We start from the raw sequence: 57,671 nt of genomic DNA, 5'->3' as shown, positions 1-57,671 counted from the left end.
CCGGAGGTGGCCGCCGAACGTGACCTGGTGGTGGAGGAGGTGAGTACGGGGTTCTGCGGGGCCGTCGTGCGGTGCGAGAAGACCGCCGAGGGTCTGACCGTCACCCTGGAGGACCGCTTCGGCAAGCACCGGGTCTTCCCGCTGACGCCCCGTGGCTTCCTGCTGGAGGGGAAGGTGGTGACGCTGGTCCGCCCGGCCGGGACGGCTCCCGCCCGACAGCACAACGCGGCGGGGCCGGGCCGTACCGCCTCCGGTTCGATCGCGGTGCCCGGCGCGCGGGCCCGGGTGGCCCAGGAGTCACGCATCTACGTGGAGGGACGGCACGACGCGGAGCTGGTCGAACGGGTCTGGGGCGACGACCTGCGGATCGAGGGCGTGGTCGTGGAGTACCTGGAGGGGATCGACGATCTCCCCGCGATCGTCGCCGAGTTCGCGCCCGGCCCGGGACGGCGGCTCGGCGTCCTGGTCGACCACCTGCTGCCCGGTACCAAGGAGCACCGGATCGCCGCCCGGGTCACCGATGAGTCCGTGCTGGTCGTCGGCCACCCCTACATCGACATCTGGCAGGCCGTGAAGCCGGGGAGCGTCGGCATCCCGGCCTGGCCCGCCGTCCCGCGCGGCGAGGTTTGGAAGGAGGGCGTCTGCCGCCGCCTCGGCTGGCCGGTCGACGCCCCGGCCGCCTGGAAGCGCATCCTCGCCTCGGTCCGCAGCTACAAGGACCTGGAGCCCGAGCTGTTGGGCAGGGTCGAAGAATTGATCGACTTCGTGACGACCGGTCAGCCGTAGGGCCCGGGGGCGTCCCGGCATGTCCGCCGGGACTCAGTCCACCAGGTCGCGCACCACCGCGTCGGCCAGCAGCCGCCCCTGGAGGGTGAGCACGGCCCGCCCGTCCTCGAACGCGGCCGAATCCAGCAGGCCGTCCGCCAGCGCGCGTTCGGCCGCCCGGCGCCCGTCGGCGGCGAGCAGCGAGAGCGGGCACCCCTCCCGCAGCCGCAGTTCCAGCAGGATCCGCTCGACCCGCCGGTCCTCCTCCGGCAGTACCTCCCGCCCCTGCGCGGGGGTTCGCCGTTCCGCGAGCGCCTGGGCGTACGCGGCGGGGTGCTTGCGGTTCCACCAGCGGACGCCGCCGACGTGGCTGTGCGCGCCGGGGCCCGCGCCCCACCAGTCGGCGCCGGTCCAGTAGAGCTCGTTGTGGCGGCACCGCCCGGCCTCGGTGGTGACCCAGTTGGAGACCTCGTACCAGGAGTACCCGGCGGCGCTGAGCGCCTCCTCGGCGATCAGGTAGCGGTCGGCGTGCACGTCGTCGTCCACCATGGGCAGTTCGCCGCGCTTGATCCGGGCGGCCAGCTTGGTGCCCTCCTCGACGATCAGTGAGTACGCGGAGATGTGGTCGGGCCCGGCGCCGATCGCGGCGTCCAGCGAGGCCCGCCAGTCGTCGTCGGACTCACCCGGGGTGCCGTAGATCAGGTCGAGGTTGACGTGCTCGAAGCCCTCGGCCCGTGCCTCGGCCACGCACGCCTCGGGCCGGCCCGGGGTGTGGTGCCGGTCCAGCAGGGAGAGCACGTGCGGACGGGCGCTCTGCATTCCGAAGGAGATCCGGTTGTAGCCGCCCTCGCGCAGCTCGCACAGGTACGCCGGGTCCACCGACTCCGGATTGGCCTCCGTGGTCACCTCGGCGTCGGCAGCCAGCCCGAACTCGTCCCGGATCGCCGCCAGCATCCGCACCAGGTCCCGAGCGGGCAGCAGGGTCGGCGTACCGCCGCCCAGGAACACCGTCCGCACCGGCAGGTCGGCGGAGCCCAGCACCCGCCGGGCGAGCCTGATCTCCGCGATCAGGTTGTCGGCGTACGTCTCCTGCGAGGCGACCGCTCCCGAGGAGCGCAGCTCGGTGGCGGTGTAGGTGTTGAAGTCGCAGTAGCCGCAGCGGGTGGCGCAGTACGGCACGTGCACGTAGAAACCGAACGGCCGCGTGCCCAGCCCGGCCAGGGCGTGGTCGGGCAGGGAACCGTCGGACGGCACCGGTTCGCCGTCGGGAAGTGCGGAGGGCATGCACCCATTGTCCCGTACGGCCCGAGTGATCTGTTCGGGCCGTACCCGCCGTCACGCCTCGTTGGCGCCCGCGTACATCTCGGCGACCGCGTCCGAGTAGGTCCGCTCGACCACCGGGCGCTTGATCTTGAGGCTCGGGGTCAGTTCGCCGTGCTCGACGTCCAGGTCGCGCGGGAGCAGCGAGAACTTCTTGATCGTCTGCCAGCGCTGGAGCTCGGCGTTGACCTTGCGGACGTAGCCGTCCACCAGCTCCCTGACCTCGGGGGTGGCGACCACCTCGGCGTAGCTGCGGCCGCCGAGGCCGCGTTCGCTCGCCCAGGGCATGATCACGCCCTCGTCCAGGGCGATCAGCGCGGAGCAGAAGTTGCGGCCGTTGCCGATCACCAGGATGTTGCTGACGAACGGGCAGAGCGCCTTGAACTTGCCCTCGATCTCGGTGGGTGCGACGTACTTGCCGCCGGAGGTCTTGAAGACGTCCTTCTTGCGGTCGGTGATCCGCAGGTAGCCGTCCTCGACCAGTTCGCCGATGTCGCCGGTGTGGAACCAACCGTCCGGCTCCAGCACCTCCTCGGTCTGCTCGGGCAGGTTGTGGTAGCCGCGCATGACGCCGGGGCCGCGCAGCAGGATCTCGCCGTCCTCGGCGATCCGGACCTCGGTGCCGGGCAGCGGCAGGCCGACGGTGCCGATCCGGTAGTCCTCGGCACGGTTGACGGTGGAGCCCGCGCTGGTCTCGCTCAGGCCGTAGCCCTCCAGGATCGGCACGCCCGCGCCCTTGAAGAAGTACCCGATCTCGGGGGCCAGCGCCGCGCTGCCGGAGACCGAGCCGCGCAGCCGCCCGCCGAAGGCGGCCCGGATCTTGGCGTAGACCAGCTTGTCGGCGAGGGCGTGCTGGAGGGTCAGCGCGAAGGGCGCGCTGTCCCGGCCCGTGGCGATGCGGTTGGCCTGAGCGGTCCTGGCGTAGTCACGGGCGACCTTGGCCGCCCACAGGAAGATCTTGTACTTGGCGCCGCCCTCCGCCCTGGCCTTCCCGGCGATGCCGTTGTAGACCTTCTCGAAGATGCGCGGCGCGGAGGCCATCAGGGTCGGCCGGATCACCGGCAGGTTGTGGATGATCCGGTCCACCCGGCCGTCCACGGCCATCACATGGCCGGTGGCGATCTGGCCGGAGATCAGGGTCTTGCCGAAGACGTGCGACAGCGGCAGCCACATGAACTGCACGTCGTCGGAGCGCAGCAGCCCGCTCTGCTGCTGGGCCACGCCCTCGTACGCCCAGCAGTCGTGCACCAGGCGCACGCCCTTGGGGCGGCCGGTGGTGCCGGAGGTGTAGATCAGGGTGGCCAGCTGCTCCTTGTCGAGCGCGTCGACCGCCGCTTTGATCGCGTCGGGGTGCTCGGCGAGGTACTCGGCGCCGCGCTGCTCCAGCTCGGCCAGGGTCAGCACCTCCAGGTCCGCGGCCTCGGGGGGCTCGGCGGTGCCGTCGAAGAGGATCACGGTCCGCAGCTCGGGCAGCTGGTCACGCTGGGCGACGGCCTTGGCGAGCTGGGCGGCGTTCTCGGCGAACAGCACCTGGCTGGCGGAGTTGGCCAGGATGAAGGCGGTCTCCTCGGCGTTGGTGCTGGGGTAGACCGTGGTGGTCGCGGCGCCCGCGCACATGTTGCCGAGGTCGGCGATGATCCACTCAACCCTGGTGGAGGAGGCGAGAGCGACCCGGTCCTCGGGCTCGACGCCGATCGTCATCAAGCCCGCCGCCACCGCCTTGACCCGCTCGGCGGTCTGCGCCCAGGTCAGCGAGCGCCACTGCTCGGCGCCGGGAGCACCGTCCGCCGCGTGCTCGTCCACGGGCGCCGGGAACCGGTACGCCTCGGCGTCGGGCGTGGCGGCGACCCGGTCCAGGAAGAGGTGGGCCACCGAGGGCGGACGCCGCTCGATCATGGTGTGCGCGGTAGTCAACGATGACCTCCGGGGGCGGGTGGTCGGGGGTGAGGGCGGTGGCTGTGGGGGCAGGCCGACCGGCCCGCCTTATTAACTTGCCGGTAACAAGAGGGCCATATGCAGCCTAGGGCCAACCGCGCCGTTGCGTAAGAGGGTTCTGCAGGCCGGCACGTCGACGGACCTGCGGTGCAGCCGCACCGGACCGGTGCCGAGGGCACACACACGAAATCCGCCCGACCCCGAGCGGTCAAACTGCCGCAACCATCTGTGGAAGAGCTGAAAATAGGGTGCGAACCCCGAATCCGACCACGAGAGTGTCCAGGTGCTGATCAAACTCCTGCGTGCCCATCTGGGCCGCTATTCCAAACCGATCTCACTGCTGATCCTGCTCCAGCTCATCGCAACCATCGCCGCGCTCTACCTGCCGACGCTCAACGCCGACATCATCGACAGCGGGGTGGTGAAGGGCGACACCGGTTACATCCTGCGGACCGGCGGTGTGATGATAGCCATCACCCTGGCCCAGGCAGTCTGCTCGATCGGCGCCGTGTACTTCGGGGCGCGCACCGCGATGGCGGTGGGGCGGGACATCAGGGCCGCCGTCTTCGACCGGGTGCAGAGCTTCTCCGCCCGGGAGATGGGCCACTTCGGCGCCCCCTCACTGATCACCCGGACCACCAACGACGTCCAGCAGGTCCAGATGCTGGTCCTGATGGGCTTCACGCTCATGGTGGCCGCACCGATCATGTGCTTCGGCGGCATCATCATGGCGCTCAACCAGGACGTGCCGCTCTCCGGCCTGCTGCTGGTCGCGGTCCCCACCCTGGGCATCCTGGTCTCCCTGCTGGTGCGCCGGATGCGCCCGCAGTTCCGCACCATGCAGACCCGGATCGACGGGGTCAACCGGATCCTGCGCGAGCAGATCACCGGTATCCGGGTCATCCGGGCCTTCGTCAAGGACGGCCACGAGCAGGATCGGTTCGCCGGAGCCAACACCGAGCTGACCGAGGTCTCGCTGCGCACCGGCCGGCTGATGTCCTTCATGTTCCCCAGCGTGATGCTGGTCGTGAACGTCTCCAGCGTCGCGGTGATGTGGTTCGGCGGCCACCGCATCGACAGCGGCGCGATGCAGGTCGGCGCGCTGACCGCCTTCCTCTCCTACCTGATGCAGATCCTGATGAGCGTGATGATGGCCACCTTCATGTTCATGATGGTGCCCCGCGCCGAGGTCTGCGCCGAGCGGATCGAGGAGGTCATGGGCAGCGAGACCAGCGTGGTGCCGCCCACCGCCCCGGTCACCGAGTTGACGCGCCAGGGCCACCTGGAACTGCGCGGCGTCGACTTCCGCTACCCCGGTGCCGAGGCCTCGGTGCTGCGCGGCATCGACCTCGTGGCCCGGCCCGGCGAGACCACCGCCGTGATCGGCTCCACCGGCAGCGGCAAGTCCACCCTGCTCGGCCTGATCCCCCGGCTCTTCGACGCGACCGACGGCCGGGTGCTGGTGGACGGTGTCGACGTGCGCGAGCTCTCCCCCACACTGCTCGCCGAGACCGTCGGCCTGGTCCCGCAGAAGCCGTACCTGTTCTCCGGCACGATCGCCAGCAACCTCCGCTACGGCCGCCCCGACGCCACCGACGAGGAGCTCTGGCAGGCGCTGGAGATCGCGCAGGCCAAGGACTTCGTCGAGAAGCTGCCGGAGGGCCTGGACGCCCCGATCGCCCAGGGCGGCGGCAACGTCTCCGGCGGCCAGCGCCAGCGGCTGGCCATCGCCCGCGCCCTGGTCCGCCGCCCGCGGATCTACCTCTTCGACGACTCCTTCTCCGCCCTCGACTACGCGACCGACGCCAAGCTGCGCAGGGCGCTCTCCAAGGAGACCGCGGGCGCGGCCGTGGTGATCGTCGCGCAGCGGGTCAGCACCATCCGGGACGCCGACCGCATCATCGTGCTCGACGAGGGCGCCGTGGTCGGCAGCGGCACCCACCAGGAACTGATGGCCGACAACCCGACGTACCGGGAGATCGTGCTCTCCCAGCTCACCGAGCAGGAGGCGGCGTGACCAGCCCGACCACATCCCGGCAGGACGGCCGCAACTCCAGCTCCCAGGATGCGGCCGCCCGGCGTGGACCGGCCGGACCCGGCCGGTTCATGGGCGGCCAGGGCCAGGAGAAGTCGTTGGACTTCAAGGGCTCCAGCAAGCGGGTGCTCAACCTGCTGCGCCCCGAGCGGACCACCGTGGGCGCCGTCCTCACCCTCGGCGTGCTCAGCGTCGGCTGCGCCGTGGTCGGGCCGAAGGTGCTCGGCCACGCCACCGATCTGATCTTCGCCGGGGTGGTCGGCCGCGGACTCCGAGCCGACCTGACCCGCGACCAGGTGATCGAGGGCCTGCGCCACCAGGGCAAGGGCGGCATCGCCGACATGCTCGCCGGGGTGGACTTCACCCCCGGTCAGGGCATGGACTTCAACGCCATCGGCACCGTGCTGCTCTGGGTGCTGGCGATCTACCTGGCCTCCGCGTGCTTCGGCGTCGTCCAGGGCAGACTCGCCGCCCGCGCCATCAACAACACGGTCTTCCGGCTGCGCGAGTCCGTCGAGGCGAAGATCGCCCGGCTGCCGCTGAGCTACTTCGACAAGCAACCGCGCGGCGAGGTGCTCAGCCGGGTCACCAACGACATCGACAACATCGGCCAGTCCATGCAGCAGACCATGGGCCAGGTGGTGAACTCGCTGCTCAGCATCGTCGGCGTACTGGCGATGATGTTCTGGATCTCGCCGCTGCTCGCCCTGGTCGCACTGGTCTCGGTGCCGCTCTCGGTCATAGTCGCCGCGAAGGTCGGCAAGAAGGCGCAGCCGCAGTTCATCGCCCAGTGGAGGACCACCGGCACGCTGAACGCGCACATCGAGGAGATGTACACCGGCCACACGCTGGTCAAGGTCTTCGGCCGCCAGAAGGAGGCCGCCGAGATCTTCCAGCAGGAGAACGAAGCGCTCTACGCCTCCAGCTTCAAGGCCCAGTTCATCTCCGGCATCATCCAGCCCTCGATGATGCTGATCGGCAACCTCAACTACGTGGCGGTCGCGGTGGTCGGCGGTCTGCGGGTGGCCAGCGGCGCGCTGACCATCGGCGACGTGCAGGCCTTCATCCAGTACTCCCGGCAGTTCAGCCAGCCGCTCACCCAGGTCGCCTCGATGGCCAACCTGGTGCAGTCCGGGGTCGCCTCGGCGGAGCGGGTCTTCGAGTTGCTGGACGCCCCCGAGCAGACCCCCGAGCCCGCCATGCCGGAGCGTCCCGCCGAGTTGCGCGGCCGGGTCTCCTTCGAGGACGTCTCGTTCCGGTACGACCCGGAGAAGCCGCTGATCGAGGGCCTCTCGCTCAAGGTCGAACCCGGCCACACGGTGGCCATCGTCGGACCGACCGGCGCCGGCAAGACCACCATGGTCAACCTGCTGATGCGGTTCTACGAGGTCAGCGGCGGCCGGATCACCCTGGACGGGGTGGACATCGCCGCGATGTCCCGCGAGGAACTGCGCTCGGGCATCGGCATGGTGCTCCAGGACACCTGGCTGTTCGGCGGCACCATCGCGGAGAACATCGCGTACGGCTCCACCGGCGCCACCCGCGAGCAGGTGATCGAGGCCGCCAAGGCGGCCCACGTGGACCGCTTCGTGCGCACCCTGCCCGATGGCTACGACACCGTCATCGACGACGAGGGCACCGGTGTCAGCGCCGGTGAGAAGCAGCTGATCACCATCGCCCGGGCCTTCCTCGCCCAGCCCAGCATCCTGGTGCTGGACGAGGCCACCAGCTCGGTGGACACCCGGACCGAGGTGCTGATCCAGCGGGCCATGGCCCGGCTGCGCAGCGGGCGGACCAGCTTCGTGATCGCCCACCGCCTCTCCACCATCCGGGACGCCGACGTGATCCTGGTCATGGAGAACGGTTCGATCGTGGAGCAGGGCTCCCACACCGAGCTGATCGCTGCCGAGGGAGCCTACGCACGGCTCTACCAGGCCCAGTTCGCTCAGGCGGTCGCCGAGGTGGACTGACGGCCCCGCGTGGCGTCCGGTGAGGTGAGGGGGAGCTGCGGCTCCCCCTCACTGCGCTCCCGAGCGCCCCTCGGGCCCAGCTCCGCGCCCTGCTCCGTGCTCCGGCCCAGGCCCTGCTCCGTGCGCCGTTTCGGGCCTCGGCGCTGACCGAGCAGGGTGCTGCCGAACGCGATGGCCATCCCGAGCAGTTGGATCGCCGTCAGCGCCTGACCGAGGGCGATCCAGCCGATCGCCGCGGCGGAGAGCGGGCTCAGCAGCCCGAGGAACGCCACCGAGGTGGCGGGCAGCCGGCCGATGCCGCGGAACCAGAGCCAGTAGGCGAGGGCGGTGTTGAGCACGGCGAGGTAGCCGTAGCCGAGCAGGTTGGTACCGGTCAGCGCCGGCGGCGCGCCTTCGGCCAGCAGGGCGACCGGGAGCAGCATCAGCCCGCCGGCGGTCAGCTGCCAGCCGGTCAGCACCAACGGGCCCACCCCTTCGGGACGTCCCCAGCGCTTGGTCAGCACCGTCCCGGCCGCCATGCAGGCGGCACCGCCGAGACCGGCCAGGATGCCGATGGTGTCCAGCCTGGCGTTCGAACGCAGCACCACCAGCGCGACGCCGAACACCCCGGCCACCCCGGCCAGCACCGCCCGACGCCCTGGCCGATCACCCAGCAGCAGCACCGCGAGCCCGGCCGCCACCAGCGGCTGCACCGAACCGAGCACCGCTGCGACCCCGCCCGGCAGGCGGTAGGCCGCGATGAAGAGCAGCGCGAAGAACACCCCGATGTTGAGCGCCCCCAGCACCGCCGCCCGCCACCACCAGTCGCCGCGCGGCAGTCTCCGCCCCGCGGCCAGCAGCACCAGTCCGGCCGGCAGCGCCCGCAGGGTGGCCGCCAGGAACGGCCGGTCGGCGGGGAGGTACTGGGAGGTGACGAAGTAGGTGGAGCCCCAGGAGAGCGGGGCGAGGGCCGTGAGTGCGATCGCCCGGGTCGTATCAGGAAGCATGGAAGTAACTTAGCACTAAGCTAATTAACGTCAAGCTTCTTTTCCTCAAGCGACCGTGCCAGACTTGATCCCATGAACCGCCCAGAGACCACCGGGAGTCGCACGGCCCCGGACGCCGTGGACGCCATCACCGCCCAGTGGGCCCAGGTCCGGCCGGACCTGGAGACCACTGCGATGGCCGCGTTCGGCCGGATCTACCGGATCTCCCGCGCGATGAGCGACCGGATGGAGGCCGCCTACGCGCCCTTCGGCATCGGCCTCGGCGAGTTCGACGTGGTCGCCACACTGCGCCGCTCCGGCGCGCCGTACACGCTCCCGCCGCGCGAGCTCAGCGCCACCCTGATGCTCACCAGCGGCGGCATGACCGGCCGGCTCGACAAGCTGGAGCGGGCCGGTCTGATCACCCGCTCGCCCGACCCGAACGACCGGCGCGCCCTGCGGGTCACCCTCACCGACACCGGTATCGACGTGGTCGACCGTGCCGTCGCCGCCGGCCTCGCCGTCCAGCAGGAGGCTCTCCGCAGCCTCTCCCCCGCCCAGACTGCCGCCCTCAACGACCTGCTCCGCAACCTCATGACCACCGCCGGCCCCTGAAGCACCCGGGTGCCAGGCCCGGTGGCTCGCTCCGGACCCGTGCACGCAACCCCGCACCCGCGTCTGCGGGTTGCCGGGCGGGCTCGCCAAGCCCCCGGCGCCGCACGGCTGTTCCGGGGAGCCCCGTACCCGACGACCCAACCGGTGGAAGGCGCCCGCGGCACGCTACGGTGTCCGGGTGAGTGACGAAGGCTCAGCGGCCGTTCCGGACGCGTTCGAGGCCAACCGCCGCTATCTGGGCTCGGTCGCCTACCGGTTGCTCGGCTCGATCACGGACGCCGAGGACATCCTCCAGGAGGCCTGGTTGCGCTGGCAGGCGGTGGACCGGCCCCGGGTCGCCGACCCGCGCGCGTACCTGACCACCGTCGTCACCCGACTCTGCTACGACCAGTTGGGCTCGGCCCGGGCACGCCGCGAGGCGTACTACGGTGAGTGGCTGCCCGAGCCCGTGATCACCGACGACCGCACCCCCGACCGGCTCGCCGAGCTCGGCGAGGAGGTCTCCTTCGCCCTGCTCGCCGTGATGGAGCAGCTCACTCCCGCCGAACGCGCCGCCTTCGTCCTGCACGACGTGTTCGCGATCGGCTTCGACGAGATCGCGGCCTCCCTGGACCGCACACCCGACGCCACCCGCCAGTTGGCCTCCCGGGCCCGCCGCCGGATCAAGGCCGGCCAGGGCCGCGCGGGCCGCGGCCGGGTCGACGCCGCCGAACACCGGCAGGCGGTACACGCCTTCGCCGCCGCGACCGCCGGCGGCGACATCCAGGCGCTGCTCGCGGTCCTCGACCCCGACGTGGTCTGGCACTCCGACGGCGGCGGCGTCGTCCGGGCGGGCGTCCAGCCGATCGTCGGCGCCGACCGGGTCTCCCGACTGGTCGCCGGGGTGGTCGCCAAGTGGTTCACCCCCGAGGTGTCCTTCACCTTCGCCCAGGTCAACGGCGAGCTGGGCCTGGTCTTGTACTCCTCTCCCGGCACGGTCGGCGGTGTGGTCACCTTCACCGTGGCCGGCGGCCGGATCACCGAGGCGTACGTCGTGGTCAACCCGGAGAAGCTGACCCGGCTGCAGCCCGCCGACTGAGGCCCGCCAGCCACGGCCCGCCGACACCGGGACCGGAAGGCTTCGGGGGGCTGCGTGACCGCGCTGCCGATGGGCAAGTACCTGGGTCGGCTGCTGAGCGGGCGAACGGCCGAGCCGTTCCGGTTCGGCTTCGTCCTGCAGTGCCTGAGCCTGGGCCGCCGGAACGGCCTGGTCCAGTTCGTCCGGCCGACGACTCGATCCGCCGGACCGTCCTGACCGGCGCACTCGGTCAGCTGACCAAGGCGTACATCGTCGGGTACGTGGTGCCGGACCTGCGTAGAACGCCGAAGGGGCCCGGTTCCCCGGGCCCCTTCAACGTCGGTGCTACTTCTTCTCCTTCGGGGCGTCCGCGTCCGTCGACAGCGCGGCGATGAAGGCCTCCTGCGGGACCTCCACCCGGCCCACCATCTTCATCCGCTTCTTGCCTTCCTTCTGCTTCTCCAGCAGCTTCCGCTTACGGGAGATGTCACCGCCGTAGCACTTGGCGAGGACGTCCTTGCGGATCGCGCGGACCGTCTCACGGGCGATGACCCGCGAGCCGATGGCGGCCTGGATCGGCACCTCGAACTGCTGGCGGGGGATCAGCTTCTGCAGCTTCCCGGCCATCATCACGCCGTAGCTGTACGCCTTGTCCTTGTGCACGATCGCGGAGAAGGCGTCCACCGCGTCACCGTGCAGCAGGATGTCGACCTTGACCAGGTTGGCGCTCTGCTCGCCGACGGGCTCGTAGTCGAGCGAGGCGTAACCACGGGTCTTGGACTTCAGCTGGTCGAAGAAGTCGAACACGATCTCGGCGAGCGGCAGGGTGTAGCGCAACTCGACCCGGTCCTCGGAGAGGTAGTCCATGCCCTGGAGGGAACCGCGGCGGGACTGGCAGAGCTCCATGATCGCGCCGACGAACTCGTTCGGCGCCAGGATGGTGCCGCGCACGACCGGCTCGAAGACCTCGGCGATCTTGCCGGTGGGGAACTCGCTCGGATTGGTGACGGTGTGCTCGCTGCCGTCCTCCATGACCACCCGGTAGATCACGTTGGGCGCGGTGGAGATCAGGTCGAGGTTGAACTCGCGCTCCAGGCGCTCCCGGATGATCTCCAGGTGCAGCAGGCCGAGGAAGCCGCAGCGGTAGCCGAAGCCGAGCGCGACCGAGGTCTCCGGCTCGTAGACCAGCGCGGCGTCGTTCAGGCGCAGCTTGTCCAGTGCGTCGCGCAGCAGCGGGTAGTCGGAGCCGTCCAGCGGGTAGAGACCGGAGAACACCATCGGACGCGGGTCCTTGTAGCCGCCCAGCGGCTCCGTGGCGCCCTTGTGCATCGAGGTGATCGTGTCACCGACCTTGGACTGCCGGACGTCCTTCACACCGGTGATGATGTAGCCCACCTCGCCGACTCCGAGGCCGTCGGCGACCTTCGGCTCGGGCGAGATGACGCCGATCTCCAGCAGCTCGTGGGTGGCGCCGGTCGACATCATCGCGATCCGCTCGCGCTTGGTCAGCTGGCCGTCCACCACACGGACGTAGGTGACCACGCCGCGGTAGGAGTCGTAGACCGAGTCGAAGATCATCGCGCGGGCCGGGGCGTCCGCGACGCCGACCGGGGCCGGGATGTTGTCGACGATGTGGTCGAGCAGGTCCTCGACGCCCAGACCGGTCTTCGCGGAGACCTTGAGCACGTCCGACGGGTCGCAGCCGATGATGTGCGCGATCTCCGCCGCGTACTTCTCGGGCTGGGCGGCCGGCAGGTCGATCTTGTTCAGCACCGGGATGATCGTGAGGTCGTTCTCCAGCGCCAAGTACAGGTTGGCGAGGGTCTGCGCCTCGATGCCCTGGGCCGCGTCGACCACCAGGATGGTGCCCTCGCAAGCCGCCAGGGAGCGGGACACCTCGTACGTGAAGTCCACGTGGCCCGGGGTGTCGATCATGTTCAGGATGTGCGTGGTGCCCGCGTTCTCGCCGGTCCGCGGTGCCCACGGCAGGCGCACCGCCTGCGACTTGATGGTGATGCCGCGCTCGCGCTCGATGTCCATCCGGTCGAGGTACTGGGCACGCATCTGGCGCGGGTCCACCACACCGGTGATCTGCAGCATCCGGTCGGCGAGCGTGGACTTGCCGTGGTCGATGTGGGCGATGATGCAGAAGTTGCGGATCACCGCCGGGTCGGTGCGGCTGGGCTCTGGCACATTGCTGGGGGTCGCGGGCACCTTGGTCCGATTCTCCGTTGGTCCGGGGGCCGGGGCGTCCGGGTCATCGCTGACCGGCTTCCCGGGGACCGGACGGTCTCGTCCGATCGAAATGGTTCCATCCATCTTCCCACGACGGCGGACCTGTGCGCGGTTCAGCTCTTGCCCAATCGCCTTCCCCTCCCACCGGCCCCGGGAAAAGCCCGGCGGCCAGGCCCGTGGAACGCACCCCACTCGATGTCCCGCCCGACTACGGACAGGCGCTCGTCGTGGCGTTTACCCAGGCCAGACCACTGATTGCAACCCAGCGGGGCCACTTCTCGCCTCAGCTGCGACGGTGCCCGGGCAAGACGCCGCCTGGACGGGGGGCTCGCGCCGTCTCCTCCGGGTCGCCCGGCGGACGCCGGCCGACCGCACGGACGGCTCCGGAACCCACCGGAGTACCCGGGGTGGCGGGCACCGCCGCCCCGAAGCCACCCCGAATCGTCCCCCGGGGCCGCCGAGGTCCAGCAGTACGACGAGCGGTACGGGAAGCCGCTGCTCACCGTTCCCGTCCGCGGATCGTCACACGGACGAAGTGGCCGGTTTGGGCCGTTGCAGGGGCCCCTGGTAGCGTGGGGCGCTGCACCTGGCCTCGGCATGCCCTCTCAGCGGGTCGAGGAGCACCGGGTGTGCACCCGTAGACCGACATCACAGACTGAGGCTCCTTCGTGGCGAACATCAAGTCCCAGATCAAGCGCAACAAGACCAACGAGAAGGCGCGCCTGCGCAACAAGGCCGTCAAGTCCTCGCTGAAGACCGCCCTGCGCAAGGCCCGCGAGGCCGCCGCCGCCGGCGAGACCGAGAAGGCCGTCGAGCTGGCTCGCGCCGCCTCCAAGGCTCTCGACAAGGCCGCCAGCAAGGGCATCATCCACAAGAACCAGGCCGCCAACAAGAAGTCGGCGATCACCAAGCGCGTCAACACCGCCGCCTGATTCACCCCCGGGCCTCGCCCGGACCGGTCGGCATGGACTCCGCGGCCCTCTACCCGCCTCCCGTCCGACCATCCTCCTCGACTCGCGACCGGCCCTCTACCCGGTGCACCGAGGCGCATGACTCCGTACCGCACGCGGCCTGCGTTCGCCACGCGGGTGCGGTACACAACAGAACCGAAAGGCGTCACGCCCAGCCCCTTCCCGGGGCGGCCGCGGCGCCTTTCGGCGTCCCGAGGCCCAGTTTGGTGACTCTGCGCAATCAGTCGACTACCGATATCGTTCGGTGGACTGACCACGCAGCACACCCTCTGGGGGGCGCATCAGATGTCATCGCCGACCGACGCCGGGCCCGGGTACGGCTACGGCTACCCCGGACCGGCGGCCGCCTACGGACCGCCCTCGCCACCGCACTTCCCGCCGTCGGCCGCGGCCCTGCCGGCGCCCGTCGGGCGGAGCTCACGCCGGGGGCTGTGGTGGGGCGTGGCGGGCGCACTGGCCGCCTCGGCGGTGTGGGCGGCGGCGGTGATCACCGTTCCGACCCTGGTCACCATCGGCGGTCCGCTGAGCCCGGGTGGCTACCGGGTGGTGAACGACCTCTGCGGCGCCGCACGGCTGAGTCGCTTCACCCAGCTCTACCCCGCCCAGTCCGGCGTCCCGTACCACTACTCGACCCGGCACTCGACGCTCGACGACATGTACTGCAGCCAGTACCGGAAGAGAGCCGACGGCGACAGCGAGTACTCCTCGCTCTACCTGGAAGCGCAGCTGCACAAGGCGGTCGACCCACGCCCGGAGTTCGCGGCCCAGCGAGCCAGCCTGAGGCAGCGCCGGTACCGGATCACCCCGGTCCACGGCCTCGGCCAGGAGGCGTACGTCGGCTACCTGGACGATCCCAGCAGCGCGGACCACTCCTGGCACTACCTCACCCAGGTGCTGTACGTGCGGGACGGCGCCCTGACGTACTACCTGAGCTGGTCGGGGTCGTACCAGGTGGGCAAGAGCAGCCCGCCGGACCCGGAGACCCTCCGGCAGGCGCTGGTGATGGACAGCCGGGACGTGCTCACGGCCATCGGCGGAGCCTTCGGAGTCTGACGGCATCGCCGGGCTGCCGACTCAGGAACCGGCTGCCTGCTGCCGGCCGGGCGGGGAACCGGCTGCCTGCTGCCGGCCGGGCGGGGAACCGGTCAGTACGGGCAGCCGGTCAGTACGGGCGCGCGCCCGAGCGGGCGGCGCGGGCCACGGCGACCACGGCTCGCTCCAGCGCGTACGCGGGGTCGTCCGAGCCGCCCTTGACCGCGGCGTCCGCCTTGGCGATCGCCGTCAGAGCGGCGGCCACCGAGTCCCCCGTCCAGCCACGCATCTGCTGGCGGACCCGCTCGACCTTCCACGGCGGCATGCCCAACTCGCGGGCCAGATCCGCCGGGCGCATGTTCCGGCCGGTCGTCGCCAGCCGGCCGATGCTGCGGACACCCGAGGCGAGGGCGTAGGTGATCCCGGTGGGGGGCTGGCCGACCGCCAGTGCCCAGCGCAGCCGCTCCAGTGCCTCCGCCGCCCGTCCGGTGACCGCGAGATCGGCCACCTCGAAGCCCGTCGCCTCGGCCCGGCCGCTGTAGTAACGGGCCACCACCGTCTCGTCGATGGTGCCCTCGACGTCAGCGGTGAGCTGGCTGCACGCGGCGGCCAGTTCGCGCAGATCGCTACCGAGCGAGTCCAGCAGGGCCTGGCATGCCTCCGGCGTCGCGGAACGGCCCAGCGTGCGGAACTCGTTACGGATGAAGGCCAGCTTGTCACCGGACTTGGTCAGCTTGGCGCACTGCACCTCGCGCCCGCCCGCCTTGCGGCCTGCGTCCAGCAGGCCCTTGCCCTTCGCGCCACCGGCGTGCACCAGCACCATGATCACCTCGTCGGCGGGCGCTTCGAGGTAGGCCTTGACCTCCTTCACCGACTCGGCGGAGAGATCCTGCGCGGCGCGGATCACGATGACCTTCCGCTCGGCGAAGAGCGACGGCGTGGTCAACTCGGCCAGCCCGCCGGGCTGGAGGGTGCCGGGAGCCAGATCGCGCACATCGGTGTCCGGATCGGCCGCCTTCGCAGCGGCCACCACCTGGGCCACCGCACGGTCGAGCAGCAGCTCCTCCTGTCCGACCGCGAGGGTCAGCGGGGCGAGCAGGTCGTCGGGTGCACTCTTCCTGGCCATCGCCTACCAGCATCGCACGCTGCGCCGACAACAACGGCCGGACCCGCTCTCCCCAGTGGACGGCAGGATCTGCACAATGGTGCGGTGACAACGAACTTCACTCGTCAACTCCTCGTTCTTCCCGACCGTGACGCCGCCGACGAGGTGGCCGAGGAGCTCTCCGCGCGCTGGCCCGACCTGGGCGAACTCGAAGTCGTCCGCGACTCGCTGGCCGGCGAGGACGATGCCGAGGACGCCCAGTGGCTGGTCGTCGTGGACCCGCCGGAGGAGACCGGCTGGACCCCTGAGCTGCTGGCCGCGCTGGACACCCTCGCCGCCGACCAGGACGGCTGGCGCGAGGAAGGCTGACACCTGGGGACCGCGAAGCGGACCTGCTGGAGGCCGGACTCGCCAACGCGCCGCGAAGCTGGCCGCGTTGTGGGTCCGAGTGCACCGTGACCGAATCCGACGGGCGCTGTGCCGAGGTGGAGAGCCTCCGGCACGGCGCCACCACCTGGCACGGAGAGCCCGGTTCGACGAGAGCCCGGTGAAGGCGGGGGTCCGGTACGGCGATTGCCCGGTATGAGCGAGGGCCTTCGTCTATAGCGATGGCCCGGTGCGGCAGGAATCGGGCTCAGCGACAACCGGTCCGGCAGGAGCCCTTCCCCGCGACGCCGACGAGCGGCGGAGCTCGGGCGGGCGACTCCGGATGGCGGGGATGGGTAGCGACGCTGAGCGCGGACGGGGTACCCAGGATCGCGATATCGCCGACCTGGTCGGTGCGCATCACCGTTGCTCCGAGGGCGCGCAGCCTGGAGACGGTCTGGGCCGCCGGGTGCCCGTAAGGGTTGTCGCTCCCGCAGGAGATGAGAGCCAGGTGGGGATGCAGGGCCGCGGTGAAGTCCCAGTCCTGGTTGCCCGAACCGTGGTGCGCCACCTTGAGGACGTCGACCCGGGGCGGCGTCAGCCGGGCGTGCAGAGCGGCCTGCGCCGGCGGTTCCAGATCGCCCAGCAGGGCAATCCGCAGCGGACCCGAGGACGGCCCGACCGCTGCCAGCAGTGCGACGCTGGCATTGTTCGCGCCCGGAGTGGCCGGCCCGAGCGTACTGTCGGGCCACAGCACGTCCCAGGAGAGTTCGGGCCCGGCGAAACGGTGTTCACCGCGCTTGGCGCGCACGACCGGAACGCCGGCCGCGGCCGCCCAGGCGACCACCCGGGCGTACTCCCCCGCCGGCGTGTCCAGCGTGGTGACCTGGAGCGCCCCGACCCGGCGACCGTGCAGGACCCCCGGCAGTCCCTCCGCGTGGTCGGCGTGGAAGTGACTCAGAATCAGCAGCGGCACCTTGGTGATGCCGAGGTCGCGCAGACAGGTATCGGCAGCGTGCGGATCGGGTCCGGTGTCCACCACGATCGCACTGTCGGGAGACTCGCCACCGGCCGAGCGGATGGGCAGCACGGTCATGTCGCCTTGGCCGATGTCGCACATGACGAGCTGCCAGCCCTTTGGCGGCCAGCCGGTGGCGATCCTGGTGAGCGTGGGCGGCCGCAGCAGGACGACCAGCATGATCAGGCCCAGGACCAGCGTCAGGACAGCTCTGACCCGGCGGGTGGCGAACGGATTCCGACGGGTGTCCACCGACGGAGAAACGGCGCCGCCCCGACCGACTGCGGAGGCGGCGGACGAGGCCGTCGGTCGTGCGGGGATCAGGAACGGACGGGCTGCCCAGACCAGGGCGACCGTTGTCAGAGCGAGCAGGATGGCACCGAACGGGCCGCCGGGCCAGGCTAGTTGGGCGCCCGGGAGCGCAGCGCCGGTCCGCGCGACGCCGGCCAGCCAGGCGACGGGCAAGGCCGCCAGATCGGCCAGGAATCGCGCGGCGGGGTGGGAGACCGGGTCGGCCACCAGCGCGGCGAACCCGAGCAGGGTTGTCGGTGCGACGGCGGGCTCGGCCAGCAGATTGCAGGGGACCGCGGCCAGGCTGACCCGGGGTGCCAGCAGGATCGTGACCGGCGCACAGAGCGCCTGTGCGGCGGCCGTGGCCGCGACGGCGCTGGCCAGGTGATGCGGCCAGCGCCGTTCGACCAGTGCTGCCATCCAGCGCGGGCCAAGGGTGAGCAGACCGGTGGTGGCCAGCACCGACAGGACGAACCCGTACGAGCGGGCGAGGTGGGGATCGAGGAGGATCAGCCCGAGTACGGCGGCGGTCAGTGCCGGAAGCGCCTGGCGTGGCCGCCCGGTGCCCAGGGCCAGCATCCCGACCAGACCGGTGGCGGCGGCCCGGAGCACGCTCGGATCCGGTCGGCAGACTGTGACGAACGCCAGCGTGAGCCCTGCACCGAGTACGGCGGTCACGCGCAGCGGCAGGCCCAGGCGCCCGGCCAGCCCACCGCGACCGGATGTGCCCGCGTGGCCGGGGGCTCCGACCAGGACGGTCAGCACGATCATCAGGTTCGCGCCGCTGACGGCGGTGAGGTGGCTGAGGTCCGTGGCGTGGAACGCCTCGTTCAGGTCGTCGGGAAGACCGGAGGTGTCGCCGACCACCAGTCCGGGCAGCAGCCCCCGGACATCGGCGGGCAGGTGCTCGCAGGCGGCACGGAGGCCGGCCCGCAACCGGCCGGCCAGTCGCTGGGGCAGGCTCGGCGGGATGAGCAGTTCGGGCTGGCCGCGTGCCAGCAGGACGGCTGCGGTCTGCGCGCCCTCACGGGCGGGAAGCACCCGTACGTCCGTCCGCAGCCGGGTGGAGGGGAGCAGGTCGTGCCAGGCGTCGGCGTCCTGGGCGTGGACCATGACGGTCACCGGAGTTCGGGTCCGGACTGTGCGGGGAGTGCCAGCCGCCGTCCCGGCCGAGTTCCCGGCCAAGTTCTCAGCCGACGTCCCGGGCGGTGTCGCGATCGGCGTCCCAGGCGCTGCCGTGGTCGGCCCTCGGCTCGGACGGGCAGCCGAGGACTTGGGCGAAGGACCGGCTCCGGAAGCGTCCGCGTTCGCGGACTGCGGAAGGGTGACGCTGTCGACGATGGCGGCCACGGTGAGCAGGGACCGCCCCGGACTGGTGCCGCGTGCGTGCGAGGTGTGGACCTCAGGGTCTCCGGCGATGGTGAGACTGACGGTCAGTTCCGGTGACGGCGCCGCCTTCGGGGTGCCGGCGCCACCGGACGGATCGGCCGGGTCGGGGTTGCCGACGGAGGCGGAGACCTGCGAGCGGGCGAGGGCGGGCAGCGGACCCCGATGGAGATCGGCGGTGTGCAGCAGGGTGGTGACCGTCGCAGCGGTCGCGGTGAGGATGGTGGCGGCCAGGAGGAGGGACATACGCCGGTGCCGCTCTACGGGCCGCACGAGGAGCAGCAGCGCAACGGCCACCGCGAGCACGGCCAAGGGCGGGCACCACGATCGGTGTTCCGGCGCCAGACCGAGAACGGTGAAGGCGGCCACCCAGGCGGAGAGCGCCGGGAGGATGAGACGGAGGTCGGCGGGTTCGCGGTTTGCGGGCGAGCGGTACAGGGCCGCGGCCTCGGACAGGGCGATCACGGTGCACCTCCGTCGGACGGTCGGCGGTCGGTGTGCGGGCGGGGTGGGAGCCGCTCTGCGGGCATCGGCTGCAGGCGAAACGGGCGGGCGGTGGCGGCAGGCGGTGGCGGCAGGTGTCGACTGACAGAGCGTCAGAGAATGAGCAGGGCACGCAGGTCGCTGAACTTACGGGCTCCGATACCGCTGACCTGCCGGAGCTGCTCCAGGGACCGGAATCCGCCGTGCTCCTGACGGAAGGTGACGATTCGCTGGGCCAGTGTGGGACCGACTCCGGGGAGTGTGTCGAGTTGCTCGACGGTTGCCTGGTTCAGGCTGAGTGGTCTGCGCGGCCCGGCGGCGGCGACCGGGGGCGGTTGGTCGGCCGGCGCACCGACCACGATCTGCTCGCCGTCGGTGAGCAGCCGGGCGAGGTTGACGCCGGAGGTGTCCGTGTCCGGCAGCGGTCCGCCGGCGGCATTCACCGCATCGGCGACCCGGGACCCGCTGGGCAGTGTGCGCAGTCCGGGGTGCTGGACCTTCCCCGTCACCTCCACGACCACCACGGCGCCCGACGGCCTCGGGGGCGACGAGGCCGACGGATCACCGCCGCTCCCTGGCGCGGCGACTGCAGGACTCGGGGTGACCACGGTGGTCGGGATCGCCACCGCCTCCGGTCGCCCGAGCCAGAAGTGCTGTACGGCGTAGCCCACGGCGAGCAGGAGCAGCACGGTCAGCCCGAGAACCGCCCGCCGATCGAGCGCCAGGCCGGAATGCAGGCTCGGTAGCCGTACCCGTCGTCGCCGCGCCCCTGCTGGACGGTCGACGGCATCGGTCGGGGCCGGGAGCCGGGCGGCAGGGGTCGGTACTCGGTCGGCGATGTCGAGGCCACGGACATCGGGCTCGGGGACAGCGGGCTCGGGGACAGCGGAGCGGCGAGCAACAGGGTCGAGGGCAGCGGGGTCGGGGGCGCCGACGGCGGCATCTGCCCTCCGACCGGTCTCATCCGCACCGGACGGCGACCGGACACGCTCACCGAGTGGCGCCTCGGGCAGCCCGGCCGCGCGGCGCTCGTAGTACCGCAGCAGCGATGCGGCGTCCTGTGCGGGCAGGACGGCCCCGGGGAACGGCACCTGCCCGACGGCCGAAGCGGCCTCAGGTTGTGGAGTGTCGGGCGGCTGATCTGGCTCGGAGAGCTCGCCCGCCTCCGAGGAGCCCGGAACGTCCGCGGTGTCCGTGACCTCCGACAAATCCGGCGTGTCCACGGTGTCCGGCACGGCCGGGGAATCCGACGCGTGCGAGACGTCCGGAGCCCCCGACGGGGAATCGGGTCGAGATGGCGCAGCCGTCCACCGGGTACCCCGGGAGCCGGCCGGCCTGTCCGGGACCGGCCGCTGCGACGGCTGGTCGGTCGGGAACAGGTTGGCCACCCGGTCCCGGACGGCTTCGGTCGTGTCGCGGCGGCGGGCGGCGCCCGGTGTCAACGTCCTCATGGCGAGGACGGTACGAGCGGTTCGACGCTTCGCCCCGCCCCGGCCCGATTCCTGTGGACAACTCGCGGTTGTGGATATCTCCTATCACCCGGATGGGTGGTCTTCAGCCGAAATACCGGAACCTGGGACGCCAGAGCACCCACGCACACCCACACACCCGCGATGCATTACCCAGCACGCGGTGGTCCCTGCTTCCCGGTCTGGTCCCCCAGTACCGCGCACCTCGGAACACCGGCTCCCCAGTCGGCCCCTCAGCGCGGCGCGACGACCACCGCGAGCAGCCCCGGCCCGACATGCGCGCCGATCACCGCGCCGACCTCGCCCACGTACAGGTCTCTCAGCCCGGGGATCCGCTCCCGCAAGCGCTCGGCCAGCGGCTCCGCACGTTCCTCGGCCGCCAGGTGGTGCACGGCGATGTCCACGTCGGCCGCCCCCGCCCGGTCGACCGCGAGCTCCTCCAGCCTGGCGATCGCCCGGGAGGCGGTCCGGACCTTCTCCAGCGGCTCGATCCGGCCGTCGGACAGGTGCAGCAGGGGCTTCACCGCGAGCGCCGAGCCGAGCAGCGCCTGTGCGGCGCCGATCCGGCCGCCGCGCCGAAGGTGCTCGAGGGTGTCCACGTAGAAGAAACTGCTGGTCATCGCCGCGCGGGCGGTGGCGGCGGCCACCGCCTCGTCAAGACCGAGCCCCGCCTCCACCGCCCGCGCGGCGGTCAGCACGGTGTGGCCGAGCGCCATGCCGACCAGGCGGCTGTCGACGACCCGGACCGGAATCCCGGCCTCGCCGGCGGCGAGCCTCGCGGCCTCGTACGTACCGGAGAGCTCGCCCGAGATGTGCACCGAGACGACTCCGGAGGCGCCTTCGGCGGCCGCGGCACGGTAGGCGGCGGCGAAGGTCTCCGGGCTGGGCCGGGAGGTGGTCACCCTGCGCTTGGCGCGCAGTGCCTCGGCAACCTCCTTCGGGGAGATCTCCACGCCCTCGGCGAGCACCTCGTCGCCCACCGCGACGCTCAACGGGACCACCGCGATCCGGTGCCGGTCGATGGCTTCCTGCGGCAGATAGGCCGTCGAGTCGGTGACGAGTGCGAGGCGGTCGGGCATGAGCCGGAGGTTACTCCCCGTCCGGCACAGAAGACAGTTGTGGCGGACAGCACTCCCGACTGCGGACGACCGGCCAGGTCTGCGGCCGGTCCGTGTCCCGCTGCCACGCGCTCGCGCCGGACGTGCGCGGCAGGGTGCGTGTCGCCGCCCACCGAGCCCTGGACGCCTCGGTCTCCGGCGCGGACGGGCACATCAGCGCATCGACCGCGTAGCCGCACGCCGCTTCGCCGTGCCCGACGCCTCGGGCCGGTCCCGCCGGGTCAGCCTGCCGAAGAGCTGCCGGTCGAGGGCTTGCGCAGCCGCTCGGCAAGCCGGGCCAGCGGTTCGGCGGCGAGTCCGAGCACGTCCTCGGCACCCGGCTGACGCCCCGCGCCGAGCCCCTTCCGCTCCGCGCCGGACGACGCCTGCCCCGAAGACCGCCCCGCCCCTTGCCCCTGAGTGGAAGCCGTGAAAGCCCCGGCCCCGTTCCCGGCGGCATCCGCCGCAGCCGCGGAGGCGGCCGTCGGCTCCCAGTGCCGCAGCGACCCCGCCTCGGCCTCGCATGCCTCGGTCAGCCGGGCCAGCTCGTCGTCCGCGAACCGGCGCATCCGGTCCTGCGCGGCCCAGCGCATCGACTCCGCGGAGTGCGTGATCCGCTCGGCCCGCTCGGTCAGTTCCGCCAGCTTGGCGGTGACCCGGCTCTGGTCGGGCTCGCGCTCCAGGATCCTCAACTCGCCGTCCAGCTCGGCCGCGTGCGAGTCGAGCCGGGCCAGCAGCTGGAGCGCCTCGGTGAGCTGGCCGTCCTCCGACAGGCCGGCTTCCAGCACCTGGCGGGTGCTCTCCAGCGAGGTGCGCAGCGAGAGGCGGACCGCCGAAATCCGGCCCACGGGGCCGGGCTTGGTGAAGGTCTTCGCCTTCAGCGCGGCGTTCTCGACCGCGCGGCGGGCGTTCGCCTCGTGCTCACTGACCTTTGCCGCGACCCGCTTGGTCGCCTTCACCGCCCCGACCGCCAGCATGGCCAGCGCGGCCACCGTGAAGAGCAGGACCAAGCCGAGCACTACACCGATCGCGTCCATCACCAGCCACCTTCCACACCCGTCAAGGTCTTCCACGGTAGCCGTCCCCACCGCTGCGGGGATTCGCAAAACCGGACATCCCGCCCGAGATCAGGGGACCCTCAGGGACATCCCCCACGGCATCGGCCACCGCCCCCGGAGGGAACGGCGCAAGGAACGGCGGAGCCGTCGCCGAAAGCAGCGAGGGTGGCCCTCCCCGGAGCCCGAACGGGGCTCCGGGCAGGACCACCCAGCGACTGCGGGCAGGACCACCCGGCGACTGTGCGGGACGGGCCGCCCGCCGCTACGGGCAGGCCGCCCGGCAGGGCTCCCGTCAGCCCGTGACGATGTTCACCAGCTTCGGCGCCCGCGCGATCACCTTGCGCACGGGAGCGTCGCCGATCGCCGCGACGACGGCCGGCTCGGCCAGCGCCAGCGCCTCCAGCTCGGCGTCGGAGATCGACGGCGCGACCTCCAGCCGGGCCTTGACCTTGCCCTTGATCTGGACCACGCAGGTGACCGTCTCGTCCACCACGTAGGCCGGGTCGGCGACCGGGTAGTCGACGTACGCCAGCGAGCCGTTGTGGCCCAGCCTGCGCCACAGCTCCTCGGCGATGTGCGGGGCCAGCGGGGCGATCAGCAGCACCAGCTGCTCGGCCACCGCACGGGGCGTGGAGCCGCGCTTCACCAGGAAGTTGTTCAGCTCGATCGCCTTGGCGACGGCGGTGTTGAAGCGCAGACCCGCCATGTCGCCGCGGATCCCGTCGATCGCCTTGTGCAGCGCGCGCAGGGTGGCCTCGTCGGGCGCCTCCTCGGTGACCACCAGCTCACCGGTGGTCTCGGAGACGATGTTGCGCCAAAGCCGCTGCAGGAAGCGGTACGAGCCGACCACCGCGCGGGTGTCCCACGGGCGGGAGACGTCCAGCGGGCCCATCGACATCTCGTACAGGCGCAGCGTGTCGGCGCCGTACTCGTCGGCGATCTCGTCCGGGGCGACCGCGTTCTTCAGCGACTTGCCCATCTTGCCGGCCTCGCGCCTGACCGGCTGGCCCTGCCAGAAGTACTTGCCGTCGCGTTCCTCGATCTCGGCGGCGGGCACCGGGAAGCCGCGCTCGTCGCGGTAGACGTCGGCGGTGATCATGCCCTGGTTGAACAGCTTGTGGAACGGCTCGACCGAGGAGACGTGGCCCAGGTCGTGCAGCACCTTGTGCCAGAAGCGGGCGTACAGCAGGTGCAGCACCGCGTGCTCGGCGCCGCCGACGTACAGGTCGGCACCGCCGGCCGGCTTGTCGGCGGTCGCGCCCAGCCAGTACTGCTCGTTGGCCGGGTCGACGGCCTTCTCGCCGTTGACCGGGTCGACGTAGCGCAGTTCGTACCAGCAGGAGCCGGCCCAGTTGGGCATGGTGTTGGTCTCGCGGCGGAAGCTCCTCGGGCCGTCGCCCAGGTCCAGCTCGACGTTGACCCAGGCCTCGTTGCGGGACAGCGGGGTCTTCGGCGAGGAGGTGGCGTCGTCGGGGTCGTAGGTGTGCGGCGAGTAGTCCTCGACCTCGGGCACCTCGACCGGCAGCATCGACTCGGGCAGCGCGTGCATCACGCCGTCCTCGTCGTAGACGATCGGGAACGGCTCGCCCCAGTACCGCTGGCGGCTGAACAGCCAGTCGCGCAGGCGGTAGTTGACGGTGCCCTCGCCGATGCCCCGCTCGGTCAGCCAGGCGGTCACCGCGGCCTTGGCCTCGACCACGCTCAGGCCGTCCAGTGCCAGGCCGTCGTGCGCCGAGTTGACGATGACGGAGTCGTAGGTGTCGAAGGCGTCGTCCCAGGTGTGCGGGTCCTTGTCCCGGCCGTCGGTCGGCTGGACGACGCAGGCCATCGGCAGCGAGAAGGCGCGGGCGAAGGCGAAGTCGCGGTGGTCGTGGGCGGGGACGGCCATGATGGCACCGGTGCCGTAGCCCATCAGCACGTAGTCGGCGATGAAGACGGGGACGGGCTTCCCGGTGACCGGGTTGGTCGCGTACGCGCCGGTGAAGACACCGGTCTTGACCTTGGCGTCCATCTGGCGCTCGACGTCCGACTTGGCGGCTGCGGCGGCCCGGTAGGCGGCGACGGCCTCAGCCGGGGTGTGGGCGCCGTCCTTCCAGTCATTGTGGGTGTCCGACGGCCAGGCGGCCGGGACGATCGAGTCGACCAGCTCGTGCTCGGGGGCCAGCACCATGTACGTGGCACCGAACAGGGTGTCGGGGCGGGTGGTGAAGACGGTGATCGACCGGTCCTCGCCGACCGCGAAGTCGACCCGGGCACCCTCGCTGCGCCCGATCCAGTTGCGCTGCTGCAGCTTGATGGCCTCGGGCCAGTCCAGCAGGTCCAGGTCCTTGATCAGGCGGTCGGAGTACGCGGTGATCCGCATCATCCATTGGCGCAGGTTGGACTTGAAGACCGGGAAGTTGCCGCGCTCGGAGCGGCCGTCCGCGGTGACCTCCTCGTTGGCCAGCACGGTGCCCAGGCCCGGGCACCAGTTGACCGGCACCTCCTTGGCGTACGCCAGGCGGTACTCGCCCAGCACCTCGTCGCGCTCGGCGGCGGTCAGCTCGGACCATGCGCGGCTGCCCGGCACCTCGCGCGAGCCGTCCTCGAACTGGGCGATCAGCTCGGTGATCGGGCGGGCCTTGGCGGCGTCCGCGTCGTACCAGGAGTTGAAGATCTGCAGGAAGATCCACTGGGTCCAGCGGTAGTACTCGGGGTCGATCGTGGAGATCGAGCGGCGCGAGTCGTGGCCCAGGCCCAGGCGGCGCAGCTGCTGACGCATGTTGGCGATGTTCGCCTCGGTGGAGACCCGGGGGTGGGTGCCGGTCTGCACCGCGTACTGTTCGGCGGGCAGGCCGAAGGCGTCGTAGCCCAGGGTGTGCAGCACGTTGTGGCCGGTCATCCGCTGGTAGCGGGCGTACACGTCGGTGGCGATGTAGCCCAGCGGGTGGCCGACATGCAGGCCGGCGCCCGAGGGGTACGGGAACATGTCCATGATGAAGCTGTGCGGCTTCGCAGTGACGTCACCGGCGGTCGGGTCGACCAGCGCGCCCACCGGGTTGGGCGCGTTGAACGTCCCCTCCTTCTCCCAGACGTCCTGCCAGCGGGACTCGATCTCCGCGGCCAGGGCCGCGCTGTACCGGAAGGGCTCGCCGGCGGCCTCGACGGCGGCGGAAGCAGGTGTCGTCTCGCTCATGGTCCTTCAAGCTCCATCGATGTCAGTTAGCGAATCGTCAGCGGGGCAGCGCCCTGGGAAGGAAGCAGCGCGTAAAACAAAAAAGCCCCTCGCAGGAGGGGACGCCACGCCGACTCCGGCACCGCCCGAAGGCTCAGCCGGTCCTGGTCAGCGCGGCCGGCTAAGGAGCAGGCGCACGGTTCGCATGGGCTCAGGGTACCGCACGGTCAAGCGGCGGCCACCTGACTATCCGGCCTTGACCGCCGCGTCGAACTCCCGGAGGGCGGCGGCCACCCGGCCGGACTGCATGCCGGCCGCGAGCATCCTCGCCTGGTCCGCGGTCTCGGCGGCGCCTTCGTGCTCGCCGGTCCGCCGGTAGGAGTCGGCCAGCCGGACCAGCAGCAGCGCCTTGGTTCTGGCTCGTTCGGGCGCGAGGGCGGCGGTGGCGGAGGAGAGCAGGCGGCGGGCCCGCTCGTGGTCACCGAGGAAGAGGTAGCCCTCCCCCACCATGCCCTGCAGATCGGCGCGCTCCTGGCCGCGATCCTCCCCCGCGGCCTCCTCCAGCGCGTTGAAGGCGAGTTCGGCGACCGCCTCGGCGCTGATCTGCTCGCCCTTGCGGCCGTGTGCCCGGGCGATCCGGCCGAGTTGCAGCGCCCGTTCGGCCGGCGCCAGCACCTCGTCGGCGGCGCGCAGCGCGGTGGAGAGCATCGCGACCGGGTCGAGGCCGCGCCCGGCCGAGTTGTAGGTGGCCTGCACGGCCAGGCAGCCGACCACGCTCACGCCGAGCCGGGGGTCGCCGCAGACGTGGGCGGCCCGCAGCGCGGCGACGAAGGCGCGCTGCGCGGCGGCGTCATGGCCCATGTCGTAGCTGGCCCAGCCGACCAGCCGGGCCAGCCGGCCCGCCACCCCGTACAGCTGCCGGCCGAGTTGCTCGCCGTACGAGCCGAGTTCCAGCAGCTTGCCCGCCAGCGCCAGTTCGGCCTTGGCGGGGCTGAGGATCAGCCCGCCACCGTAGGCGCGCTCCAGGCGCTGCTTGCTGTCGTGGGAGGTCCGCAGGTCGGCGAGGTGCGCGGCGGCGATCCGCAGCGCACCCTCGCCGCCGGTGACCTCGGGCGGCGGGGAGGCCCAGTGGCGGGCGGCCTGTTCGAGTTCGGCACCGCGGAACAGGTCGGTGAGGCGGACCGGCGTGCTGTCGGCACCGGCCTCGCGCAGGGCGGTCTGCGCGGTGTCGGCGGTCCACGGATCGGTGAGCAGCCGGGGCGAGAGCATCTTGGCACCGCGTCCGCTGCCCATCCGTCCCCAGAGCTGCTCGTACGTCACTGCGATGCCGACGGCTCGGCCGAGCACCTCGCAGACCGTCTGGTCGTGCGGTGACCTGGGCACCATGCCGCGGTCGCGCCACTTGTAGGGGGCGGTGGAGCTGATGGCGAGCTGGGCGGGGAGGCCGGAGTTGACCTCGCGGGCGAGGCGCTCGGGGCTCCAGCCGAGCTGGTGGAGTATCCGGGCCAGTTCTTCGTTCCGCTTGCGCGCCAGATCCGCCATGGCACGACCGTAACCGCCGGGCCGGGCAACGGGGTAGAGCACCCGCCGGGCCGAACACCGGCGCGCGGCGCGGGACTTCGGGGTGAACAGCACGAAAGGCCGCCTCCCGACCCGGGAGACGGCCTTCTTCCTGTGGAGCTACGGGGAATTGAACCCCGGACCTCTTGCATGCCATGCAAGCGCTCTACCAACTGAGCTACAGCCCCTTGTCCTGCTTGTCATCCGAGGTCTTCCTGCGGTCCCCCTCGGCGACGTGCACAACTGTACACGGTCCGGCGACCAGTCCCCTAATCCGTTCTTCAGCCCACTCGCGAACGCGCACGGTAGTCGGAGCCTCACGCCGCGGATCACCATCAAAGCTTCACGGAGGACCGTCTTCCGCTTCCCCGGTCATCCCTCGTACGCTTCCCGGACCCGGAAGCGGCCGGCCGTCGCTGCTCGCCCCCATGGAGCAGCGCCGGCCGGCGCGGGACGAACCCGTTCGCGTCAGGCGACGCCCCCCGATGCGCAGCACGCGGGCGGCGGCCAGCAGCCGCGACCACCTGCAGCGCGCGCCCCGAAGTAGCGGCCGGGCCGGAGCAGTTGAGCCCCCGGGGAGGACGGCGCCGAGCGGTCGCCCCCATCCACCACGTGCACACCGGCCGCACCGCCGCGAACGCCGAAGGGCACCTACCGGATCGGTAGGTGCCCTTCGGCTTCTGTTGTGGAGCTACGGGGAATTGAACCCCGGACCTCTTGCATGCCATGCAAGCGCTCTACCAACTGAGCTACAGCCCCGCGAGCCGTGCGGCCCTTTCGGACCGCCGACGCGGAGTGGAGCTACGGGGAATTGAACCCCGGACCTCTTGCATGCCATGCAAGCGCTCTACCAACTGAGCTACAGCCCCTCGGAGGATTCCCGCCTCCCTGCCGGTCGGCGTTCTTTCCTGCGAACGAGGAAGACTCTAGCTGGTCAGGCCCGGAACTGCGAAATCCGTCGTTCGGACGGCCTCAGGTCTCGTCTCCGATGACCGGCTGCGGCAGCGTGCCGGCGTTGTGCTCCAGCAGCCGCCAGCCCCGCGTGCCCTGGCCGAGCACCGACCAGCAGCAGTTGGAGAGACCGCCGAAGCGCTCCCACAGGTCCGCCTCCATGCCGAGCAGCCGGCCGATCATGGTGCGGATGGTCCCGCCGTGGCTGACCACGACCAGCGTGCCGTCCACGGGCAGCTTCTCGACCGCCGCCAGCACCACCGGGACGGACCGGTCCGCCACCTCGGTGGCCAGCTCGCCGCCGCCGCGCCGGACGGGCTCGCCCTTGGCCCACGCCTCGTACTGCTCCGGGTACCGCGCCCTGATCTCGGCATTGGTCAGCCCCTGCCACTCGCCCGCGTAGGTCTCCCGCAGGCCCTCGTGGTGGTCCACCTCGAGGCCGCTGACCTTGGCGAGCTCGGCGGCGGTGCGCCGGGCCCGGGTGAGGTCCGAGGAGATCAGCAGGTCGGGACGCAGGCCCGCGAGCAGCTTGGCCGCCCGCTTGGCCTGGAAGACCCCCTGGTCGGTCAGGTCGATGTCGGTCGTGCCCTGGAAACGGGACTCCAGGTTCCAGGAGGTCTGGCCGTGCCGCCAGAAGACGACGCGCGGGCCCCCTGCGGCGCGGCTCAGCGCTCGTCCTCGGCGATGGCGTTGCCCTTGGCGTCGGTGACCACGTCCTGGGGACGGTTGCGGGTCGCCAGCGCGTCGGCGGGCAGCGGCAGCTCCGGGCAGTCCTTCCAGAGGCGGTCCAGCGAGTAGAAGGAACGCTCCTCGGAGTGCTGGACGTGCACCACGATGTCCAGGTAGTCCAGCAGGATCCAGCGGCCCTCGCGCTCGCCCTCGCGGCGCACCGGCTTGACGTCCAGTTGCTCGCGCAGTTGGTCCTCGATCTCCTCGGCGATCGACCTGACCTGGCGGTCGTTGTTTGCCGAGGCGATCAGGAAGGCGTCGGTGATCGACAGCACCTCGCTGACGTCGAAGGCGATGATGTCGTGGGCCAGCTTGTCGGCCGCCGCCTGGGCGGCGACGGTGATCAGTTCCTGGCTCCGGTCAGTGGCAGTCACGGTGTTCTTCCCGCTCGTTGTACACAGATACGGTTTCCAGGATCTCATGAACGCGTGAAGGCCCCGGAGAATTCTCCGGGGCCTTCGATCCGCAGGCGGCTACGGGTTCTTGCCTGGCTGGTAGTCCTTGCCCAGCACCACCACCAGGTCGGCGTTCTGCGCGTCGGTGGTCTTCTTCACCGCCGACTCGTTCAGACCGAGCGTGGTCGCCAGCGACTTCGCCGCCGCCGCCCTGGCGTCGTCGGTGTAGCGGATCTCGCTGGTCGCCTGGGTGCTGCCCGACTTGCCGCTGCTCGGGACCACGTTCAGACCGGCGTTGGAGACCTGCACCAGCGCCGAGGTCGCCGCCTGGTCGTTGCCCGAGGCGTTGACGATGCTGACCCGGGGCGTCCCGGTGCCGCTCTGGGCCTTGTGCACCGTGCCACCGAGCACCTGCTTGACCTGCGCGCCCGCCGTCGCCTCGTCCAGCGTGCCGTCCGGCTGCACCTTGAGCGTGCTGGTGCTGAAGGCGCCGTCCTTCGCGAGCTGGGCCAGCTGGGCCAGCACCCCGGCCAGCGCCTGCTCGGGCAGCGACGGGTCGAGCACCGCGTTCATCCGGTGCACGTCGTCCTGTGCCTCGGGCAGGTCGGTCGGCATGGCCCGCACCACCGCGTCCAGCACCTGCCCGAACCGGGCCAGCTGGGCGTCCCGGCCCTCGCCGGGTGCCTGGTAGGTGGCGTACGCGACGGCCGCGTCACCCGACAGCGTGGTGCCCTTGCCGGCCGGGGTGACCTTGCCGTCCGCCCCCTTCACGTCCGCGTTGGTGTCCACCCGCACGCCGCCGAGCTGGGAGACCAGCAGCTGCAGGTACGGGGTGTCCAGCCGCCAGGTACCGGCGACCGGGGCGCCCAGCACGGTCTTCAGGCCCTCCCTGGTGGCGGAGGCGCCGACGGTGTCCATCGCCTGCCCGATCGGGACCGTCGGGGAGTCACCGGCACTGGGCAGCTTGAGGATGTCCGGCAGCAGCAGGATCGAGCCCTTGTGCGCGCCCGCGTCGTTGACCAGCAGCACACTGGTCACCTTGCCGTTGAGATCGCGCAGTTGGACCACGTTCACCTGCCGCCCCCCGGCCGCCGCCGCGACGGTCTTGGTGCCGCCCAGTTTCCCGCTCCACCACAGGTAGCCCACCCCGCCACCGGCGAGCACGACCAGCGCCACCACGGCCGCGATCAGCCGGTTGCGCAGCCTGCGCTTGCGCTCGGCCCTGACCTCGGTCCGCGACTCGGCGAACTTCAGCCAGTCGATGACGTCCTCGGTCTCCTCCGCCTCCTCGTCGAGGAAGGTGAACTCGCCCGTCACGTAGGGGTCGTCCGGCTCGGTCCGCTCGGGTCTCGGCCTCGCCGCCGGCTGGGCCGGAGCCGACCGCCGCACCTGCGGCGGCACCGGCGCCGCGGCGGCCGGCGCCGTCTCCGCGGGCGTCTGCGCGGGGACGACCGGCTGCACCACCGGCTGGGCCGCCGGCTGCTGCTGGTAGTAGTACTCCTGCTGCTGCGGCTGGTACGGGTGCTGGGGCTGCCCGTACGGATCGTGCACCGGTTCCTGCAGCGGCTGCTGGTAGTAGCCCTGCTGCTGGTACTGCTGCGGCTCGTACGGCTGCTGCTGATAACCCTGGTACTGCTCCTGCGGGTACCCCTGTTGCTGCCCGTACTGGTACTGGCCCTGCGAGTACTGCGGGTCCTGGCCGTGCTCAGGCCGTCCGTACCCGTCGTAGCCAGGCTGCGGGTACCAGCCGTCCTCCGGTCCCCTGCGGTCTGCCGTTCCGGTCACGCGGCGCCTCCCGGGATCAAGGCTGCTGGGCCGGCGCGTACAGCGCCCGCTTGTGGATGTAACGGACCACGCCGTCCGGGACGAGGTACCAGACCGGCTCGCCCTTGGCGACCCGCATCCGGCAGTCCGTGGAGGAGATGGCCAGCGCGGGCACCTCCACCAGGGAGACCCCGCCCACCGGAAGCCCGGCGTCCGACAGGGTGTGCCCCGGGCGGGTGCAACCGATGAAGTGGGCGAGCTCGAAGAGCTCCTCCGAGTCGCGCCAGGACAGGATCTGGGCCAACGCGTCGGCGCCGGTGATGAAGAACAGCTCGGCGTCCGGGTGCAGGGCGTGCAGGTCGCGCAGGGTGTCCACGGTGTAGGTGGGGCCCTCGCGGTCGATGTCGATCCGGCTGACCGAGAACTGCGGGTTCTCCGCGGTGGCGATGACCGTCATCAGGTAGCGGTCCTCGGCGGGGGTCACCTCACGGTGGCTCTTCTGCCACGGCTGCCCGGTCGGCACGAAGATCACCTCATCGAGGTGGAATGCGCTCGCCACCTCGCTGGCGGCGACCAGGTGCCCGTGGTGGATCGGATCGAAGGTGCCGCCCATCACGCCTAGGCGCCGCTTCGCCGCTCCGCCGGGGGTCTTGGCCTGCTGTCCCATGCCGCCACACCTTACGCGACCCGCGTTACCCCCGGACAAGCCCGGACGCCGGGACAACGACGAGGAGCGTCCGGCGGACCGCCGGACGCTCCTCGTCACCGATCAGTAGGAGCGCGCTGCTCAGCGGTCGCGGTTGAAACGCGTGGTCACGAAGAGCAGCAGCAGCAGGATCACGAAGGCGGAGCCGCCGGTCACCAGCGGGTTGAGGCTCTCGTGGTTGCCACCCTCGGCGATCCGGGAAACGGCGGGCAGAACGTTATTGCTCATGGTCGGCAGACCTTCTCGGCTCGGGTGAGGGACCAGGACGCGGGCCGGTGGCCAGCGTCCCTATCGTACGGGTGGTCCTTCGGCAACCGCGCGGCGGCCCACCGCGTCTGACCCCCCGTAGGCGTCCGCACGGGATCAGTTGCCGCCGTTGCCGCTGCGGAAGGCCCGCGCCATGATCCAGACCAGCAGGCCGACACCGACGAAGGACGCCACCAGGATGATCCGCAGGAACAGCCCGGGGCCCGACTCCGTGGAGATCGGCCCGGCCAGCTGCGTGAGGCTCTCGACAGTGGACATGGTGGGCTCCTCAGGACGGGTGACGGTCCCGCGGGACCTCCGGTAGGCCCAGGGTAGCCCCGGGCACTCCGGACGGCGGACGGCACCCCCGGCGTACCGTGGGCGGCGGGGACGAGTACGGACGAACAAGCGTTGTAGCCAACAGCAGCGGGGGCCGGACGTGAGCCGGTGCCGGCATCGACCAGGAGGTACTCACATGACCGACATGACCAAGCCGAGCACGCCGAGCCGCCGCCGCGAACGCTTCCCCGGGATCTCCACCCGGGCCTGGGAGCACCCGGCGGACCGTTCCGCCCTGGTCTCGTTGCGCAAGCTCTCCGGTTTCGACGAGGTCCTCAAGAAGCTGGCCGGCCTGGTCTCCGAGCGCAGCGTCCGCCTGATGTTCCTGGCCACCGCCGTCCGCGCCAGCGAGCGGCAGTTCCCCGAGCTGTACGACATGGTCCGCGACGCCGCCTACGTGCTCGACCTGGAGCGGGTACCGGACCTGTACGTGACCCAGGACCCGGCGGTCAACGCCATGTGCATCGGCATGGAAACCCCGATCATCGTGGTCACCACCGGCCTGGTCGAGCTGCTCGACGAGGAGGAGCTGCGGGCCGTGATCGGCCACGAGGTCGGCCACGCGATGTCCGGCCACGCGGTCTACCGGACGATGCTGCTGATCCTCACCAACATCGCCGCCCGGATCGCCTGGCTCCCGCTCGGCAACCTCGCCATCACCGCCGTGATCACCGCGCTCAAGGAGTGGTTCCGCAAGGCCGAGCTCTCCTGCGACCGGGCCGGGCTGCTGGCCGGCCAGGACCTCCAGGCGTCCATGCGCGGCCTGATGAAGCTGGCCGGCGGGCACAATCTGGCAGAGATGAACGTGGACGCCTTCCTGGAGCAGGCCGAGGAGTACGAGAAGGCCGGCGACCTGCGCGACGGAGTGCTCAAGCTGCTCCAGGTGCTGCCGCAGACCCACCCCTTCGCGGTGGTCCGGGTGGCCAAGCTGAAGAAGTGGGCGGAGAGCGAGGAGTACCGCTCGATCCTGGCCGGCGCCTACCCGCGCCGCGAGGACGACCCGGACACCTCGGTCGGCGAGCAGTGGAAGGCCGCCGCCGACTCGTACTCCAGGAGCGTCAAGGAGAGCAAGGACCCGCTGATGGGCCTGCTGCGCGATGTGGCGGGCGGTGTCGGCACCGTCGGCGGCAAGCTCCGCGACACCTTCACCGGCACCCGCCACTCCGACGAGGACTAGCGCCACCTCGCGGGCGCGCGGAACCACAGTCGCGCCGTTCCTCGCGCCCGCGCGCCGGGTACGGTCCTCGGTCCGCCGTGGAGCTCAGTGCCCGGCGCCCAGCGGACCGAGCACCCCGCACACCTGCCAGGCCGGCACCGTGTGATCGGCCGGATCCACTGCCGGCGGCGTGCCGGCCGACTGCCCGGCCAGCAGCGGCTGCAGGTGGTCGGCCAGCGGTGCCCCGCACGCCATGGGCCCGGCCTGCAGCACCGCGTCCACCAGCCGCGCCCGGCCCGCCCCGATGTCCGTGTGGTCGAACTCGAACCGCAGCTCGCGCCGGACACTGAACAGGCTGACCGGCGCGGAGGTGTCCGTCCCGGCCGGCCGCAGCGCGTAGACCAAGGTGTGGTCGGTGTCGATCTCCAGCGTCGCACTGTCCGCCTCGGTGACCTTCATACCGCCGGCCACCTTGACCGAGTCGACGGCCAACGCCACCTTGCCCGGGTCGAACCGGACCAGCCAGCCCGTGGCGGCGTGGTGCTGGTCGTCGCCCGGCGAGTTCAGACTCTGGTCGTACTGCGCCTGCTCGCCGGGCGTCACCAGGGCGCGGACCGCCCCCGTCTCCCCCTGCACGAGGGTGGCGGGGTTGAGCGCGGAGGCGACCAGGAAGTGCTGGACGGTGTCCAGGGCCCGGGTGACCTCGATCCTGGTGAAGTGCGCCGTGGCCGAACCAGCGGGGATGCCGAGCCCCGCGGCGCCGTCGGCGTAGCCGGGGGGCAGCGCGGCGAACGGGCTCTTCGGATCCGCCACCGCCGGGACCGCCGAACTCGGGCTGAGCGCCGCCATGCTGACGGTCAATTGGTTGCCGGTCGGCTGGACGCCCATCCGGCGCGGTGAGCTCACCCCGAAGTAGACCGCCGCCGCGAACGCCATCACGACGAGCAGCAGCAGCGCCACCGCCTGCCGGGGCAGCGAACCGATGTGGCCGAAACCCAGTCTCGGCCGCACCCCCCGCGAGTAGCCGCCGAGCCGCTCGCTGGCCGACAACTCCTGGATCCGGGCAGCCCGGACGAACGACTCGTCGAACACGACGGACCGGTACTCGTCCTCGTTTCCGGAACCACCGTCGGGCACACCCTCCGGAGGTTCGCGCGGGTCACCCATAACACCAGGGTAAGACCGGGGTACGGCCCGTCTCGAGGCCTGCGACGCAACTTCTGAGCGGCAGCCGGCGACCGCTGCGAGCGGCGCCCGTCACCCGGTCTGCAGCGCCATCGGGGCGGTACCCACCGGGGCGCTCGGTGTCGCGCCCGCGCCGGTCGCACCGGCACCGGCCGTACCGCTCTCCGGACGGCTGGTACCCGTCTCCGGACGGCGCGGGGAGTCGGCGGCCCCGCCGGCCCCCCGGTAGATCGCGGCGACCGCCACCGCGGCCACCCCGACCACCATCACCACCGCCAGCACCCAGGCCACCGGGCGGTGCCAGCGCTGCTGCGCCACGTACCGGCCGCCGCCGGCCCGCCTCGGGTCGTACCCGCCGAAGGACCTGGTCCTGCGGCGCCACCGGGCGGCCCGTCCGGCCCGGCCCGGGGCTGACCACGGGTCAGGGTATTGGCGGTCGTCGTCCAGGCTCGGGTGCGGGCGCAGCTCCAACGGGAGCCCCTCCCCGCTGACGGTCATCTCGTAGCCACGGCCGAGCAGTCCGGTGTCCGGCTCGAACCTCGCCTCGGCGGCGGCCAGCTGGCGTTCCCTGGCGCTCGGCTCGTGCACGGCGGCGGACCGGACGAATGCCTCGTCGAGCACCACGGTGGCGAACTCGTCGTCCGCACCACCGTGGTCGGCGCCGTCGGGGTTCGGCGAGCCCCCCACATCCTCAGCCACGGACTCAGGGTATTACCGGGCGCGCCGTTTGTCTGTGGCTCCCGCCAGTTGGCCTTGGACGAACCGTCCCGCTCAGGACTCGGCCGAGCCCACGGTCTGCGCCGCCTCGCCGCGCACATGCCCGTCACCAGTGACGATGTACTTGGTGGAGGTCAGCTCCGGCAGGCCCATCGGGCCCCGGGCGTGCAGCTTCTGGGTGGAGATGCCGATCTCCGCGCCGAAGCCGAACTCACCCCCGTCGGTGAACCGGGTGGAGGCGTTGACGGCCACCGTGGTCGAGTCGACCAGCTGGGTGAAGCGCCGGGCGGCCGCCTGCGAGGTGGTCACGATCGCCTCGGTGTGGCCGGAGGACCAGCGACGGATGTGCTCCACCGCGGCGTCCAGCGAGGGCACCACGGCGGCGGCCAGGTCCAGGGACAGGTACTCCGCCTCCCAGTCCTCCTCGGTCGCCGGGACGACGGTGGCCCGGCCGCCCTCGGCCGCCTTCAGCACCGCCTCGTCTCCGTGCACGGTGACTCCCGCCTCGGCCAGCGCGTCGAGGGCGAGCGGCAGGAAGGCGTCCGCGATGTCCTGGTGCACCAGCAGCGTCTCGGCGGAGTTGCACACACTGACCCGCTGGGCCTTGGAGTTGAGCAGGATGCCGACGGCCATCGCGAGGTCGGCCCTGGCGTCCACGTAGACGTGGCAGTTGCCGGTACCGGTCTCGATCACCGGCACGGTGGAGCCCTCGACGACCGTACGGATCAGCGAGGCGCCGCCGCGCGGGATCAGCACGTCCACCAGGCCCCGGGCGCGCATCAGCTCCTGCACCGAGTCCCGACTCTCGCCCGGGACCAGCTGGATCACGTCCGCGGGCAGCCCGGCCGCGGCCACCGCGTCCCGCAGCACCGCGACCAGCGCGGTGTTCGAGCGGTAGGCGGAGGCCGAGCCGCGCAGCAGTACCGCGTTGCCGGACTTCAGGCAGAGCGCGGCGGCGTCCACGGTGACGTTCGGCCGGGCCTCGTAGATGATGCCGACCACACCGAGCGGGACCCGGACCTGCCGGACGTCCAGGCCGTTGGGCAGGGTGTAGCCGCGCACCACCTCGCCCACCGGGTCGGGCAGCCCGACCACGTTGCGGACATCGGCGGCGATCGCGGCGACCCGCTCCTCGGTCAGCGTGAGCCGGTCGATCACCGACTCGGCGGTACCGGCTTCCCGGGCACGGGCCACGTCCTCGGCGTTGGCCGCGGTGATCTCACCGCTCCGGGCCAGCAGCGCGTCGGCGATCGCGAGCAGCGCGTCGTCCTTAGCCCTGCGCGGCAGCGGAGCGAGCGCGGCGGCCGCCGCACGGGCTCGGCGGGCGACGGCGAGGACGGGACTGTCGGCGGTGGCGTGATCGCTGCTCATGCTTGAAAGGGTAGCGACTGCTGCAGCGCCGACCGGCCGCATTTCAACGGCCGAGACGGCCCCCGGACGCATGGGCGGCCGCTCGGGGCGCGAGGAGAGGTGCGGGGGCGGGAGACGCTCTCCGTGCGCCGGCCCAACAGAGCGGTCGCGCCGTCTCCGCGGAGCGACCGCTCGTCCCGGCGCAGCGGTCGCCTCCGCCGCCGAATACCCGGCCGGCCGCCTCGCGGTTTCAGGGGCCCCCGGAAGGCGCCCGCGTCAGTACGGATGCACCCCGCCCAGCTGCGGTGGCGGATCCCCGAAGCCCTCCGCCACCCGTTTGTGGTACGTCGGCCGGTCCACCACCTCTAGGCCCACGATCTCCCACGGCGGTAAGTTCGCCGACGCCTTGTGCTCGCCCCACAGCCGCAGCGCGATCGCCGCGGCGTCGTGCAGGTCGCGCGCCTGCTCCCAGTAGCGGATCTCGGCGTGGTCCGCGGCATAGCGCGCCGTCAGGAAGAAGGAGTGGTCGTGCGCCAGCCGTTCCAGCGCCGCGCGCAGCTCGGCGAGCGGCGTGACCTGCCCGGCCACGCTGAGCACCACGTGCCAGAGCCGGGCCTGGTCCACCTCGGGGCCCTCGGCGCCATTCGGTCTGCAACCCAAGTTCCTTGCGCTGTCGGACCGTTCGTCGACCGAGCCGCCTTCGACCCGCCCGCCCGCGATGCTGGTCAGCCTGCGCTGGGGCGACTCCTCGGGCAGCGCTCCGCGCCTGCGTGCCACCGGCGGCCTCCTGTTCGGCATCGTGTCCGGCCCGGCCGCGCCGACCGCGCCCGGCCCTCCCCCCTGGCGGGAGCGGCCGCCGGCAGGTCCCCGCAGGCGGTCAGCCGCGCAGGATGACCAGGTCGTCGCGGTGGATGACCTCGCGCTCGTAGGCGGCGCCGAGCTCCTGGGCCAGCTCTCGGGTGGACCGGCCGAGCAGTCGGGGCAACTCCCTCGCATCAAAGTTGACCAGCCCTCGGGCGACGATGTGGCCGTTTTCGCCAAGAAGGTCCACCGGATCACCGGCGGTGAAGTCCCCGTCCACCCGGGTGACCCCGGCGGGCAGCAGCGATTTGCCGCCCGAGACCACGGCCTCGACCGCCCCCGCGTCCAGGTGCAGGGTGCCCCGCGGGGTGCTGGCGTGCTCCAGCCAGAGCAGCCGGTCGGCGGAGCGGCTCCCGGTGCGCAGGAAGAGGGTGCCGGTGGGCCGCCCGGCCAGCGCGTCGGCGGCCTGGCTGGCGGCGGTGAGCACCACCGGGATGCCCGCGCCGGTGGCGATCCGGGCGGCCTCCACCTTGGTGACCATGCCGCCGGTGCCCACTCCGGCCTTGCCCGCGCTGCCGATCTCGACCCCGTCCAGGTCGTGCGGGCCGCGCACCTCGGCGATCCGGCTGCTGCCGGGCTTGCTGGGGTCGCCGTCGTAGAGACCGTCCACGTCGGAGAGCAGGACCAGCAGGTCGGCCCGGACCAGGTGGGCCACCAGCGCGGCCAGCCGGTCGTTGTCACCGAACTTGATCTCGGCGGTGGCCACGGTGTCGTTCTCGTTGACGATCGGCATCGCGCCCATCGCCAGCAGCTGGTCCAGGGTCCGGTACGCGTTGCGGTAGTGGGCGCGCCGGCTGGCGTCCTCGGCGGTCAGCAGCACCTGGCCGACGCGCACGCCGTACCGGGCGAAGGAGGCGGTGTAGCGGGCCACCAGCAGGCCCTGGCCGACGCTGGCGGCGGCCTGCTGGCGGGCCAGGTCCTTGGGCCGCTTCTCCAGACCGAGCGGGGCGAGGCCGGCCGCGATGGCACCGGAGGAGACCAGGACCACCTCGGGGGCGTCCGGGCGGCTGCGCACCTTGGCGAGCGCGTCCACGAGGGCGTCGACCCGGTCGGCGTCCAGACCGCCGGCGGCGGTGGTGAGTGAGGAGGAGCCGACCTTGACCACGATCCGCCGTGCGGTCAGCACCTCCTCCCGAAGCGTCTGCTCACTCATTCGAGCTGGTGCCCTTCGCTGGTGTGGTGCGGATACGACGGGCCCGGGCCCGGCGGTTCCTCGCAATCTACGCGATTCGCGCCCCGCCCCCGCACGGCATTTCACCCGGTGGACGGCTGCCGCCCCGGCGCCTGCGCATTCGCTCGGGGTCCAACCCGACCGACTGATATGGTCCCTGACCGAAAGCCAGATCGGGGGACGGCTTCTTGCCCGCTGTACCCGCATGTCTCAAGACCGTTTCGTCTCGGGCGGTCCCGCACGGGCAGGCCGGCAACGGTAAGCGGGCGCACGCCCAGGAGTAAGCGCACCAATGCGTTCGCACACCATGAAGCTCGCCGTAGCCGGCCTGGCCGCGGCAACCGCACTCTCGCTGTCGGCCTGCGATCCGAACGACCCGAACGGGACCGGGGGCGCGAGCGCCGGCTCGACGGGCGGGGCCGCCGGCGGTAGGGGGGCACCCTCCACCTCCGGCGGAGCGACCGGCGGAGCAGCCGGAGGCGCCGCCGGCAGCGCGGCCGGAACCGCGTCGGGTGGGGCCGCATCAGGCGGGGCCTCCGGCGGTGCGGCGAACGGTGGTCCCGGCGGCCTTCCGCATGCCGCCACCACGGTGAAGTACGGCCAGCCGGTCACCGTCGACTTCGCCGACAAGTTCGCGAAGGTCTCCACCAAGCTCCAGATCACCGTCACCGGGGTGGAGGTCGGTTCGATCCAGGACCTGACCTCCGCCGGGCTCAACACCGCCGGCCTGACAGGCCGCACCCCGATGTACGTCAGCTACACCATGAAGAACGTCGGGGACGCCAGCCTCTCCTTCACCGCCCCGGACTCGGAGTTCGTCGTCTTCGACAGCACGGGCCACAGCAGCGAACCGGTGCTGAGCGCCGACAAGCCGCTGCCGAAGTGCACCGGCGCCAGCTTCCACGGCTTCTCGAAGGGCACCGAGGTCAAGGGCTGCACGATCATCTCCACCACCGGCAAGACGCCCGCCATGGTCGGCTACACCGAGATGGTCGACCTGCTCAAGCTCCAGGCCGCCTGGACGAAGTGACGTCCGCTCGGCAACGACACCGCGGCCCCTGCCTCCCGGACGGGAAGCAGGGGCCGCGGTGGTCTGCGCAGGACTCAGTGGTCCTCGTCGTCGCCCTCGATGGCCTGGCGGCCGCTGGAGAGCGCCTCGAAGGCCAGGTACTCCTCCTCGGCCGCGTCGCGGCCCTTCTGCCGCTCCCGGCGGCGCTCGACGGCCGGGCGCTGGCTCTCGAGGCGGTGGTCCTCGCCGCGGCGGCCGAGCATCTCGGCGCCGGCAGCCATGGTCGGCTCCCAGTCGAACACCACGGCGTTCTCCTCGGGGCCGATGATGACGGTGTCACCCTCGTGGGCGCCGATCTTCCACAGCTCCTCCTCGACACCGAGGCGGGCGAGCCGGTCGGCGAGGTAGCCGACGGCCTCGTCGTTGTTGAAGTCGGTCTGGCGGACCCAGCGCTCGGGCTTGACGCCGCGGATGCGGTAGGCGCCGTCCTCCTCGGTGATGGTGAAGCCGGCGTCGTCCACGGCCTTGGGCCGCAGCACGATCCGGGTGGCCTCCTGGACCGGCTTGGCGGCCCGGGCCTCGGCGACGATCTGCGCCATGGCGAAGCTCAGCTCGCGCAGGCCCTTGCGGGAGGCGGCGGAGACCTCGAAGACGCGGTAGCCGCGCTCCTCCAGCGAAGCCCGGGTGAGGTCGGCGATGTCCTGGCCGTCCGGGACGTCCACCTTGTTGAGCGCGACCAGGCGCGGACGGTCGTCCAGACCGCCGTACTCGGCCAGCTCGGCCTCGATGGTCTCCAGGTCGGAGAGCGGGTCGCGGCCCGGCTCCAGCGTGGCGCAGTCCAGCACGTGCACCAGCACCGAGCAGCGCTCGACGTGGCGCAGGAACTCCAGGCCCAGGCCCCGGCCCTGGCTGGCCCCCGGGATCAGCCCGGGGACGTCGGCGACGGTGTAGACAACGTCGCCGGCGGTGACCACGCCGAGGTTGGGGATCAGGGTGGTGAAGGGGTAGTCCGCGATCTTCGGCTTGGCGGCGGAGAGCACCGAGATCAGCGAGGACTTGCCGGCGCTCGGGTAGCCGACCAGTGCGACGTCGGCGACGGACTTGAGCTCCATCACGATGTCGCGGGCCTCACCGGGCTCGCCGAGCAGCGCGAAGCCCGGGGCCTTGCGGCGGGCGGAGGCCAGCGCCGCGTTGCCCAGGCCGCCGCGGCCGCCGGCCGCGGCGACGAAGCTGGTGCCGTGGCCGACCAGGTCGGCGAGCACGTTGCCCTGCTTGTCGAGCACCACGGTGCCGTCCGGAACCGGCAGGATCAGGTCCTCGCCGTTGGCACCGGTGCGGTGGCCGCCCGCACCCGGCTTGCCGTTGGTGGCCTTGCGCTTGGGCGAGTGGTGGTACTCGAGCAGCGTGGTGATGTTGGCGTCGACGGTGAGGATGACGCTGCCGCCCTCGCCGCCGTTGCCGCCGTCGGGTCCACCGAGCGGCTTGAACTTCTCCCGGTGCACGGAGGCACAGCCATGGCCCCCGTTACCCGCGGCGACGTACAGCTCGACGCGGTCCACGAAGGTGGTCATCGGTATGCCTCCAGAGCGAAGAAAAGAAATGTGGAACTGCGGTAAAGCATGAGGGGTGGACCGGGTCACCCGGTCCACCCCTCACGGAGATCCTGACGCTACGTCAGCGAACTCAGGCCTCGACGGCCACGATGTTCACGACGCGGCGGCCACGACGGTTGCCGAACTGAACGGCGCCGTCGGTCAGCGCGAACAGGGTGTCGTCGCCACCACGGCCGACGCCCGCACCCGGGTGGAAGTGGGTGCCACGCTGGCGGACGATGATCTCGCCGGCGCTGACGACCTGGCCGCCGAAGCGCTTCACGCCGAGGCGCTGGGCGTTCGAGTCACGGCCGTTACGGGTAGAGCTTGCGCCCTTCTTGTGTGCCATCTAGCTGTCCCCTTACTTGCTGACGGAGTCGATGCTCGTGATGCGCACCGCGGTGAACTTCTGGCGGTGACCCTGACGACGGCGGTAGCCGGTCTTGTTCTTGTAGCGCAGGATGACGAGCTTCTCACCCTTGGTCTGGTCGACGACCTCGGCGTGAGCCTTGACACCGGCCAGCACCCACGGGTCGGAGGTGACGGCCTCGCCGTCGACGACCAGGATGGTCGAGAGCTCCACCGAGTCACCCGGCTTGGCGTCAACACGGTCAATTTCCAGCACGTCGCCGACGGCGACCTTGTGCTGGCGGCCGCCGGCGCGAACGATCGCGTACATGCGGTACCTGCTTTCCTTACTCGGTGCGGAACTCTCGATGCCAGCCGCCTGGGTACGGACACAGGGGCCTCCCCCGGCCTCTCGCGAGGAACCGGGAGGTGATGTGCTCGGGAGCATGGCGTAGACACGCCGATGGTCAAGAATACGGAACGGCAGCCACAGGGGCAAACCGGACCCCGTACGGTGCCCGAGGGTGAGCCTGGGCTCACCCTCGGGCGGTGGGCTCACTCAGCCGCGCCATCACTCTCAGCGGCTGCCGCCTTCTTGGCCGCCGCGCTGGTCCGCTTGGTCGCGGTCTTGCGGGCGGTGGTCTTCTTGGCCGCTGCCGTGGTCTTGGCGGCGGTCTTCTTCGCCACGGCCTTCTTGGCCGTGGTCTTCTTCGCAGCCGTCTTGCGGACGGTCCGCTTCTTGGGCGCAGGTGCCTCGGCCTCGGCCTCTGCCGGGGCTGCCTCGGCCGCGGGAGCGGCCTCAACCACGGCCTCGACGACGGCCGGGGCCCCGACGGCCTCGGTGACGGCCTCAGCGGCCTCCGCGACCTCAGGAGCCGGAGCGGCCTCTACCGCGGTCACCGCCTCCGCTGCGGCCAGGGCGGCCTCGACCGCGGCCTCGGCACGAGCCTGCAGCACCACGATCTCCGCCTCGCCCGGGGTGCCGGCCGGCGCCGTGGCCTTGCGCACCGCACGGCGGCGCGGACGGGCGGCAGGAACGACGGCCGCGGCAGCAGGAGCCTCGACCGGGGCCGGCTGCTCGGCCGGCGCCTCGGCGACCTCGGCCGGCGCCGGAGCGGCGATCTCCGGCTGCTCGGCGGCCTCCACCGCGACCGGCTGCTCGACCGCCTCGACGGCCGGGGCGGCCTCGGCCACCTGGACCTCGGCCTGCAGCTCCTCCAGCCCGGCGCCGCCCTTGCCCCGGCGACGGCGCTTGCCGCCACCCGGGGCGGCCTCGCCGGCCACCACGGTCGGACCACCGCCGGCGTGGACGTGCGGCTGGTCCATGTGGACGATCACGCCACGGCCGTTGCAGTGCACGCACGGCTCGGAGAAGGACTCCAGCAGGCCCTGGCCGACCCGCTTGCGGGTCATCTGCACCAGGCCCAGCGAGGTGACCTCGGCCACCTGGTGCTTGGTCCGGTCCCGTCCCAGGCACTCCAGCAGACGGCGCAGCACCAGGTCCCGGTTGGACTCCAGCACCATGTCGATGAAGTCGATCACGATGATGCCGCCGAGGTCGCGCAGCCGCAGCTGGCGGACGATCTCCTCGGCCGCCTCGATGTTGTTGCGGGTGACGGTCTCCTCGAGGTTGCCGCCCTGGCCGACGAACTTGCCGGTGTTGACGTCGATGACGACCATCGCCTCGGTCCGGTCGATCACCAGCGAACCGCCGCTCGGCAGCCAGACCTTCCGGTCCAGCGCCTTCATCAGCTGCTCGTCGATCCGGTACGTGGCGAAGACGTCCACGTCCGAGGTCCACCGCTGCAGCCGCTCGGTGAGGTCCGGGGCCACGTGGGAGACGTACTCGTGGATGGTGTTCCAGGCGTCGTTGCCGCTGACGATGACCTTGGTGAAGTCCTCGTTGAAGATGTCGCGGACGACCCGGACGGTCATGTCCGGCTCACCGTAGAGCAGCGCCGGGGCATTGCCGGAGGCTGCCTTCTTCTGGATCTCCTCCCACTGCGCCTGCAGCCGCTGCACGTCGCGGGTCAGCTCGTCCTCGCTGGCGCCCTCGGCGGCAGTGCGCACGATGACGCCGGCGTCGTCCGGGACGATCTTCTTGAGGATCTGCTTCAGACGGGCGCGCTCGTTCTCCGGCAGCTTGCGGCTGATACCGGTCATCGAGCCCTCGGGCACGTAGACGAGGTAGCGGCCGGGCAGCGAGATCTGGCTGGTCAGCCGGGCGCCCTTGTGGCCGATCGGGTCCTTGGAGACCTGCACCAGCACGGACTGTCCGGACTTCAGCACCGACTCGATCCGGCGCGGGCCGCCGTGGCCGCCCAGCGAACCGAAGTTGACCTCACCGGCGTAGAGCACCGCGTTGCGGCCCTTGCCGATGTCGACGAAGGCGGCCTCCATCGACGGCAGCACGTTCTGGACCTTGCCCAGGTACACGTTGCCGACGTAGGAGGTGGCCTGCTCCTTGTTGACGTAGTGCTCGACCAGCACACCGTCCTCGAGGACGCCGATCTGGGTCCGCTGGCCGTTCTGGCGCACCACCATGACGCGCTCGACCGACTCGCGGCGGGCCAGGAACTCGGCCTCGGTGATGATCGGCACCCGGCGGCGGCCCAGCTCGCGGCCCTCGCGGCGGCGCTGCTTCTTGGCCTCCAGGCGGGTGGAGCCCTTGATGGACTGCACCTCGTCCGGGTCGAAGGACGGCTCGGTGGAACGGCGGCGCGGCTCGCGCACCTTGACCACGGTACGGACGCCGTCCTCGGTGGTCTCGGCACCGGCCTCGACACCCGCCTCACCGGTGCGGCGGCGACGACGGCGGCGACGGCGGGAGGAGCTCAGGCCGGCGGCCAGCTCGTCCTCTTCTTCCTCCTCGGCCTCGGCGCCCGGCTCCTCCTCGGCTGCCTGCTCGGCCTCGGCCGGCGTCTGCTCGGCCTCGAACTCCTCGGCCTCGCCACGGCGGCGGCGACGGCCACCCCGGCGACGGCGACGGGACGGACGGTCCTCCTCCCACTCACCCTCGGCCTCGGCCTCGGGAGCGACAGCGGCGGCAGCAGTGGGCGCCTCCTCGGCCGGCTCCTCGACGGCGGCCGGCTTGGGCCTGACCGGAGTGCTCACCCGGACGGCCGTACGCACCCGGCGGCGGCGGCCGACACCGCTGTACTCGTACTCGTCCTCCTCCTCGGCCGCCGGAGCGACCGGAGCCGCCGGCTGCACCGGGGCCGGTGCCTTGGCGGGGGCCGCGGCGACGTACGGGGCCGGCTCCTGGAAGACCGGAGCCTGGAAGATCGCGGTGGACGGGCGCACGGCACGGCGGCGAACCCGGGGCGCGGGCGGCTCCTCCACCACCGGCGCGGGCTGCACGGCCTCGGCGGCAAGGGCCTCCTCGGCCTCCTCCTCGGGCTGCTCCGCGGTCTCGGCCGCCTCCGGTGCCTCCTCGGCGACCGGCTCGACGGTGGCCGGTGCGGGCTCGACGACCCGGCGGCGACGACGGCGGGCGGGCGCGGCGGCGGGGGCCTCCTCGGCGGCGGGCGCGGCCGGCTCGGCCACCGGCTCGGCGGCCGGGGCCTCGACGGGCAGCACGGTCTCGGCGGCAACCGGCCCGGCGGCAACCGGCGCACCGGCCGGCGACTCGACACGCTTACGGGTACGGCGGGCGCGCACCGGCTTCTCCGCCACCGGCTCGGCGGCCGGACCCTCAACGGGCGCCGGCGCCTCGGCGGCCTCGGGCGCGGTCACGATGACCTCGGCGGCCTCGGGCGCACCGGCCGGCGCCTCGACGCGCTTACGGGTACGGCGGGCCCGTACCGGCTTCTCCGCCACCGGCTCGGCGGCCGGACCCTCAACGGGCGCGGGGGCCTCGGTGTGGCTCTCGGCTGGCAGCACGGTCTCGGCGGAATCGGCGGCCGCTCCGGCCGGCGCACCGGCCGGGCGGGACACCGCCCGGCGACGGCGGCGCACGGGCGCGGCGGAGCCGTCTGCCTCGGAACTGCCCGATGCGGCAGGCTGCTGCGGTTCGGTGTTATCGAGCATGCGGGTGGATCTCCCGTCAGGCCCCCGGGCTCCGCATCCGGGCACGGCGCGGCACCGCTCTTCCGGTCGGCCGCGGCAATGGCGGGCCGACTCCCACGGTGTCGCCGTGCGGACACGGAGCCGCACAGGGGCTCGTAGTCTCGCTCGGCGCCCCGCATGGTGCGGGGTGTCGAAAGTCTTCTGGTCTGACCAGTCTTCTCAGGTTGTCCCAAGCCCAGCCGGATCCCCGCTCCCCCAGCCTGGCGGGCTGGGTGGGGTCCCCCGGGCCGGAGGCTGGGAGCGTGCCCCCAGCCCGATGGCGTGCAAGGAGGGCGGACCCTCGGGCCCGCCGACATCGGAGTCGGCAGGCCGCAAGGAGCTGGCCTGCGTGCGACGGCGCTCGCTCCCCTGGGGAGCCGCGGGGGCCAGGGGAGACACGGCCCTTTCGAGCCCGTTCCCCTCCCGCTCGGCGGTCGGCAAGTGTGCGCGGCCCGGCAGCCGCTACAGGCCGGCCGGGGCCGCCGCGCGGTCGAGCGCCAGCGGGTCGGTCACCGTGCCGGTCTCCTCGTCGAGCGGCCCCTGCGCCAGCCTGGTCACCTCAGCGGGGACCGGCGGCGCCAGGTCGGCCGTCGCACGGAGACCGGACAAAACGTCGTCGGGTCGTACGGCGGGTGTGGCGTGTCGTACTACCAGCCGCAGTATCGCACAGGGACCGCCCGTACGAACATCGCCGGTGCGTTCCGTGGCGGTGTCGTTACCGTCGTCGACCTGCGACGGGAGGACCTCCATCCCGGCGACCGCACTGCGCGCGTCGAAGACCCGGACTCCGTTCTTGGTGAGCCGCTGCACCTCGACCCGCTCCGCGGCCAGGAAGACCTCGACCGCACCGGCCGCCTGCTCCTCGCTGACGCCAGCGAGTCTGATCTGCCACTCGGAGGCTTCCAGCCGTTCGACGAAGTTCGGCGTACGGACCTCGACGGCGTCGACGATGTCCAGACCGGTCGGCAGCGACTCGTCCAGCTGCGCGCGCAGCGCCTCCGGGTCGCGCGCCGCGGCCAGGCCGATCTCCAGGTACTCGGCCTCACTGGCCACCCCGGTCGGAGCGGCGTTCGCGTAGGAGACCTTCGGGTGCGGCGTGAAGCCCGCCGAGTACGCCATCGGAACCGTCGAGCGGCGCAGTGCCCGCTCGAAAGCGCGCTGGAAGTCGCGGTGGCTGGTGAAGCGCAGACGGCCGCGCTTGGTGTAGCGGAGACGGATGCGCTGCACCGTCGGCGCGGGCGGCGGACCGTCGGGCGTGCGGCGTGCCAGGGTCGCTCAGTCCTTAGTCAGTTTCCCGATCCGGCAACAACTGGCCGGACTCTGTCAGGACAAGGGTACGCGCCCGCGACACGCCCACTCTCCTCCGCACGGAGCAATCACCCCAGCAGGGCCCGCCGGAGCTCCCGCAGCACCCGCCGCACCTCCGCCTTCACCGGCCACCACACCTCGCGCCGCACCCAGCGGCACGGCCGCACCACCAGGAACCGCCAGAACCGCGCGACCACGCGCCAGGCCCAGACCACCGCCCGGCCCAACTCCCGCAGCACCGGGAACAGCAGTACCCGCCACACCCAGGTCACCGGGATCGCCACCAGGCACCGCAGCAGCCACGCCACCGCCTGCCCGACGTACCCCAGCAGCAGTACCACCGCCCGGCCGACCGGCGCCAGCACATACCGCCACAGCGCCTTCAGCGGCACCACGACGAGGTGCTCGACCAGCCAGGCGAACCCCCGCAGCAACGGGACCAGGACCCACTCCCCCAGCCACCGCCCGACGGGCGCGAGGACGCACCGCCACAGCCACCTCGCGGGCAGGACGAGCAGCCAACGCACGAGCGGTGCGAGTACGTACCGGCCCAGCATCAGAGGCGGCCAGACGAACACCGCGTACAGCACGGCCTTGAGGAACCGCCCCACCGCGCAGAGGACTTCCCAGACGAGCCGCAGTGGCACCACGACCACCAGCGCGACCGCCCGCGCGATCCCGGTCAGACACCCCGCAGGCTGCTGCTCGGTCATCTCTCCCCCCGGTATCTCATCGGCCAGTCGATGCTGACCACGACGGATCCCCGACCGGAGGCGTCCGGTCGGGGATCCGAGAAAGTCGGGCTACTTGTTGACCACGGTCAGCGGCAGCAGCTTCTTGCCCGTCGGGCCGATCTGGATGTGGGTGTCCATCTGCGGGCAGACACCGCAGTCGAAGCACGGCGTCCAGCGGCAGTCCTCGACCTCGACCTCCTCGAGGGCGTCCTGCCAGTCCTCCCACAGCCAGTCCTTGTCGAGGCCGCTGTCGAGGTGGTCCCAGGGCAGCACCTCCTCGTAGGTGCGCTCGCGGGTGGTGTACCAGTCGACGTCGACACCGGTGTCGGCGAGGGCCTTCTCCGCGCAGGTCATCCAGCGGTCGTAGGAGAAGTGCTCGCGCCAGCCGTCGAAGCGGCCGCCGTCGTCGTACACCGCGCGGATCACCGCGCCGACCCGGCGGTCACCGCGGGAGAGCAGGCCCTCGATGATGCCGGGCTTGCCGTCGTGGTAGCGGAAGCCGATGTTCTTGCCGTACTTGCGGTCGCCGCGGATGGAGTCGCGCAGCTTGGCCAGGCGGGCGTCGGTGGCCTCGGCGCTCAGCTGCGGGGCCCACTGGAACGGGGTGTGCGGCTTGGGTACGAAACCGCCGATCGACACCGTGCAGCGGATGTCGTTCTGCCCGGTGACCTCGCGGCCCTTGGCGATGACGTTCTTCGCCATGGTGCCGATCTGGAGCACGTCCTCGTCGGTCTCGGTGGGCAGGCCGCACATGAAGTACAGCTTCACCTGGCGCCAGCCGTTGCCGTAAGCGGTGGCGACGGTGCGGATCAGGTCCTCCTCCGACACCATCTTGTTGATCACCTTGCGGATGCGCTCGGAACCACCCTCGGGGGCGAAGGTGAGGCCGGAGCGGCGGCCGTTGCGGGTCAGCTCGTTGGCGAGGTCGATGTTGAAGGCGTCGACTCGGGTGGAGGGGAGGGAGAGGCCGACCTTGTCCTCGGTGTAGCGGTCGGCCAGGCCCTTGGCGATGTCGCCGATCTCGGTGTGGTCGGCGGAGGAGAGCGACAGCAGGCCGACCTCCTCGAAGCCGGTGGCCTTCAGTCCGCGCTCGACCATCTCGCCGATGCCGGTGATGCTTCGCTCCCGCACGGGGCGCGTGATCATGCCGGCCTGGCAGAAGCGGCACCCGCGGGTGCAGCCCCGGAAGATCTCGACGGACATCCGCTCGTGCACCGTCTCGGCGAGCGGGACCAGCGGCTGCTTGGGGTAGGGCCACTCGTCCAGGTCCATGACGGTGTGCTTGGAGACCCGCCATGGGACACCCGGGGCGTTCGGCACCACGCGGCCGATCCGGCCGTCGGCCAGGTACTCCACGTCGTAGAAGCGCGGGACGTAGACGCCACCGGTCCTGGCCAGGCGAAGCAGCAGCTCGTCCCGGCCGCCCGGCCGACCCTCGGCCTTCCAGGCCCGGATGATCTCGGTGATGTCGAGCACGGCCTGCTCGCCGTCACCGATCACCGCGCAGTCGATGAAGTCCGCGATCGGCTCGGGGTTGAAGGCCGCGTGGCCACCCGCGAGGACGATCGGGTCGTCCATCGTCCGGTCCTTGGACTCCAGCGGGATGCCCGCGAGGTCGAGCGCGGTCAGCATGTTGGTGTAGCCGAGCTCGGTGGAGAAGGACAGGCCCAGGACGTCGAAGGCGCGCACCGGGCGGTGGGCGTCCACGGTGAACTGCGGGACACCGTGCTCGCGCATCAGCGCTTCGAGGTCGGGCCAGACGCTGTAGGTGCGCTCGGCCAGCACGCCCTCGCGCTCGTTGAGCACCTCGTAAAGGATCATGACGCCCTGGTTGGGCAGCCCGACCTCGTAGGCGTCGGGGTACATCAGCGCCCAGCGGACGTCACAGGCGTCCCAGTCCTTGACGGTCGAGTTGAGCTCGCCACCGACGTACTGGATCGGCTTCTGGACGTGCGGGAGGAGGGCCTCCAACTGGGGGAAGACCGACTCGACAGTCATGCACAGGACCTTTACCGAGAAAACAAGCTGACCATCAAGAGTAGCCGAACCGGCCGGGCGGCTCAGATCCCTATCGGGCGCTGGGTGCGGACGCACTGGAGCAGTCCGATGCCGATCCAGACCGCGAACATCGAGGATCCGCCGTACGAGACGAACGGCAGCGGGATGCCCGCGACCGGCATGATGCCGAGGTTCATGCCGATGTTCTCGAACGCCTGGAAGGCGAGCCAGCTGATCACCCCGGCGCAGACCACCGTGTCGAACAGGTTGGTGGCCTGCCGGGCGATCTTGCAGGCCCGCCAGAGCACCACACCGAGCAGCCCGATCAGCGCGATGCCGCCGACGAAGCCGAGTTCCTCACCCGCGACCGAGAAGACGAAGTCGGTCTGCTGCTCGGGGACGAACTGCCCTATGGTCTGGGTGCCGTGGAACAGGCCCATGCCGGTCAGCCCGCCGGAGCCGATGGCGATCCTGGCCTGGGCGGTGTTGTAGCCGACACCTGACGGGTCGAGGGCGGGGTTGGCGAAGGCGGCGAAGCGGTCGATCTGGTACTTGCTGAGGATGCCGAGCTGCCAGACCGCGATCGATCCCGCCGTGCCGGCGACCAGCAGGCCGAACACCCAGCGGTTGGGCGCGCCGGAGGCCAGCAGGATGCCCAGGATGATCACGCACATCACCATCACCGAGCCGACGTCCGGCATCAGCAGCACCAGGCCGATCGGGATCCCCGCCAGCCCGAGCGCCTGGATCACGCTGAGGTGCGAGGGGATCTCCCGCTCACCCGCGTCCACCTGGGCGGACAGCAGGAGCGCCATGCTGAGCACGATGGCCAGCTTGGCGAACTCGGCGGGCTGGATGGAGAAGCCGCCGCCGAACTGGATCCAGGAGTGCGCGCCGTTGATGGTGGAGCCGAGCGGGCTCAGCACCGCCCCCAGCATCAGCAGCACCACGGCATAGACGACGGGGACCGCGGTACGGACCCGGCGGCTCCCTATCGTGATCACCGCGCCGCACAGCACCAGGCCGATCAGCAGGTTGGTCAGGTGCCGGTAGAGGAAGTACTGCGGGTCGCCGTGGGTGAGCGAGTCGCGGCCACGAGTGGCCGACCAGACCAGCAGCGAACTGCCCAGCGAGAGCGTCAGAGCGGACAGCGTCAGTATCCAGTCCAGCCTGCGCAGCGGGGAGTCCTTGGCCAGCACCCGGGCCAGTGTGCCGCGCTCCGGCGCCAGCCGGACGGGGCGGTACGAGCCGTACGAGGTCATGCCCGGCCCCTTCCGGTGGAGCGGGTGGGTTCCAGCGCGGCCGGCAGCACGGTGGCCGGGGAGGCCTGGGCGCCGGCCGGCTGGGCCGGGTCCAGGAAGGCGGACCCGGCCGGGTAGCCGGCCTGCTGGATGATGGCGGTGCCGTCCGGGTTGAACTTGGGCAGGTCGGTCTGCGGCTTGGGCAGCAGCGCCTTGGAGTTGTCGATGCCGCCCTTGTCGTCCACGCCGTACAGCGCCTGGTAGATCCGTCGTACCGCGTCACCGGAACCACCGGAGCCGGTACCACCCTGGCTTATCGTCATCACGACCGCGTAGTCCTTGCTGTACGTGGCCAGCCAGGAGGTGGTCTGCTTGCCGGCGACCTCGGCGGTTCCGGTCTTGGCGTGCAGCTCGATCTTGTCCTGCGGCCAGCCCGAACCGACGAACTTCCAGGCCGCGGTACCACCGGTGATGACGCCCGCGGTGGCCTGGTCGATGTAGCTGAGCAGCTTGCCGTCGTCGGGCAGCTTGCCGTCGACGTGCGGGGCGATCTCGCGCACCGGCGTGCCGTCCGGGCTGACGATGGCCTTTCCTATGGTCGGCCGGTAGAGCGTGCCGCCGTTGGCGAGAGCGGCGTAGATCCGGGCCATCTGCAGCGGGGTGACCAGGGTGTCGCCCTGGCCGATGGCGAAGTTGACCGAGTCACCGGCGCGCATCACGTTGCCGTCGACGCAGTTCTCACGGGCGATCTGGTCGGTGTAGTCGTGGCCGCCCTTGGCCGCCTGGGCGCACCAGGCGTCCTTGTTGGCGTCGTAGAAGGACTGCTTCCACTGCCGGTCCGGCACCCGTCCGGTCACCTCGCCGGGCAGGTCGATGCCGGTCTTGGCGCCGAGGCCGAACTGGTGGGCCGTCTTGAAGAACCAGTCGGCCGGGTCCTTCTTGGGCTTGATGCCGCCGTCCTTCATCCACTGGTCGTAGGCCAGGCCGTAGAAGACGGTGTCGCAGGAGACCTCCAGGGCCTTCTCCAGCGAGATGTCACCGAAGCTCTCGCTCTCGAAGTTCTTGAACTCGCGGCCGCCGATGGTCATGCTCTTCGGGCACGGGTAGTGGCCGTCGAGCGAGTAGCCGGCCTGGACGGCCGCCGTGGTGGAGATGACCTTGAAGGTGGAGCCCGGGGCGGACTGGCCCTGGATGGCCCGGTTGAGCAGCGGGTAGTTGGAGTCCTTGCCGGTCAGGCTCTGGTAGTCCTTCGCCGAGATGCCGCCGACCCAGAGGTTGGGGTCGAAGGTCGGAGCACTGGCCATCGCGACGATCCGGCCGGTGTGCACGTCCATCACCAGGGCGGCACCGGAGTCCGCCTCGAAGTTCTTCTGGGTCTCCTTGTCGTAGGTCTTGCGGGCGTCGGACATGGCCTGCGCGAGGTTGTCCTCGACCACCTTCTGCACCCGGGCGTCGATGCTGGTGACCAGGTTGTCGCCGGGCTTGGCCGGGGTGCGCCCGGCGCTGCCGATCACCCGGCCGAGGTTGTCGACCTCCAGCCGGTCGACGCCGGTGGTGCCGCGCAGGTCGTCGTCGTAGACCGACTCCAGACCGGCCCGGCCGACCTGGTCGGAGGGCTGCCGGCGGTCCCGGCCGGACTTGCCGGCGCTCTTGGCGACCTCGTCGTCAGTCACCGGGGAGAGGTAGCCGAGGACCTGGGCGGCGTTGGCGCCCTCGACGCCGGTGTAGCGGCGCAGCGCGGTGGACTGGGCGGTGATGCCGGGGAAGTCCTCGCGGCGCTCCATTATCTGCATCGCCTGCTGGGTGGTGGCCTGCTGGGTCACCGGGATCGGCTGGTACGGCGAGCCGTTCCAGCAAGGCTGCGGGGTCTTGGCGTCGCAGAGCCTGACCTTGTTCTCGACGTCCTTGACCGGCATGCCGAGCACCTCGGCGAGCTTGGTGAGGGCGGCCTTGCCGTGGTCCTTCTGCTGGAGCAGGGCGGTGCGGCTGACCGAGACGACCAGCTTGGTCTCGTTCCCCGCGAGGATCCGCCCCGAGGCGTCCAGGATCTCACCGCGCACGGCGGGTTCGACCACCTCGCGGATGTGGTTGCCCTGGGCCTTGGCCGCGTACTCGCTGCCGTTGCGGACCTGCAGGTACCACAGCCGGCCGCCGAGGGTGGCGAGCAGGGAGAGCACCAGGATCTGCAGGACGACCAGTCGGATCGTCACCCGCCGGGTGCGGCCGGTCTCCGGAATGTTACTCATGTGTGGTCCCCCCTCACGGGCGCTTGGCGAGGCCGGGCAGGCGCTTCTTCTTGTAGGCGGGCAGCGGTGAGGCCTCCCGGGTGGTCTTGTAGCGGGCCAGGCTGCCCAGACCGGAGCGGTTGCCGTCCTCGGACTCCATCGCCGGGCGCTCACCGTCGACGCGGCGGGCCAGCAGCATCACGGCCGGCACTACGAAGGGGGCCAGCAGCAGGTCGTACAGCAGCGCGCTGAACACCAGGCCGGTGAGGCCGACATGGCGGGCGGCGGTGTCGCCGACCAGCGCGCCGACCACGGCGTACAGGAGGGTGGAGAGCACGGCGGCGCCGGCCACCACGAACAGCGCGCTGACCGCCGAGCGCTGGCGGCCGCCCTCGGGGCGGAGCAGGCCGGCGGCGTAGCCCATCAGGCAGAGCACCAGGGCGTAGCGGCCCATGGCGTGGTCGGAGGGCGGCGCGACGTCGGCGAGCAGGCCGGCGGCGAAGCCGACCAGGCAGCCGCCCGCCGGCCCGTACACCAGAGCCAGGCCGACCACCATCAGCAGCAGCAGGTCCGGTGTGGCGCCCGGGAGTTGGAGTCGGCCGAGGATGCTGACCTGGATCACCAGGCCGAGCAGCAGCAGAACGGCGGCAAGCAGGATGCGGCCAGGACGCATGGGTCAGTTCCCCCCTGAGGGACTGGGCTTCGCCGCGGCGGAGCCGGCTGCGGCCGCGCTGGGGACGGTGCTCGCTCCGGTGGCACCGGCCGCGGCGGACGGTACTGACGCGCCGGGGGCCACGGGGGCGCCGGGAGCGTCGGGGGTGACGGGGACGACCGGCTGGGTACCGGGGGCGACCGACGGGGTCGGGGCCGGGGACGGCGGCAGTACGGCGTCGCGCGGGTCGGTGCGCGGCGGGACCACCACGATGCCGACCAGGTCGAGCCGGGTGAACTGGACGTACGGCTGGACCAGGATGGTCTTGGTGAGCTGCCCGGGCGTCGCCTCCACCTCGACCACCTGGCCGACCGGCACGCCGGGGACGAACGGGCGGCCGCTCTGCGAGCCGAAGGTGACCAGCCGGTCGCCCGCCTTTACCTGGGCGCGGCCGTTCAGCAGCGAGACCCGCATCGGGCCGGTGCCCTGGCCGTTGGCGAAGCCGATCTCGTTGCTGCCCTCCAGCCGGGTGCCGGCGGTGAAGCCGGGGTCGGAGGCGAGCAGCACGGTGGAGGTGGTCGGGCCGACGGTGGTGAGCCGGCCGACCAGGCCCTGGCCGTTGATCACCGTCATGTCGCGGGCGAGGCCGTCGTTGCTGCCCGCGTCGATGGTGATGGTCCAGGAGAAGCCCTGGGCGGCGCCGATGGCGATCACCTGGGCGGCCTTGATGGTGTAGCCGCCGGCTCCGGCGGTGCGGAGCATGTCGTCGAGCTGCTTGGTGCGGCCCGCGGCGGTGTCGGAGGAGGCCAGACGCTGGCGCAGGTCGGTGTTCTCGCGGGTGATCTGGTCGAGCCGCTGCTGGTGGGTGCCGGCGTCGCGGATCGCCCGGACGGTGCCCGCGACCGGGTCGACGAGGCCGGAGGCGGCCCGCTCGACCGGCCCGAGGGCGTCGGCGGCGGCCCGCCGGGCACCGTTCAGTGGGGAGCTCTCACCGCCCCTGATGTCCACGGTGATCAGCGCGAAGGCGACGGCTACCAGCACGACGAGCAGTAGCCGGCTCTCTCGGGTGTCCCTCACGGTGGTGGAGCTGCCCCTTCAGTTCCTGACCTCGCCCGTGCCGTGCGGCGCGGGCGAGGGCCGTTCAGTTGAAAGACTGTCAGTTTCGGACGGGTCAGCGGCGCGGCTGCGCGTCCAGCACCTGCTGGAGCGCCTCGAACTCCTCGACGCACTTGCCTGAGCCGAGTGCGACGGAGTCCAGCGGGTTCTCCGCGATGTGGACCGGCATGCCGGTCTCACGGCGCAGCCGCTCGTCCAGGCCGCGCAGCAGGGCGCCGCCGCCGGTGAGAACGATGCCGCGGTCCATCACGTCACCGGCCAGCTCGGGCGGGCACTGGTCGAGGGTGGTCTTGACGGCGTCGATGATGGAGTTCACCGGCTCGTCGATGGCCTCGCGGACCTCGGCCGCGGAGATCACCACGGTCTTCGGCAGGCCACTGACCAGGTCGCGGCCGCGGATCTCGGCGTGCTCGTCCTTCTCGCCCTCCAGCGCGAAGGCGGAGCCGATGCTCATCTTGATCTGCTCGGCGCTGCGCTCACCGAGCAGCAGGCTGTACTCCTTCTTGATGTGCTGGACGATCGCGTTGTCCAGCTCGTCGCCGGCCACCCGGAGGGACTGGGCGGTGACGATCCCGCCGAGCGAGATCACCGCGACCTCGGTGGTGCCGCCGCCGATGTCCACCACCATGTTGCCGGTGGGCTCGTGGACCGGCAGGCCCGCGCCGATCGCCGCCGCCATCGGCTCCTCGATGATGTGCACCTGGCGCGCGCCGGCCTGGGAGCTGGCCTCGATCACGGCGCGGCGCTCGACCCCGGTGATGCCGGAGGGCACGCAGACCACGACCCGGGGGCGGGCCAGGTACCGACGGCGGTGGATCTTCAGGATGAAGTAGCGGAGCATCCGCTCGGTGATCTCGAAGTCGGCGATCACACCGTCCTTGAGCGGGCGGATGGCGACGATGTTGCCGGGGGTCCGGCCGATCATCTTCTTCGCCTCGGAACCGACCGCCAGGATGCCGCCGGTATTGGTGTTGACCGCCACCACGGAAGGCTCGTTGAGGACGATCCCCTTGCCCCTGACGTACACCAGCGTGTTGGCAGTACCAAGGTCGATCGCCATGTCACGGCCGATGAACGACAGATTGTTGGCCATGGGGTGTGCAGTGCCTTCCCGAACTCGGAGTCAGATGGCGGGGAGCAGGCCGGTGGTGACGCTCGCCCACGGCAAAGGGGCGGACTTCAGCTGAGCAGCCGTACCGGGCCCATGAGTTGTGTCCATCGTAGCCACGCCGGTCAGCACGAGCGGCGAGTGAGGTTCGCCGCCCATTCTCGGGGGACTCGATGGCTTCTTCCTGGATTGGGACGCCGTGTCGAGGTCGGGAGTTCCGTTATTTGAGGATGAAAAGTTGAGAGTCACCTGGTCGGGCCAGACCTCGCCCGAGCCTGCGGACGAGCCGACGCCGAAGGGGGCGGACGGCCCTGGACGCTCCAGCACGGAGCATGCCGGAGTGAGGGTCGCCGCCGCCTGCGGCACGGCCGTCGGCCGGCACGGCGGGCAAGGGCGCCCGGAGGTGGTGGCCGAGTGGCGGTGCCCGGCCCGACCAGGTCCCTCCCGGACCTCGATCAGGCGTGCGCGGGGAAGAAGATCTTGATCTCGCGCTCCGCGGACTCCGGGGAGTCGGAGGCGTGGATCAGGTTCTCGCGGGTGATGGTCGCGAAGTCACCGCGGATGGTGCCGGGGCCCGCCTGCAGCGGGTCGGTCGCACCGGCCAGCACGCGGATGCCCGGGATCACGTTCTCGCCCTCGATGATCATGGCGATCGACGGGCCCGAGGTCATGAACTCCAGCAGCGGCTCGTAGAACGGGCGGCCGACGTGCTCCGCGTAGTGCAGTTCCAGCGTCGCCCGGTCGAAGGTGCGCAGCTCGACGGCAGCGAGCTGCCAGCCCGCCTTGCGCTCGATACGGCTGATGATCTCGCCGGCCAGGCCGCGCTTGACGGCATC

General features: G+C 71.6%; 46 protein-coding genes and 3 tRNA genes (2 of these 49 cut by a window edge). 11 read left to right on the top strand and 38 right to left on the bottom strand.

Going from position 1 to position 57,671, the window contains the following annotated elements; all coding sequences use genetic code 11:
* Positions 1-786, top strand: the 3' portion of a protein-coding gene (locus ABD369_RS23510; protein WP_344638488.1) for a DUF3097 domain-containing protein. 60 nt of this gene lie to the left of the window's left edge; only the last 786 of its 846 coding nucleotides appear in the window; the start codon falls outside the window, past its left edge; the stop codon is at positions 784-786.
* 33 nt (positions 787-819) lie between these two features.
* On the opposite strand, the gene hemW is transcribed toward ABD369_RS23510, so the two are convergent.
* Positions 820-2,049 (bottom strand): radical SAM family heme chaperone HemW, encoded by a 1,230-nt coding sequence (gene hemW, locus ABD369_RS23505; RefSeq protein WP_344638487.1) that lies wholly within the window; start codon positions 2,047-2,049, stop codon positions 820-822.
* A gap of 51 nt (positions 2,050-2,100) precedes the next feature.
* Positions 2,101-3,999, bottom strand: a complete 1,899-nt coding sequence (locus ABD369_RS23500) for an AMP-dependent synthetase/ligase (protein WP_344638486.1) — start codon at positions 3,997-3,999, stop codon at positions 2,101-2,103.
* A 304-nt stretch (positions 4,000-4,303) separates the two neighbouring features.
* On the opposite strand from ABD369_RS23500, the gene ABD369_RS23495 reads away from it, so the two are divergent.
* Together ABD369_RS23495 and ABD369_RS23490 are read left to right on the top strand one after the other, a co-directional pair.
* On the top strand, positions 4,304-6,037 hold the full coding sequence (locus ABD369_RS23495) for an ABC transporter ATP-binding protein (RefSeq protein WP_344638485.1): 1,734 nt from the start codon (positions 4,304-4,306) through the stop codon (positions 6,035-6,037).
* Between the two features lie 89 nt (positions 6,038-6,126).
* Positions 6,127-8,025 carry an ABC transporter ATP-binding protein gene (locus tag ABD369_RS23490; RefSeq protein WP_344638520.1) on the top strand — a complete coding sequence of 633 codons (1,899 nt, stop codon included), beginning with the start codon at positions 6,127-6,129 and terminating at the stop codon, positions 8,023-8,025.
* Here the strand turns inward: ABD369_RS23490 and ABD369_RS23485 are convergent.
* Positions 8,001-9,011 carry a DMT family transporter gene (locus ABD369_RS23485; protein ID WP_344638484.1) on the bottom strand — a complete coding sequence of 337 codons (1,011 nt, stop codon included), beginning with the start codon at positions 9,009-9,011 and terminating at the stop codon, positions 8,001-8,003. The two genes, ABD369_RS23490 and ABD369_RS23485, sit on opposite strands and share 25 nt — an antisense overlap.
* A 72-nt stretch (positions 9,012-9,083) precedes the next feature.
* On the opposite strand from ABD369_RS23485, the gene ABD369_RS23480 reads away from it, so the two are divergent.
* The 3 genes from ABD369_RS23480 to ABD369_RS23470 all read left to right on the top strand — a co-directional run bounded on the left by ABD369_RS23480 (position 9,084) and on the right by ABD369_RS23470 (position 10,899).
* Positions 9,084-9,605: a MarR family winged helix-turn-helix transcriptional regulator gene (locus ABD369_RS23480; RefSeq protein WP_344638483.1), complete on the top strand. Its 522-nt coding sequence runs from the start codon at positions 9,084-9,086 to the stop codon at positions 9,603-9,605.
* A gap of 178 nt (positions 9,606-9,783) precedes the next feature.
* Positions 9,784-10,683: an RNA polymerase sigma factor SigJ gene (gene sigJ, locus ABD369_RS23475; RefSeq protein ID WP_344638482.1), complete on the top strand. Its 900-nt coding sequence runs from the start codon at positions 9,784-9,786 to the stop codon at positions 10,681-10,683.
* A gap of 54 nt (positions 10,684-10,737) precedes the next feature.
* Positions 10,738-10,899 (top strand): hypothetical protein, encoded by a 162-nt coding sequence (locus ABD369_RS23470; protein ID WP_344638481.1) that lies wholly within the window; start codon positions 10,738-10,740, stop codon positions 10,897-10,899.
* A gap of 108 nt (positions 10,900-11,007) precedes the next feature.
* On the opposite strand, the gene lepA is transcribed toward ABD369_RS23470, so the two are convergent.
* Positions 11,008-12,876, bottom strand: coding sequence for a translation elongation factor 4 (gene lepA / locus ABD369_RS23465; RefSeq protein WP_344638480.1), 1,869 nt, complete (start codon positions 12,874-12,876; stop codon positions 11,008-11,010).
* 689 nt (positions 12,877-13,565) lie between these two features.
* On the opposite strand from lepA, the gene rpsT reads away from it, so the two are divergent.
* Both rpsT and ABD369_RS23455 read left to right on the top strand, forming a co-directional pair.
* On the top strand, positions 13,566-13,829 hold the full coding sequence (rpsT, locus tag ABD369_RS23460) for a 30S ribosomal protein S20 (protein ID WP_344638479.1): 264 nt from the start codon (positions 13,566-13,568) through the stop codon (positions 13,827-13,829).
* 324 nt (positions 13,830-14,153) lie between these two features.
* Positions 14,154-14,921, top strand: a complete 768-nt coding sequence (locus ABD369_RS23455; RefSeq protein ID WP_344638478.1) for a hypothetical protein — start codon at positions 14,154-14,156, stop codon at positions 14,919-14,921.
* 109 nt (positions 14,922-15,030) lie between these two features.
* Here ABD369_RS23455 and holA read toward each other — a convergent pair whose 3' ends face one another.
* Positions 15,031-16,026, bottom strand: coding sequence for a DNA polymerase III subunit delta (holA, locus tag ABD369_RS23450; protein WP_344638477.1), 996 nt, complete (start codon positions 16,024-16,026; stop codon positions 15,031-15,033).
* A gap of 84 nt (positions 16,027-16,110) precedes the next feature.
* Here holA and ABD369_RS23445 point away from each other — a divergent pair, with 84 nt between their 5' ends.
* On the top strand, positions 16,111-16,374 hold the full coding sequence (locus ABD369_RS23445) for a hypothetical protein (RefSeq protein WP_344638476.1): 264 nt from the start codon (positions 16,111-16,113) through the stop codon (positions 16,372-16,374).
* A 265-nt stretch (positions 16,375-16,639) separates the two neighbouring features.
* On the opposite strand, the gene ABD369_RS23440 is transcribed toward ABD369_RS23445, so the two are convergent.
* The 15 genes from ABD369_RS23440 to ABD369_RS23370 all read right to left on the bottom strand — a co-directional run bounded on the left by ABD369_RS23440 (position 16,640) and on the right by ABD369_RS23370 (position 32,957).
* Positions 16,640-19,531, bottom strand: coding sequence for a ComEC/Rec2 family competence protein (locus tag ABD369_RS23440; protein WP_344638475.1), 2,892 nt, complete (start codon positions 19,529-19,531; stop codon positions 16,640-16,642).
* A 131-nt stretch (positions 19,532-19,662) separates the two neighbouring features.
* Complete coding sequence (locus ABD369_RS23435; protein WP_344638474.1) at positions 19,663-21,000, bottom strand: helix-hairpin-helix domain-containing protein; 1,338 nt, start codon at positions 20,998-21,000, stop codon at positions 19,663-19,665.
* A 251-nt stretch (positions 21,001-21,251) separates the two neighbouring features.
* Positions 21,252-22,097: a DegV family protein gene (locus ABD369_RS23430; RefSeq protein WP_344638473.1), complete on the bottom strand. Its 846-nt coding sequence runs from the start codon at positions 22,095-22,097 to the stop codon at positions 21,252-21,254.
* A 260-nt stretch (positions 22,098-22,357) separates the two neighbouring features.
* Positions 22,358-23,152 (bottom strand): hypothetical protein, encoded by a 795-nt coding sequence (locus ABD369_RS23425; RefSeq protein WP_344638472.1) that lies wholly within the window; start codon positions 23,150-23,152, stop codon positions 22,358-22,360.
* A 313-nt stretch (positions 23,153-23,465) separates the two neighbouring features.
* On the bottom strand, positions 23,466-26,348 hold the full coding sequence (gene leuS, locus ABD369_RS23420) for a leucine--tRNA ligase (protein WP_344638471.1): 2,883 nt from the start codon (positions 26,346-26,348) through the stop codon (positions 23,466-23,468).
* Between the two features lie 225 nt (positions 26,349-26,573).
* A complete protein-coding gene (locus tag ABD369_RS23415) occupies positions 26,574-27,869 on the bottom strand; it encodes an NsdA family TPR-like regulatory protein (protein ID WP_344638470.1) in 1,296 nt (431 codons plus the stop codon).
* Between the two features lie 133 nt (positions 27,870-28,002).
* Positions 28,003-28,075 (bottom strand) — tRNA-Ala (locus tag ABD369_RS23410).
* Positions 28,076-28,573: 498 nt separating this feature from the next.
* Positions 28,574-28,646 (bottom strand) — tRNA-Ala (locus ABD369_RS23405).
* A gap of 37 nt (positions 28,647-28,683) precedes the next feature.
* Positions 28,684-28,756 (bottom strand) — tRNA-Ala (locus ABD369_RS23400).
* A 103-nt stretch (positions 28,757-28,859) separates the two neighbouring features.
* Entirely contained in the window at positions 28,860-29,507 is a 648-nt protein-coding gene (locus ABD369_RS23395) for a histidine phosphatase family protein (RefSeq protein WP_344638519.1), read from the bottom strand.
* The gene (gene rsfS / locus ABD369_RS23390; RefSeq protein ID WP_344638469.1) at positions 29,504-29,941 is read right to left on the bottom strand and encodes a ribosome silencing factor; all 438 of its coding nucleotides are present in this window, start codon (positions 29,939-29,941) and stop codon (positions 29,504-29,506) included. The genes ABD369_RS23395 and rsfS overlap by 4 nt, the downstream gene beginning before the upstream one ends.
* 99 nt (positions 29,942-30,040) lie before the next feature.
* Positions 30,041-31,747 (bottom strand): LCP family protein, encoded by a 1,707-nt coding sequence (locus tag ABD369_RS23385; RefSeq protein WP_344638468.1) that lies wholly within the window; start codon positions 31,745-31,747, stop codon positions 30,041-30,043.
* Between the two features lie 16 nt (positions 31,748-31,763).
* Entirely contained in the window at positions 31,764-32,393 is a 630-nt protein-coding gene (nadD, locus tag ABD369_RS23380) for a nicotinate-nucleotide adenylyltransferase (protein WP_344638467.1), read from the bottom strand.
* A gap of 120 nt (positions 32,394-32,513) precedes the next feature.
* On the bottom strand, positions 32,514-32,660 hold the full coding sequence (locus tag ABD369_RS23375; RefSeq protein WP_344638466.1) for a hypothetical protein: 147 nt from the start codon (positions 32,658-32,660) through the stop codon (positions 32,514-32,516).
* Positions 32,661-32,795: 135 nt separating this feature from the next.
* Complete coding sequence (locus tag ABD369_RS23370) at positions 32,796-32,957, bottom strand: hypothetical protein (RefSeq protein ID WP_344638465.1); 162 nt, start codon at positions 32,955-32,957, stop codon at positions 32,796-32,798.
* 196 nt (positions 32,958-33,153) lie between these two features.
* Here ABD369_RS23370 and ABD369_RS23365 point away from each other — a divergent pair, with 196 nt between their 5' ends.
* Positions 33,154-34,194 carry a M48 family metallopeptidase gene (locus tag ABD369_RS23365; RefSeq protein WP_344638464.1) on the top strand — a complete coding sequence of 347 codons (1,041 nt, stop codon included), beginning with the start codon at positions 33,154-33,156 and terminating at the stop codon, positions 34,192-34,194.
* Positions 34,195-34,278: 84 nt separating this feature from the next.
* Here ABD369_RS23365 and ABD369_RS23360 read toward each other — a convergent pair whose 3' ends face one another.
* From ABD369_RS23360 to proB, 5 genes are all read right to left on the bottom strand, one after another.
* Positions 34,279-35,340: an SCO2583 family membrane protein gene (locus ABD369_RS23360; protein WP_344638463.1), complete on the bottom strand. Its 1,062-nt coding sequence runs from the start codon at positions 35,338-35,340 to the stop codon at positions 34,279-34,281.
* 90 nt (positions 35,341-35,430) lie between these two features.
* The gene (locus ABD369_RS23355; RefSeq protein WP_344638462.1) at positions 35,431-36,057 is read right to left on the bottom strand and encodes an SCO2584 family spore wall biosynthesis protein; all 627 of its coding nucleotides are present in this window, start codon (positions 36,055-36,057) and stop codon (positions 35,431-35,433) included.
* A gap of 72 nt (positions 36,058-36,129) precedes the next feature.
* A complete protein-coding gene (locus ABD369_RS23350) occupies positions 36,130-37,446 on the bottom strand; it encodes a glutamate-5-semialdehyde dehydrogenase (protein ID WP_344638461.1) in 1,317 nt (438 codons plus the stop codon).
* Positions 37,447-37,701: 255 nt separating this feature from the next.
* Positions 37,702-38,223, bottom strand: a complete 522-nt coding sequence (locus ABD369_RS23345) for a hypothetical protein (RefSeq protein WP_425557741.1) — start codon at positions 38,221-38,223, stop codon at positions 37,702-37,704.
* Between the two features lie 79 nt (positions 38,224-38,302).
* Complete coding sequence (gene proB, locus ABD369_RS23340; protein WP_344638459.1) at positions 38,303-39,439, bottom strand: glutamate 5-kinase; 1,137 nt, start codon at positions 39,437-39,439, stop codon at positions 38,303-38,305.
* Between the two features lie 310 nt (positions 39,440-39,749).
* Between proB and ABD369_RS23335 the strand changes: the two genes are divergently transcribed.
* Positions 39,750-40,487: a hypothetical protein gene (locus tag ABD369_RS23335; RefSeq protein ID WP_344638458.1), complete on the top strand. Its 738-nt coding sequence runs from the start codon at positions 39,750-39,752 to the stop codon at positions 40,485-40,487.
* Positions 40,488-40,561: 74 nt separating this feature from the next.
* Here ABD369_RS23335 and obgE read toward each other — a convergent pair whose 3' ends face one another.
* The 13 genes from obgE to ndk all read right to left on the bottom strand — a co-directional run.
* Positions 40,562-42,037 carry a GTPase ObgE gene (gene obgE, locus ABD369_RS23330; protein ID WP_344638457.1) on the bottom strand — a complete coding sequence of 492 codons (1,476 nt, stop codon included), beginning with the start codon at positions 42,035-42,037 and terminating at the stop codon, positions 40,562-40,564.
* 112 nt (positions 42,038-42,149) lie between these two features.
* A complete protein-coding gene (gene rpmA, locus ABD369_RS23325; protein ID WP_280697157.1) occupies positions 42,150-42,407 on the bottom strand; it encodes a 50S ribosomal protein L27 in 258 nt (85 codons plus the stop codon).
* A 12-nt stretch (positions 42,408-42,419) separates the two neighbouring features.
* Positions 42,420-42,737, bottom strand: a complete 318-nt coding sequence (gene rplU, locus ABD369_RS23320) for a 50S ribosomal protein L21 (RefSeq protein WP_344638456.1) — start codon at positions 42,735-42,737, stop codon at positions 42,420-42,422.
* 224 nt (positions 42,738-42,961) lie between these two features.
* Positions 42,962-46,435 carry an Rne/Rng family ribonuclease gene (locus tag ABD369_RS23315; protein WP_344638455.1) on the bottom strand — a complete coding sequence of 1,158 codons (3,474 nt, stop codon included), beginning with the start codon at positions 46,433-46,435 and terminating at the stop codon, positions 42,962-42,964.
* Positions 46,436-46,915: 480 nt separating this feature from the next.
* Complete coding sequence (locus tag ABD369_RS23310) at positions 46,916-47,680, bottom strand: TIGR03936 family radical SAM-associated protein (RefSeq protein WP_344638454.1); 765 nt, start codon at positions 47,678-47,680, stop codon at positions 46,916-46,918.
* Between the two features lie 149 nt (positions 47,681-47,829).
* Positions 47,830-48,474 (bottom strand): hypothetical protein, encoded by a 645-nt coding sequence (locus ABD369_RS23305; RefSeq protein WP_344638453.1) that lies wholly within the window; start codon positions 48,472-48,474, stop codon positions 47,830-47,832.
* A 90-nt stretch (positions 48,475-48,564) separates the two neighbouring features.
* Positions 48,565-50,493 (bottom strand): TIGR03960 family B12-binding radical SAM protein, encoded by a 1,929-nt coding sequence (locus ABD369_RS23300; RefSeq protein WP_344638452.1) that lies wholly within the window; start codon positions 50,491-50,493, stop codon positions 48,565-48,567.
* A gap of 62 nt (positions 50,494-50,555) precedes the next feature.
* Positions 50,556-51,755, bottom strand: coding sequence for a rod shape-determining protein RodA (gene rodA / locus ABD369_RS23295; RefSeq protein WP_344638451.1), 1,200 nt, complete (start codon positions 51,753-51,755; stop codon positions 50,556-50,558).
* The gene (mrdA, locus tag ABD369_RS23290; protein ID WP_344638450.1) at positions 51,752-53,980 is read right to left on the bottom strand and encodes a penicillin-binding protein 2; all 2,229 of its coding nucleotides are present in this window, start codon (positions 53,978-53,980) and stop codon (positions 51,752-51,754) included. Before mrdA ends, rodA begins: the two co-directional genes overlap by 4 nt.
* A gap of 13 nt (positions 53,981-53,993) precedes the next feature.
* Entirely contained in the window at positions 53,994-54,632 is a 639-nt protein-coding gene (gene mreD / locus ABD369_RS23285; protein ID WP_344638449.1) for a rod shape-determining protein MreD, read from the bottom strand.
* Between the two features lie 3 nt (positions 54,633-54,635).
* Positions 54,636-55,688: a rod shape-determining protein MreC gene (gene mreC / locus ABD369_RS23280; RefSeq protein ID WP_344638448.1), complete on the bottom strand. Its 1,053-nt coding sequence runs from the start codon at positions 55,686-55,688 to the stop codon at positions 54,636-54,638.
* 94 nt (positions 55,689-55,782) lie between these two features.
* Complete coding sequence (locus ABD369_RS23275) at positions 55,783-56,808, bottom strand: rod shape-determining protein (RefSeq protein ID WP_344638518.1); 1,026 nt, start codon at positions 56,806-56,808, stop codon at positions 55,783-55,785.
* Positions 56,809-57,290: 482 nt separating this feature from the next.
* Positions 57,291-57,671 carry the 3' portion of a nucleoside-diphosphate kinase gene (gene ndk / locus ABD369_RS23270; RefSeq protein WP_344638447.1) on the bottom strand. The gene runs 33 nt beyond the window's last position, so the window shows 381 of its 414 coding nt (coding positions 34-414); its start codon lies off the right edge, out of view; it ends in the stop codon at positions 57,291-57,293.

Source organism: Kitasatospora cystarginea, from assembly GCF_039533515.1.
Classification (GTDB): Bacteria; Actinomycetota; Actinomycetes; order Streptomycetales; family Streptomycetaceae; genus Kitasatospora; species Kitasatospora cystarginea.
The sequence above is the reverse complement of the archived record's forward strand: the minus strand, read 5'-3'. Positions and strand labels throughout refer to the sequence as shown.

Bases quoted from the DNA above. Each gene is read 5' to 3' on its own strand.
- hemW (WP_344638487.1), bottom strand. From the start codon at position 2,049: ATGCCCTCCGCACTTCCCGACGGCGAACCGGTGCCGTCCGACGGTTCC.
- ABD369_RS23490 (WP_344638520.1), top strand. From the start codon at position 6,127: ATGGGCGGCCAGGGCCAGGAGAAGTCGTTGGACTTCAAGGGCTCCAGC.
- ABD369_RS23485 (WP_344638484.1), bottom strand. From the start codon at position 9,011: ATGCTTCCTGATACGACCCGGGCGATCGCACTCACGGCCCTCGCCCCG.
- ABD369_RS23480 (WP_344638483.1), top strand. From the start codon at position 9,084: ATGAACCGCCCAGAGACCACCGGGAGTCGCACGGCCCCGGACGCCGTG.
- ABD369_RS23455 (WP_344638478.1), top strand. From the start codon at position 14,154: ATGTCATCGCCGACCGACGCCGGGCCCGGGTACGGCTACGGCTACCCC.
- holA (WP_344638477.1), bottom strand. From the start codon at position 16,026: ATGGCCAGGAAGAGTGCACCCGACGACCTGCTCGCCCCGCTGACCCTC.
- ABD369_RS23435 (WP_344638474.1), bottom strand. From the start codon at position 21,000: ATGAGGACGTTGACACCGGGCGCCGCCCGCCGCCGCGACACGACCGAA.
- ABD369_RS23430 (WP_344638473.1), bottom strand. From the start codon at position 22,097: ATGCCCGACCGCCTCGCACTCGTCACCGACTCGACGGCCTATCTGCCG.
- ABD369_RS23425 (WP_344638472.1), bottom strand. From the start codon at position 23,152: ATGGACGCGATCGGTGTAGTGCTCGGCTTGGTCCTGCTCTTCACGGTG.
- leuS (WP_344638471.1), bottom strand. From the start codon at position 26,348: ATGAGCGAGACGACACCTGCTTCCGCCGCCGTCGAGGCCGCCGGCGAG.
- ABD369_RS23415 (WP_344638470.1), bottom strand. From the start codon at position 27,869: ATGGCGGATCTGGCGCGCAAGCGGAACGAAGAACTGGCCCGGATACTC.
- nadD (WP_344638467.1), bottom strand. From the start codon at position 32,393: ATGGGACAGCAGGCCAAGACCCCCGGCGGAGCGGCGAAGCGGCGCCTA.
- ABD369_RS23375 (WP_344638466.1), bottom strand. From the start codon at position 32,660: ATGAGCAATAACGTTCTGCCCGCCGTTTCCCGGATCGCCGAGGGTGGC.
- ABD369_RS23370 (WP_344638465.1), bottom strand. From the start codon at position 32,957: ATGTCCACTGTCGAGAGCCTCACGCAGCTGGCCGGGCCGATCTCCACG.
- ABD369_RS23365 (WP_344638464.1), top strand. From the start codon at position 33,154: ATGACCGACATGACCAAGCCGAGCACGCCGAGCCGCCGCCGCGAACGC.
- ABD369_RS23360 (WP_344638463.1), bottom strand. From the start codon at position 35,340: ATGGGTGACCCGCGCGAACCTCCGGAGGGTGTGCCCGACGGTGGTTCC.
- ABD369_RS23350 (WP_344638461.1), bottom strand. From the start codon at position 37,446: ATGAGCAGCGATCACGCCACCGCCGACAGTCCCGTCCTCGCCGTCGCC.
- ABD369_RS23345 (WP_425557741.1), bottom strand. From the start codon at position 38,223: ATGCCGAACAGGAGGCCGCCGGTGGCACGCAGGCGCGGAGCGCTGCCC.
- proB (WP_344638459.1), bottom strand. From the start codon at position 39,439: ATGAGTGAGCAGACGCTTCGGGAGGAGGTGCTGACCGCACGGCGGATC.
- ABD369_RS23335 (WP_344638458.1), top strand. From the start codon at position 39,750: ATGCGTTCGCACACCATGAAGCTCGCCGTAGCCGGCCTGGCCGCGGCA.
- obgE (WP_344638457.1), bottom strand. From the start codon at position 42,037: ATGACCACCTTCGTGGACCGCGTCGAGCTGTACGTCGCCGCGGGTAAC.
- rpmA (WP_280697157.1), bottom strand. From the start codon at position 42,407: ATGGCACACAAGAAGGGCGCAAGCTCTACCCGTAACGGCCGTGACTCG.
- rplU (WP_344638456.1), bottom strand. From the start codon at position 42,737: ATGTACGCGATCGTTCGCGCCGGCGGCCGCCAGCACAAGGTCGCCGTC.
- ABD369_RS23315 (WP_344638455.1), bottom strand. From the start codon at position 46,435: ATGCTCGATAACACCGAACCGCAGCAGCCTGCCGCATCGGGCAGTTCC.
- ABD369_RS23305 (WP_344638453.1), bottom strand. From the start codon at position 48,474: ATGACCGAGCAGCAGCCTGCGGGGTGTCTGACCGGGATCGCGCGGGCG.
- ABD369_RS23300 (WP_344638452.1), bottom strand. From the start codon at position 50,493: ATGACTGTCGAGTCGGTCTTCCCCCAGTTGGAGGCCCTCCTCCCGCAC.
- rodA (WP_344638451.1), bottom strand. From the start codon at position 51,755: ATGACCTCGTACGGCTCGTACCGCCCCGTCCGGCTGGCGCCGGAGCGC.
- mrdA (WP_344638450.1), bottom strand. From the start codon at position 53,980: ATGAGTAACATTCCGGAGACCGGCCGCACCCGGCGGGTGACGATCCGA.
- mreD (WP_344638449.1), bottom strand. From the start codon at position 54,632: ATGCGTCCTGGCCGCATCCTGCTTGCCGCCGTTCTGCTGCTGCTCGGC.